Below are 57,671 nucleotides of genomic sequence, written 5' to 3'. Positions count from 1 at the left end.
GCAATTGCTCGTGCAATGCCAATGCGCTGACGCTGCCCGCCGGAGAACTCGTGAGGGTAGCGACTAGCAGCTTCTACGGGCAAGCCAACTTTGACCAAGAGTTCTTCGACCCACTGTTTGCGCTCTGCGCGGGTGCCGATGTTGTGGATCTCGAAAGGCTCTTCCAGAATCATGCCCACAGTGTGGCGCTGATTAAGGGATTCCAGCGGATCCTGAAACACGATTTGCATCTCTTTACGAAGCGGACGCATGGCGCGGGGGCTGAGGTCGGTGATGTCTTTGCCTTCAAAGAAAATCTTGCCACCTGTCGGCTCATAAAGCTTGAGAATAGTGCGCCCAAGGGTGCTTTTCCCACAGCCGGATTCGCCCACCAAGCCAAGGGTTTCACCACGTTTCACGCTGAAAGAAACGCCATCCACCGCTTTGATGGTATAGCCCTTTTTGAAAATGCCTTTGCCGGAAACGAAGTGTTTGCAAAGGTTATCTATTCTTAGCAACTCTTCCATGGTTAACCTCGAAATTCCGGAAACAGCGCAGGGTCGATCTCAGGGATATCGATCAATTGCTTGGGTTCGGTGGTCAAATCCGGCATCAGGCCGAGCAGGCGCTTGGTGTATGGGTGCTGAGGGTGGTCAAACAGATCGAACACGTCAGCGTTTTCAACGATTTTTCCGCCATACATCACCGCCACGTCGTCACAGATTTCCGCGACTACGCCCAAATCATGGGTGATGAATATCATCGCCATACCGGTTTCTTCCTGCAGTTCATTCATCAAGTCGAGAATGGAGGCTTGAACGGTCACATCCAGCGCGGTGGTCGGCTCGTCACAGATCAGAATGTCGGGTCTGCAGGCCAATGCCATCGCAATCATCACACGTTGTCGCATGCCGCCGGAAAGGTTATGCGGGTATTCATTGAGCCGTTTTTCCGGCATCGGAATTTTGACTTTTTCCAGCATTTCAAGGGCGGCAGCCTGTTGCGCTTTCTTGCTCATCTCCGGATTGTGGAGCGCGAGTACTTCGGTTAGCTGCTTGCCAATGGAATGCACCGGATTCAGCGCGGTCATCGGATCCTGAAAAATCATGGAAATCCGGTTACCGCGCATTTGGTACATCTCTTCCGGCGGCAAGCTGACTAAATCGGTGCCGCGATAGAAGATCTCGCCGGCGGTGACCTGCCCATAAGGCTTGGGTAGCAAGCCCATGATGGACATAGCGGTGACACTTTTACCACTGCCTGATTCACCGACCAAACCTAGGGTTCGGCCTGCCATGACATCGAAATTCACGCCGTGGAGAATTTTCACCACGCCGTCATCGGTGGTGAATTCTGTTTCTAATCCGCGGACGCTGAGAACCGGTTCCGTCATCTTTCCTGCCTTTATCGCTTGTAGCGATCGTCAATCACTGTCACGGGTTCAAATGCTTTGCCTTCGTCCATGGCTTTGAGCGTTTCTTTTTTCACATCTGAATCAATCCAGAAGGTGCTCAAGCCATAAATGCGGCCAACGGTGAACAGGTAATCCATTCTTTTCTGCATCGGGTTTTCTGGGTACTGCATCCAGCGCCAGTAGCCTTGACGACTCCATGGCAGGATGTAGCTTGGTACGACGACAGACGCATCTTGGATAATGCGTTGGATTTCATGAGCCAGTTGCTGTTTTTTGGTCAGGTCAAACTCAGAGCGGTATTGGGTGATCAATTCATCCAGCTCTGGTGTGCTGAAATTATTGAAGTTATTGGTTTGCGGCTTATTCGCGTTTTCAGAGTGGAAGTACTCCCAATACCCAGGGATCTCTTTTGCACCCATATTGATGAAGGCTAATTGGTGCTTTTTCTCCGACATGTATTTGAAGCCGGTAGCACCATCAATCAATTTGAGTTGGAAATCGAGTCCGGCCAGTTTCGCTTGCTCTTTGAGATAAGCCATGCGTGGTGTCCAGGATGGATATGGGTAGACCAACTCGAAAGACAGGCGCTCTCCTTTGTCGTTGACGCGCACACCGTCACCACCGACGCTGTCAAAGCCCGCTTTCGTGAAATGGAAAATCGCTAACTCGGCATCGAAGGCTGGTGGCGTTGCTCCTTCCCAAGAGTATTTTCCGTTACCTGATCCTGTGGCGTGTGGCTTACGGGAATAGTCTCCGCGGATCATCTTTGCAATCAAACCGTCCATGTCCGTAGCATGCATGATGCCGCGTCGGATATTGATGTCACCCAATAACGGCTGAGCGGTGTTGAGCCACAATCCCCCGGCACCTTGAGGTACTTCGTTGAAGCCCCAGAAACGATGAACATAGCCTTTTTGGTAGACTTCGCCATCTGTCTTTTCATGCCATACTTCTGGCAAGGTCAGCTCAAAGACATCCAGCTTGCCTTTTTCAAAGTGCTGGCGGGCAAGATCCTGGTCTCTGATCACTGTGAAGCGTATTTTGTCGACGTTATAGCGGTTCTGATAGTACTTGTTTTCGTAACCCCACCAGTTGTCACCGACGTGTTTCAGCGTCAGGCTCTTACCCTTTTTAATCTTGTCGACAAAGTATGGACTCGCTGTCGGCTCTGCTTTGAAGTTGTACTTACGGACATAGTCGTCGTCCATACCGTCGCCGTTTTTGTCTTTACCTCGGCTGAAAAAGTGCGCTGGCTTGGGGTTCAGGCCTCCGACTGTCAGCATTAACTCTTCCTGATTTTTCTCTTCTACCGTACTAACGGCAAGCGTGTGGTCGTCGATTTTCACCACATCGGCAATGGTGTTGGTGTAGTAGTCGTTGTAGTAGGGCGCAACAATGTCTTTGGAGCGGTAAAACGTGAGCATAAATTCGAAATCGCTTGCCGTGATGGCTTTACCGTCGTTCCACTTTGCATCTGGATTGAGTTTGAAATAGACCGTTTTGTTGTCGCCAGCAAATGCCCATTCGGTGGCAATGTCAGGTATCCAGTTCAAGGTATCAGGGTGGCGCGTGACGAGTCCCGGCACTTCATCGAGGAAGTAAGTGCGTAAGCCTGAGTTTGAGTCTGGCCCAACGGTACGCAGCGTAAGCGGGAAACTGGCGAGGTGAGTGCGCAATGTTCCGCCACGTTTGGCTTTGTCAGACGCAAATACCGGATCGTCCCAGTTTGTCTGCCAGTTAAGGTTGGCAGGAAGTTCGGCGGCTTGCGCGGTGAAAGCGAGTGCGCTTAAAGCGGCGAGTGTGGTCAATTTAAACATGGTCACTTCCTTGTCAGACATAACGGGTGAATTTTTTCGGGTCGAATGCAGCGCGAACCGCATCGCCAATAAAGGTCACCATGGTGAGCACCAGCACAGTGGCGGTGACTACTGAGGTGACAATCCATGGGCTGTCGAGGTTTGACTTACCTTGCTGCAGTAACTCTCCCCAGCTCGGTGTTGGTGGCGCAAGACCAAGGCCTAGATAATCTAGCGCGGTCAATGCGGTTATGTTAGCCACAATGGTAAAGGGTGCCAGAGTGATCACCATGACCATGGTGTTAGGCAGAATATGTTTCAGCAGGATACGTGTGGTAGACGCGCCGAGTGCTCTCGCGGCCATCACGTATTCCCGTGCGGATTCTTTGTAGGTCATGGTCCGCATGTACCAGGTTATCCCCATCCAGCCGAATATGACGTTGATGGCGACAAAGAGGGTGAAGGTGGGCTTGGTGATCGAGACCAATATCATGATGACGTAGAGGAAGGGGATCATCGACCAGACTTCAATAAAGCGCTGGCTGATAAGGTCGAATTTGCCACCGAAAAAGCCCATGGCACAGCCAACAACGGTACCAATCGCAAAACAGATGGTCATGGTGGTGAGGGCGTACATCATGGCGATGCGAAAGCCATAAAACAGGCGCGCCAGCACATCACGGCCAATCACATCAGTCCCGAGGTAATGCTGGGATTCCACGCTTGGCGCATACGGTGGGAATTCCCCTTCGATAAAGTCCTGCTCATACGGGTTCCAAGGCACCAAAGGCATGATGACGAAGTTGCCTTTGTCTTCTTCCTCAAACAGCGCTTGAAGTTCACGGTAATTGGCTTCGCTTTGGTAATCCTGTCCAAACTCGGTGCCGAGGCGCACATCGCTGACCACAGGGAAGAATAGCTCTCCGTTGTAGCGCACCATCAGGGCTTTGCTATTAATGAAAAACTCAGCAAACAGGGAAAGCAGTAATAGGGTAGAGAGGACAATGAAAGACCAGTAACCCGGTTTGATTTCCTTGAAGCGTTTGATCTTCTTTTGCGTCAGTGGGCTGAGAGCCATCATCATTCACCAAACCTTACTCGTGGATCCACGAGTGCCACACAGATATCTGAAACGATGTTACCCACCAGCAGCATGGCGGCGTTAAGTGCCACAATGGCCATCACCACCGGATAATCCCTTTCCATAATGGCTTCATAGCCAAGCAGGCCAATGCCATCAATGTTGAACACCACTTCGATCAGGAAGGAGCCGGTCAGGAAGAACAACAGCGAGTTACCAAAATGGCTCGCCAGAGGAATCAAACTGTTCTGCATCGCGTGTTTACGCACCGCGTCTTTAAATGGCAGACCTTTAGCTATGGCGGTACGGATGTAATCGGCGGAGAGGTTCTCCATCAGGTTGTTCTTCATGGTGATGGTCAGGGTGGCGAAATCACCGATGATGTAACAAATCAGTGGCAGCACAGCATGCCAGAGCACGTCTTTAATCATCTCGCCTTTGGACTCTAAATCGTCAAAGTCATCAGAGGTAAATCCACCCATGGGGAACCAGTCGAGGTGGAAGGAGAAAACACTCAATAGCAGGATGCCGACCACGTAGCCTGGAAGGGCATAGCCGACGAAAATCAGCACGGAAGAAGCGTTATCAAAGGCGGTGTTGTGCTTAACAGCTTTGTAGTAGCCGAGAGGGATAGAGACCAAATAAGCAATCAGGAAAGTCATGCCGCCGTAGAACATGGAGACGGGAAGCCGCTCGATAATCATATCCAGTACGGGTTCGTAGTAGCGGGTAGATTCACCAAAGTCCAGCACCAACAGACGGTTCAGCCATTCCCAATATGCTTCCATCACAGGCTTGTCGAGGCCATAGAAGGCGTTCAGCTCTTCAAGCTGATATTCATCCAGCGAGGAGTTGTCCTGAAAACTCTGGGTTTGCGCCGACCCTTCCTCCATAAACTGGGATTGGGCAAGCATGCGCTCAACGGGCCCACCCGGCACAAATCGGGTGATGGCAAAGATCACTAATGTGATGCCAAGAAATGTGGGAACGACGAGCAATAACCGTCGCAGTAAATACGCTAACACAGACTGACTCTCTCCCTGTCCACTATGGTCAAAAGACCTTACTGCCTAAATATGATGGCAAATCATTAAAATTCAGGGTGATATTTGCAGACAACCCTACTTTTCCCTGCAGAATTGTCGGTTATAGAAATCCTGAAAGTGAATTGTGTTACGTCTTTGTGATGATTTCATCGCCCAAGAGACTTATTGCGAATTAACTCAAAAATTCACTTTAGGGTTCAGGCTACGCCAACAAAGGGTTTGACACTATCTTCTTGAACGTTATCTGGGCATTTTGTGCATTAAAAGTGAGATATTAATTTCCCCTTGAAAAAGTAAGCAAATGGAGAGATTATCCGCGCCCTCCCTGTTCACACTAAGTGCTATTAACCATGAACTTTACTCAGTTTGACTCTCTGCCACCGCCGCAGATCGCGGAGCGTGCTGCAGAAATTGGTGTAGCGAAAGCAACCAAAGACCCGTTCAAATCGTTCCTTCTGGCGATATCCGCCGGTATTCATATCGGTATTGCATTCATTTTCTATACGACAGTGACCACTGGTGCTGGTGACATGCCTTGGGGTATGACGCGCTTTGTTGGTGGTCTGGCATTCAGTCTGGGGTTAATCCTGGTGATCATTACCGGTGGCGAGCTATTCACGAGTTCGGTACTCACTTTGGTGGCGCGAGCCAGTGGTAAGATTACCTGGGGCGCGTTGTTTAAGAACTGGCTGGTGGTATACGGCGGCAACCTGATTGGTGCGATTCTGCTGGTGATCTGTATGCTGATCGCTCAGCAATACATGTTCGGCAACGGACAAGTGGGTATTAACGCCATGAACATCGCGCAGCACAAATTGCACCATGGCTTTTTCCAGGCGGTGGCACTCGGCATTATGTGTAACGTGCTGGTGTGCATCGCGGTATGGATGACCTACTCAGGCCGTACCCTGACCGACAAGATACTGGTGATGATTCTGCCGGTGGCGATGTTTGTGTCAGCAGGTTTTGAGCACTGCATTGCGAACATGTTCCAGGTGCCGATGGCGATTGGTATCAAGTACTTTGCGCCAGAGTCTTTCTGGGCGATGACAGGCATGAACGTGGCAGACTTTGCGGATCTGACTTTCACCAATTTCTTCATCAACAACCTAGTGCCTGTGACCTTGGGTAACATCATAGGCGGTGGCTTGTTTGTTGGTATTTGGTATTGGATGATTTACCTGCGCGACTAATACCAATCACAGTAAGTAGGTGACCAGAAATAGCGCAGGAAAAATGCTCGAGAACAAGGCGGAAAATTTCGATAAGTAGTTCTTCTACAGTCAAATTTTCATAAGCCCAACAGGAAAAAACAAAAAGGCCAGTGAGTGATCACTGGCCTTTCTTTTGGCGTGTCATTTTTTAGGATATGTCAGCGCTAGGGGAAACAAGCAGAATTCACAGCGCTGCCCAGCACGATCAGTTAGTGCTGCTGTCATCCTTTACCTGACACTCTGGGGCTTCAGAACCTTCCGAGCAGTCAGTAGCGGTGTCGCTGGCGAGTGCCAGGCCTGAGAAAAATACTGCGAAGGTTAACATCAGTGTTTTGAACATAGTCATTTCTCTATCTCCTATTTCCATTGGAGTTATTAAATTGGGTGTTTGCTGCAGCAGTTGTGCCAAGCCACCTCGTTAATATGGCGTCTTGGTAAGTACACTTTGGTTCATAACCTACTGAGTTTTGTTAGCGTTCGGTAATGGTTGTGTTAGGCAGGCTCTGTGTCTGAAATCTTGTACGTATGGTGATAAAAACAAAGAAGCTCCGTAAAGGAGCTTCTTTGGTATCAATCAGTTGGCGGGGATATTGGGGCTTCAGGTCTCAATCGACACATCATCAAGGGGCTTGCTACAACAGCTGAGAATGTAGCCTTCTTCAATTTCTTCGTCGCTGATCCCGCCGTTGTGCTCCATATTGACATTCCCTGACAGTAACCTCACTTTGCACGAACCGCAGATCCCCATGCCGCAAGCTTTAGGAATTTGTACGCCCAGCTTGGTACTGGCAGCATGCACGGTTTCGTTTTCGGTCACCGTGACGGACATGCCTTCATCAATAAATTCCACGCAGAATCCAGCTTGTGGCTGCTCATCCGCAATTTGCGCCAGTTCTGCAGACTCTTCTGCATCTTCAATGGCTTCCGGTGGTGTCTCACCGAAGCTTTCTTCGTGGTAACGCGACATGTCGTAGCCGATGTCTTTAAGCATGGCGCGCACGGCTCTCATGTAAGGCTCGGGGCCACAACAGTAGACCTCGCGCTGAAGGACATCCGGTGCGATGAGTTCGAGTATTTGCTGAGTCAGAAAGCCGCGATAGCCGTGCCAGCTTTCGCCGATGTCGTAGCGTTCACAGATAATGCTGAGCTCGAAATTGTCGATGCGTGACGCGATCAGTTCGAGCTCTTTCTTGAAGATGATGTCTTTTGGGGTTTGAGCGCTATGGACAAATTTCATGTCGACCAAACTGTTGGTGTCGTACCACCACCTGGCCATCGACATGACGGGCGTAATGCCAACGCCGCCAGAGAGGAATAGCGCTTTGTCGGTAGAGAAGTCGATGCAGTTGAAATTGCCTACAGGACCATGAACGGCAATCTCATCTTCCACCCGAAGGTTGTCGTGAAGCCAGTTAGAGACCAACCCATTTTTGACCCGTTTCACCGTAATTGAAAAGCTGTACGGAACTGAAGGGGAGGACGACATGGTATAGCTGCGCATGATTTGCTCGCCACCAATCTCCAGCTCCAAGGTCACAAACTGGCCTGGCTTGAAGAAAAACATGATGGGTGTCTGGCTCATAAAGCAGAAGGTTTTTACATCATGTGTTTCCTGAATCACCTTAACGCAGCGCACGACATGGCGGCCATTTGCCCAGGTCTGTGTATTGACCGGGTTCAGGCTGTCTTCGGTTAAGGGTTCCAGTTCGTTCATAGTGATTTTCCCTAAGATTTTTCGCGGTTTCCTGCTGCGATTGTGGGGTGGATTCAGGGTTTTAGATTACACAGGCACGACATACACTTACCTGAATGCACCACCCCGACTCACCCCATTTCTTCACTGGTTCTAACCCAGATTTTCTTTCATGCGCTCGCAGTACCAGTTGACGAAGTTGATCACCCCGAATTCATAGGTTTTGGAATAGGGACCCGGTTGATAGCCCATGGAATTTACGCCCAGCTGGTTATTTTCAGACAAGGTTCTGTCCTGCGCATTGGTCGCATCCCAGACATGGCGAAGGTTTTCCGGATCATAATCGACGCCTTCGACAGCATCTTTGTGCACCAACCAGCGGGTTATCACTTTGGTTTCCTGCGGGCTGATTGGCAGGATCTGAAACGCGATGTGATGATCGCCCATGCCGTGGTTCCAGGAATTTGGCAGGTGCAGAATGCGTAAGGCACCAAGATCCGGAGAGGTAATACGGCCGAGGAGCTTTTTGCTGGCGGCCTGACCATCCATTGTCATGGAGTGGGTACCTTCTTTTAACGGGGTACGAACAATGCGGTTACGGTTTTCGTAACGCATTTGATATTGATAAGGGATATCCATACCAGACCAGAAATTTTGCTGCTTCTCGACTAACGCTTTGAACTCTGGTGTGGCGCGGGGATCATTGTTGTCGTCCCATTCTAACAACGAATTCAGGAGCTCCGGGTGGGAGCCATCACAGTGATAGCATTCGCGGTTGTTTTCCACTACCAGTTTCCAATTGGCTTTCTCAATGATTTCGCTTTGTACCGCAACTTTTGAATTGTAGAGATCGTGCGGTTCCAGGTAGTACTCCATGTCTTTCACGAAGTCTTCAATGGGTGGTGCTGTTTCGGCAAGGCAAACAAAGATATAGCCGCCAGCAACCTGGCAATGTACAGACGCCAATCCATGGGTAGATCGATCAAAGCTCTCATCCATGTCCTGGCCGTTGTAGACCAGTGAACCGTCCAAATCGTAAGCCCATTGGTGATACGGACAGACGAGTTTTGGTGTTTTGCCTTTAGCGGCCAGACAGATCTTCGAGCCGCGGTGACGACAGGTATTATGGAAAGCACGGATTTCGTCTTTGTTATCGCGCAGGATGATGACAGGGCTAAGACCAATATCGACCGTGATGTAGCTGCCGCGTTTTGGCAGCTCACAACTCATGCCAGCGAAAATCCATTCTTTGTGAAAGATCTCTTCCATATCTATCTGGAACAGGGCTTCGCTGTTGTAAAACGGCTGCTCCAACGTGTGGTCGGGGATACGTCTTTCCAGCATGGTTTTCACGGCGTTGCGGTCAATAAGCGCATTATCAATGCGTTGTGCGGGCACTTTAGTCATCTTCTTTCCCTAGTGAAGTACCAATCATACCGAGGCTCTCTTGAACGTCAGTCCAAGCAATTAGCATCCAACCCGCCCACACTGCAGCCAGCAGTTTGCTTGGGTATACCTGCATAATGACCCTGTTTCTATGTGGAAAATTATTTAATTACGACTTCGGGATTGCTTGTATACGACCAAGAAGGATGCAAGCGCGGCATAGAGTCCGGTTTCATATCATGATTCGAAGTGCAACACGGCGTAAATCCGATCTGTTGACTCAGAGGATCTATATTGTCCGGAAAAAGTGATAAAAATATTAATAAGCAGGTTTATGCAATTGATTTGATTTAAATCATAAAGGGGATTTTTATGGGCAAATAAAAATAAAGGAGAGAGGTTAGGTGTTATGCAATCCAGCTTTCTTGTCGCATTTATACAAAGGTTGTCGCTCATTATTACACTTATAAATAACTTTTTATGTTGTTTATTAAATAACGAGAGCGAGATCTATGTTAACGAATTGTTATAATTTTCATTCTGCCCTACGCTGAGCGAGACCAATACAAAAGGGTGGTTAAAATGATAAAAACGATAGCAATGTTCTCACTAGCAACAGCAGCTCTCTCATTTCAGGCAACAGCCGCCATTGGCCAGCATCCAGTGGTGCTGGTTCATGGTTTACAACCCTCTCAACTCTCTGCAAGGCCGGGTCCTACAGAGGTCAGGGCTGATGGAGAGCAATACTGGGCACAGTATTGGAATACCCATGCCGATGTAAGAATCGATTGGCCTTCCCATGAGCGCGTCGCAGGGAAAATTGCCAGCGATTATGCCTGGCCAAAATTAAAACAACTTGCGCAAAGTAATACTTGTGTCAACGGATGTATTTTTGTGACTCACTCTACCGGAGATCTGGTCACGCGCTATATTTTAGATAATCAGGAAAATTGGCTTTTAAACGAAGGTTTACAGCCTTTAAATATTATTTCTACGTTTGATTTTGCCGGGGCAGGCGGTGGTTCTGAGCTCGCAGATATGGCCGTTAATATTGCAGAGGGTGGTGGTGTTTTAAACACAACCTTGCAATTTGCAATATCACTTTGGCTGGGTGAAATGCCAAATAGCAGTAATACTGGCGTGCTGAATGACCTGAAAGTGGCAAATGCCCGACAGATCGCCCCATTCCCGGATGGCCGTGTACCACGCATCCGATTTACCGGGGATTCGAGCGAGTATCTTGGCGTCACGTCGCCTTTCCTGCCGGGGCACGATGATGGCGTTGTCGCTTCCCATTCCACCTGCGGCTCCAGCACAGTAGGCAGTTTCTCCAGCTGCTCCCGCTCTGTCGCCTATGATGGCAAGTTGGCAAGTCAATCCCGTGGTGTATCGAGCTTTATGCCTCAGCACTACCCAATGCTAATGGGCAGCGGTTATACGCATGGGGGCGTGATTGGTGATGTTCACCAAGGAAAAGTGACTGCAGCGAACAGCCGTGTGTCTTTAGGAGATGGTACACAGGTTTCAGTGAGTACCTCTGATTCCTGGTCTTGGTGGAGCTGGGCGTATTTTCGTTACGTGAATGGCTCTGAAAACCACACCATGTCTGAGCTGGTGGCTAACCTGCGATAAGCGTGACCGGAGGGGCTTAGCTCCTCCGGTTCTAAGCCCCTGGGGGTTTGGCAGTTAAAATAAGGATGCATGAATGAAAAAAGCGGGGACTGTGTTGATAACATTGGCACTTGCAGGACTGGGCTTTTGGTTGCTTGGCGATAACGAAGAAGGTACGCCCAAGCAGGATACTGCTGCGGCGTTGCCGGAAAATGAAAATCCGTCTGTGCCTGAGCCAATCACGCAGCCTTTGCCATTAGCCAAGCAAGAAAACCCTGCTGTTGAGCCGGAGGAGCCGTTACCCGTAGTCGAGGTGCCTGAAGCCATGACAGCGCAATTTTCTTTGGTCGCGCAGACCTTTGAGCAAGAACTGCATTACCCTCCGTATTCACAGCCAATCTTATCAGCCGATAGCCCTTATCTTACGCCAAACCGTTTTTCCGAAGTTGAAATGCCCGTGTTGGATGGCAAAGAATCCGCCGTCTTGTCGCTCGATAAATACCGGTTTTTTTATCCGGAACCTGTTCACTTCAAAGTGAAAAGTGCCCTGCCGGTTCTCGGCATGCGGTATACCTTGTTGGATATCGCCAGTCGTGCGGAGGTAGCGAGTGGCCGTAGCGAGGACGCTTTGGGTGAAATGCAGCCTGACGAAAGCGCGTCTTCCCAGCTTAGACTGAAAGTGACGGTTCGCTTCGAGGGCGGCAGCGATGTACTGACGGCGGATATCAGTTATGCCAATCCTGTGGCGTATGTGACAGGCGCACAGCCCACTTTTACCCAGCAGGCTGACTGGATGATACCTGTCACCATTGATGCGAAACAGGGCGGCATTTATCGTCTTCGTGCCAATTTATACCGGGAAGATGGCACTCCTGTTGCTGTTCTTACCGAAAAGAAAAAGCTCAGTGAAGGCGAGGGCGAAATCATTCTGAAAGCGCACCAATCCGTGTTTGGCGGTCAAAGCGGCACCTTTACCCTGAAAGATTTGCAATTGGAGCGCATGTCAGGCCGTCCCGGTGAAGAAACCCAATATGGTGTGAGTCAGGTTGGGCAAATTGAACTTGGCGAGTTGAGTACGGATTCACTGAGCGACGCGCCCTACCAACCCTCAGATCAGGAACGCCAACAGCTTCGTTTTCTAAAGCATCTGGCGGGTGAAGCCTGATTGAACAGCGCCTTCCTCATTTAATCCAGACGCGGTTTTCTGCCGCACATCAAAATTTTGAGTTTTCACTCTAAAATCTCTATGACAGTCTCAGAATCCTTGTGATATACATCGCACTCCTGTTCGTGGTGTCCACTTTTCTCGACGGATTGATGGCTGGCTAATTGCTATCAATCAACAATTATTCGGCTATAAAGCGTATGATGTTCGGAAAAGTAGGCAGGTTATCTCCAAGATCCCACGGCCTCACATCTTTACTGAACAAGGTTTTCGAGCATGAAACGCAATGGGCGAGATTTGGTGTACTACCTGACGCTGGTATGTGTGCCGATGTTTTTTGCTGTGTTGCTGGGGCTGTATCTGTCCAAGTTGTCCATTGATAAACATGTCGATGACTTTGGAGGGATATACCTAAAAACCCTTGAACGAAAGATTGAGTCGCTGACCAACCAGGCACAGGTGATCATGAGTCATACCTCTAATTGCCGCTCTATCAAAAGCCGATTGAAACTCTGGCCAAGCGTGCATGATTTTGTGACCGTGAAAAATGGTCAGGTCATGTGTCAGTCTGACACTGTCTTTGACTGGGTCGACCCGTCTTTGATCACCGCAAATCTGACGCCAGGTATTCACAGCTATCCTAAGGCAGGAACAGTGGGTCATGAACAGGTATTGGTGATTGTTTCCCAAGATAAAAAGGATCTCGATACCCGTGGTATGGCTGTTGTCTCTTTAGACGAATTTATCAACTACATGGATATCTCAGACTCGCTGCAGTATGAAAAGCTGGCCGTTTGGATTGGTGACAAGTGTTTGTTTAACCGAAGCCAGTATGACCTTGAAAGCATGCATTACTTCAAATCGCAGCGTTTTCACATTGAGCTCGGCGTTGAACCCACGGAAAGCTATGTGCGTTACTCCATGCTGATGTTCACGTTGGCGAGTATTCCTCTTGGGCTGCTTATTTCCCTGTTCTCCCACCTGATTATCATGCGTCTGAAGCCCCGTTTTTCTCTCATCGAAGAAATTAAAACCGGTATGAAACGTGGAGAGTTCTATTTGATGTATCAACCGGTTTACGACGCAATGGGGGAGCTTTATGGCTTCGAAGCGTTGGCGCGTTGGCAGCATTCAAAGATGGGCGCAGTGGGGCCGGATATCTTCATTCCAGTCATCGAGCAGAATGGCTTGGGTGTTGAGTTTACCCACTATGTCTTTTCCCGCGCAGCCCAGGACATGGCATTGCTGCCTTCAGGAAAAACCTACCATTTAGGCATCAATGTCCCGCCGGAGTTTATGACCTGTCCGAGCTTTGAATCGGAGTTGGCCTATGTGCTGGGGTTGTTCGATGCGTTGCCCGTTTCCATTACGCTTGAGATCACTGAACGTCAGTTGTTGGACGACTCAGCGCTTACCCAGATTGACGCGGCGCGTCGCCTTGGCGTATCAGTGGCGATCGATGATTTCGGGGTAGGGCATACTTCATTGTCCATGCTGCAGCGACTTAACCTCGACTATCTGAAAATCGACAAGTGTTTTGTCGATACTGTGGGGGTAGATTCGGTGAATGCGCCCGTGTTGGAGTCCATCATTGAACTTGCTCATCGTCTGAACATCGCGATTGTCGCAGAAGGGGTAGAAAACGGAGAACAGGTTGAATTTCTTATTCACCGTGGCTGTCAGTATCAGCAAGGATATTTTTACTCAAAGCCTTTGATGGTGGGCGATCTATTGAACCAGCTTAGTTAAGGTTAACAGAACCAAGTGGCATTGCTCTCAATCCGGCAAATTTGATGTGCGACGACCGTGAGATCCACTACGCTTAAAAAAGCTTCGTAAACATGAACATAAGGATCCTGGTTTGGTCGCAACACTTCGTCTTATCGAGAATCCGGCACTGGTCAGTTGTCACTCCGAACTGACGGACACGGACATTTTGTGGTGCGACCTACTTCAAGACGAACGCTTTTCGCAAGAAATCCGCAAACTTAGCCAATACGTGGTCGATTACCGCGCCAACCTGAAAAACCATCTCGACCACAAGCTGGCAGAACCCCATCTGTTTCTGCTGTGTAGCCGCGAAAAAGTGCGTTTCAATATCTTCAAACGGCCTCGTTACAATTTCCTGACCAAAAAAACCACATTCCACTTTCTGGTTGGCAAAGAACAGCGCAAAGTCTCGGCGGCTGTGAAACTGGGGGATCACTTTTTCGAAAACACTCCGCACCCTAAAGTCCTGCTCGAACCTAAATTTGTCACCTTACTGACAAATAAAAACGAAGACATCACCCTCTCTGTTCATGATTTCCTGTTCGGGACAGGTATTGATGTTGAGGTGGAAAGCAAAGTTGTGGCGACCGGCAGCTCACCTTCACCTTATTGGGAGGGGGCGCAATCTCTGGTATCTGCGCTGAGTCATGAAGCGTCAAAACATATGTCTTCTGATACTGACCTGCTGGTGTATCTGGGGGGATTTGATTGCAATGTATTAGCTATCAAGGGTGATCGTGAAGTCGAACCAGAAAGCCTCGGCATGCCGAACGGTGAAGGCGCTAAAACGCTAGCCTTGATGCTGGCCCGCGCTTACAGCATTTACTTTCTTGGTGAGAGTGAAAACAAACCGGCGCTGCGAAGTGCCTACGGTAACTTGCTGCGCTATATGAGAAACCGCAATTTGGTTCGGATAACGTTAACCCACTTCTATGAATTTGATAGCGAGTACTTACATCTTGGCTCGGATTCCAGAGAATATGCGCTGAACCACGAGTTTGTTATTACCCTTGAAGACGGCGTTATGCATATTGATGGCGAGCCGTTTCAACCCAGTTTCACGTAACCCCCGAGCCTGCCGATTTATTTTCTGTCAGCCAAACTGTGGCTGGTACTCCTGCAACGTTTTTTCCAACATCGCCACACCCAAGGGTAAGTTCGCTTCACCGCCCAGTCTTTGGATGGTCGACCCTAACGCATGGATAGTGCGGAAGATATTGTGCACGCGGCATTGCTCGCCCATCTGTCCGATTCGAACGATATTCAAACCAAATGAACCTGAAATCTCCACTTTAAAATCTCGGGAAATCGCCGCCAGAATCTCTTTCTGGTTTAACCCTTGCGGCACATTGATGCCTACGACGGAATTCAGTCGGGAGGCTTTGTCGGCATAGAGGGAAAGCCCGAGACCTTGAATGCCAGCCTGAAGGGCAAGGGAGCATTTCAGGTGACGGTCAAAACGCTTTTCCAGGGTTTCATCGCAAATAAGTCGCAGCGCTTCATGGATGGCCATAATGCCGGAAACGGGGGCGGTGTAATGGTAAGAGCTTTGGTACCAGAATTTGTCTGCCAGTTTGGCATCCAGACACCAGTGGCGCAGCGTGTCTTCGCGGGTGGTGATTTTGTCCCACGCCAGCTCAGAGAAAGCGACCAGAGAAACACCGGGAATACAGCTCAACCCTTTCTGGCCACCAGTGATCACGGCATCCACGCCCCATTCATCCATGTTGAGTGGCATGGTACTGAGGGTACAGACGGCATCGACAATCACCAGACATCTCGCAGATTTGGCGGCACTGCATATTTCCGGCAGCGCACTGTTGCAAACCGTATTGGAGGTCTCCCCCTGCACGATAGTGAGCACTTTGGGTTGCACTTCGGCAATGGCTTTGGCGATCTCCTCTGGGCTTGCAGCTTGTCCTTCAGCAATGGTGTAGCGGGTGACTTCTCCGCCCACACGTTCAGACATTTCCGCCAAGCGGCCACTGAAAAAGCCATTGCTCACAGACAGCACTCGGTCGCCCGGTGCAACCAGATTTGCTACCGCCATTTCCATCGCCGCAGACCCTGGGCCTGCCACACCGAGAATGTGTGAAGATTCGGTCTGGAATACATAGCGTGACATGGATTTGACCTGCTCGATGATGCGAGACATGGTCTCACCGAGGTGGTTAATCACAATCCCGTTGGCGGCGGCGACTTTGGCAGGAATTGGCACAGGGCCAGCGCCCATCATCAACAAAGGTTCTTCAGGAAGGATGGTATCCAGTGATTCGACGATGGGGGCAGATATGCGCACGTATAACTCCTGTATTGATTCTGTGCTTGAGCGACTTCCAGTCGGAGGCGCTGCTTGCTTTTTAAGCAGAAAGGCATGGTCGCACAGTGACACAGGGATTTCCATTTGGATAACGGGATATTCCGTCGCATTTCTGCACGACTTGGGCGGAAGGGCGCTGGCCTGAGTGATTTACGCATTGTTGAGGTGTATTTGCTTAGAATGAACAGGCGGTAAACACCTCGCCGTCTGCCGCACCGATAAAGAACAACCCAGACTTTTTCCTCAAGTGTGGGATGGTATGTGGTAAGAAATGCGACACCCGTTTGTCTCCATAATGGGACGTGTAACTGATTGCGTAAGGCTTACACTGTGTAACTCAGACCACCTGAAACAACCGCGCAAATGGGGCAGGGTGGACACCGTTTTATAGTTCGGAGGCTCGATGTTTGAGACCTGGCTCGATATAGCAGTGGGCACACTGTGGGGATTCTGGCTTGCCATGTACCTGGACAGATATTACCGTCGACAGGTTGCAGCGGTGAACCTATGCGTGTTTGTGTTTTGGGGAAAAAGCTTCAAAGCGAATCGTTATCTCGCAACCTGCATCAATGTGTTGCTGGTGGTGATATTTCTGTTGTCTGCATCCGCTTTGATTGGACATTTGGTGGATAATTGGGGAGCGTTTATTGGTGCATGGTGTTTAGGGCTGGCGGTGTATGCGCTTTGCTTTTCCCTTCCCAAGCCCGCAAAGTCGAATATTCCCTCCTGATTTTGTCGTACGCGTTCAATTGATCCGCAATCGCGCCGAATTGTGCGCTTTACCCTTGACCCGATAGGGCTTTTCCGTGATAACGCAAGCTGACGAAACTATTTTGATTTATTGCTGATTATGGATACTGATCTACTACGCACGTTCCTGGAAGTGAACAAAACCCGACATTTTGGTAAAGCGGCAACCAACCTGTATTTAACACAGTCGGCAGTTAGCTTCCGTATCCGCCAATTGGAAATCAAACTCGGTACGCCGGTGTTTACCCGCAAGCGCGGTGATTTGCGTTTAACTGCTGCGGGAGAGCGTTTTGTCCCCTATGCAGAAAGCATTTTGCAGACCTGGGGCCGCGCACGTCAGGATGTGGCGCTAACTGACAGCTACCAGCAGCAACTCACGGTCGGGGCGACGTCGCTGATCTGGGAAATGGACAGCTGCAGTGACTGGCTGGAACAAGTTGAAGCCAATCAACCGGATTGGGCACTTCGCACGGAATCTTTGAGCCGTCAGCAAATTTCGAATGCGTTACTTGAGAAGCAGGTTGACGTGGTGCTGACCAGCGAACCACCGAAACTGGCAGATCTGCAGCAGCACCGTATTACAGCGTTTGAACTTCTGCTGGTATGTAGTGAACCGGATCAGGATCTGGAGTCGGTGAGCGAACTGCCGATGGTGTATCTGGATTGGGGAACCCGTTTTGGCCTTGAACATGGCCGTATTGCGTCGTTACAACGTACCCCTGTCCTGCACAGCCATGCATGCCAGCCTGCGTTGAAATTCCTGCTTAACCGTGGAGGCGTTGGATTCTTGCCCTCTACCGTCGCACAGCCTTGGATTGAAGCCGGTGCTTTGCATGTGGTGAAAGACAGCCCGGCGATGGCGAACGAGCTGTATCTGGTTTGGCTTTCAACCAGTGACAAGCATGAAGATATCGAAGCCTTGGTCTCCAGCTTAGAAAACGACGCTTAACTATATTATGTCCAAGTGACTGGGGGCGATACATAGCCTCCGGTCTGCCTTTGTCTCACTCGTATAGTAATCCAGACTTTTCTCTTCTGAGCGTCCGTCCCTATCTCATCTCTACCAACGTCTCAAACCATTTCCCACACGCAGTTTTTTGACACTCCCGACGGGAATTTGGCGTTCAAACTGATTGCCAAAATAAATGTTTCTAAAAGAAAATTCACGGTTGGCAAATGTTGATCTAAGTCTCATAATGCGCGCAATTTCAGCAATACGACTCAGGTTTAAGCGATAAATGTCACTCAAAAATATCTCTATCCGATATCAAATTCTGATCCCTATTTTTCTTTTGGTGATAAGCACTTTCGCAGTGATGATCTTTGCCAAGAGTGAAGTTGAATCTGCGGTTTATTCGGTCAGTAATACGGCACGACAGGCAGCGAATGACAAAGATCGCGCGTCTAAACTGGCAGACATTGCCTGGGCAATGCGTGTGGAAGCGATTTACGGTATCTACGATTCGCAACGTACCAAGCAAATGGCCGACAACGTTGCCAAGCTGGGTAACGAAGCGCTGACCATTTCCCGTGAAATGGCAAAAACGCCGGTGCTGCGTGATATGGCACTTGATATCGAGAACAGTGTGAGCGACTACGTTCGCTATACCAACGCCCAAGCGCAACCGACGATTGAAGCTTACTTCAAGCAACAAATCGCCATGCCGCGCTATAACGCTATGGTGAACGAATACCGTGAAATGGGCGCGGAAATGATGAAAGACATCAGCGCACTGTCAGCTTTTATCAATCCTTTGGTTGAGCAAGACCTGAAAAAATCTGACGACGATGCAGATCAGATGATGGTGACAACCGGCTTGGTGATGGGCGGTGCATTGACGATTGCGATGCTGTTTGGCTGGTGGCTTTCAGGTGTGATTGTAAAACCATTGGAAGAGCTTCAGGATGTCATGCGTCGTCTGGCGACGGGTGATCTGAACGTACAGGCGGATGAATCCGGTGAAAATGAACTGGCGCGTTTGGGCCGTGACACCAACCAGACCATCAGCCAACTGCGTCATACCGTGACCACACTGTTCAGTATCAGCGATGAAGTGGCAGCGGCTTCCACTGAACTTGCCGCGGTGATGAACCAGTCTGCAGTGAACGCACAGCAAGAGCAGGCAGAAATCGAACAGGTTGCTTCTGCAGTGACCGAGCTCTCAAGTACTGCAGATAACGTGTCTGACAACGCAGTGAATGCTGACCATGCGGCTCGTCAAACTGATGAACTGGCAGCACAAGGTCTGGCAGTGTTCGAGCAAAGTACACAAGCCGCAGTGCAAATGGCGGAATCGATTGAAAACACCGCAAGTGTGGTGAGCACTCTGCGTGAGCAATCTGAGCGCATCAGTCATGTGGTGGAAGTGATCCGCGGTATTTCAGAGCAAACTAATCTATTGGCACTGAATGCGGCAATTGAAGCGGCGCGTGCAGGCCATTCTGGCCGTGGTTTTGCGGTAGTAGCGGACGAAGTGCGTATGCTGGCAGCGCGTACTGAAGAGTCGACCAAAGAGATCCAGCAAATCATCGAAGGCTTGCAGCTTCAGGCTTCTCAGGCAGGTGACAGCATGGGAATGTGTATGGACGTGCTTGCCCGCACTCAGGAGTTGAGCCAACAGGCGAATGATGCCCTTAATGGCATCACACAGTCTGTCGCACAAATCACTGACATGAATACGCTGGTGGCGACCGCCGCTGAACAGCAATCGGCAGTGACGCAGGACATCAACCGTAACATCACCAATATGTCTGGCATCATTACCCAGAATGTTACCGGTATCAGCCAAAGCGCGTCGGCAAGTCAGGAGCTTTCTCAGCTGGCTGAAAGCCAGAAGCAGGAGCTTGCTTTCTTCCGCGTTTAATTGCCAGATGTAAGCTTCAACCAAAACCGCCTTTCGGGGCGGTTTTCTTTTATCTCTCACCCGTACTTTATGCTTATACCAATCGTAGTAAATATCTGATTGTAGAATAACGACTTATCGAAATTTTTCGCCTTGTTCTTGAGCATTTTTCCTGCGCTATTTCTGATCACCTATCTACTGTGATTGGCATTATCAAACTTCCTGTTGCAATTCGTCATCTACGATCTATTATTGATAATAATTCTCATTATCAAAAGTAAAACGATGACAGGATTACTTTCCCGACTCTTCGCACCGGTTTCAAAGCGGCATTTCTGGGCGATGAAAAAACGTCGCCTTTTAGTACCAGTGTTGTTACTTGCGCTGATTTTCGCTGAACCAACACGTGCGGTGACACTCGCTGTGCTGTCTGATGCTTTCTGGCAAGTGGCTGCTTATGTGGCTGCGACACTAGCGCTTTTTCACTATTTGACGAACAAGTTCGAGCGTCATGGCGCTTGGGTATCGCGTTTAGCAAAAAAGAAAAATCTGCAGGTGGTGCTTTCAGCGGTATTGGGCGCTTTACCGGGATGTGGTGGCGCTATTGTTGTTATCACCCAGTTTGTACGTGGCAACCTTAGCTTTGGCAGTGTGGTTGCAGTGCTTACAGCGACGATGGGTGATGCTGCGTTCTTGTTGTTAGCCACCAAGCCTTCGGATGGCATCTTTATGATTGGGTTAGGCTTTGCCGTCGGTGTGGTTTCCGGACAGATTGTCGATGCGCTGCATCGTGATGACTTTATGCGACCCAAACACTCTCCGGCAAAACCTAACCCATGTTCCAAACAAGCCGACAGCCAGACGGTTATCGGTGTGCAGGGGCGCTTTTGGCAATGGGTGTTGCTTCCATCTCTGGTGATGACACTGCTTAGCTCAATGCAGTTTGATACCGATGCGTTGCTTCATCTTCCTGTTGGCATGTCCGAGCTGGTTGGTGCGGTTCTCGCGATAACGACGGTGACCTTCTGGGCACTGGCGCGAGAAGCGGAAAATTATGAGTCTTTGGTGGGAGAAGATCCCAAAGACAGTGGATCGCACCTTTTCGAGCGGGTCGCTCAGGACACTAACTTTGTGATGGTCTGGGTGATTGCGGCCTTTCTGGTGTTTGAGCTTTGCGTACTCTGGCTGGGGATGGATCTCAGTGAACTCTTTACTGGCTGGGGCGCTTTGGTGCCATTAATGGGGGTGCTTGTGGGCATATTGCCCGGCTGCGGGCCTCAGATTCTAGTTACCAGTTTGTACATCAGTGGCGCTGTGCCAATGTCCGCCCAAATTGGCAATGCGATTTCCAATGATGGTGATGCGCTTTTCCCTGCGATTGCGCTGGCACCAAAGGCCGCCATTGTTGCCACCCTTTATTCAACCTTACCTGCATTGATCGCTGCTTACAGTTTCTTCTGGCTGGTAGAAAGCTGAGCCTTCAGATTGGGTATACGCCTGACTATTGTTAATAGCACTGATGGCTTTTTGAACGGGTCAGGTCTTTTCTGCTGGTCAAAAAGGCATCTAATAGTTTTTTATTTTGTTAATCAGATGTTTATCAGATTGGAAATTTCGCCTCGGATGTGTGATGTGTCGCATAAAAGTGACTCGATGTTGTAAAAAGGGAATGTATTTAGTTGGGATTCCGCTGCTAATCTCATCGCGCTTGATTGTGAAGAGCAAGTTAACCAATCAGATTAAAATTCGGTTCATTGAGTTCTGTTGAAACGATGCTTTGCCCGAGGGCAGTTCGTATTCTTATGGTCAATATAAATCACCAGTTTAATCTCCTTGGCGTTGAGTTTTGAAAAGGAGTTTTCAATCATGAATGCGGAAGCTAACAAGATGTCTTTGACCACCCGTGTCCTGCTGGGCATGGTGATGGGTATTGTGACTGGTTTTGCTATTCGGTTTTTGTTCGGCGAAGAAGGTTTCGTCAACGAGTATATCGTCAACGGCTTGTTTGACGTTGGTGGCCAAATTTTTGTAGCCAGCTTGAAGATGCTGGTGGTTCCTTTGGTATTCGTTTCACTGGTGTGTGGCACCAGCGCACTGAAAGATATCGCAACGCTGGGCCGTTTGGGTGGCAAAACCCTGATGTTCTATCTGGGCACCACGGCGCTGGCGATCACCCTGGCAATGAGCCTTGCACTGCTGTTTGGCCCAGGTAAAGGTGCAGACCTTTCTGCGGCATCGTCTTTCCAAGCTTCCGAAGCGCCATCGCTGGGCGATGTGATTGTGGGCATGTTCCCTACGAACCCAATCAGCTCAATGGCGGAAGGCAACACGCTGCAAATCATCATTTTTGCGCTGCTGTTCGGTATTGCTATCAGTGCGTCTGGTAAGCCAGGTGAGCGCGTGGCGGCCTTCTTCCGTGATCTGAACGAAGTGATTCTTAAGCTGGTTGCTCTGCTGATGAATCTGGCCCCGTTTGGTGTGTTCTGTCTGATGGCGAAGTTGTTTACCTCGCTGGGTCTGTCAGCGATTGTCAGTCTAGCGGAATACTTCTTCGTGTTGGCGGGTGGCCTGGTGCTGCATGCGCTGGTGACTTACACCACCTTGCTTAAGGTATTCAGCGGCCTGAGCCCGGTAACATTCCTCAAGAAAATGGAAGATGCCATCATGTTTGCGTTCTCGACGGCGTCGTCGAATGCGACTATTCCCGTGTCGATGGAAACCACCACTCGCCGCATGGGTGCTGACAACAAGATTGCATCTTTCACCATCCCGCTGGGTGCGACCATTAACATGGACGGCACAGCGATGATGCAAGGTGTGGCAACGGTGTTTATCGCGCAGGCGTTCAATGTTGACCTGACCATGATGGACTACATGACGGTTATCCTGACAGCAACGCTGGCGTCCATCGGTACCGCGGGTGTACCGGGTGTGGGTCTGGTGATGCTGGCGATGGTATTGAATCAGGTGGGTCTGCCGCTGGAAGGTATTGCACTGATCATGGGTGTTGACCGTCTGCTGGACATGATTCGTACCGCGGTGAACATCACCGGTGACTGTGCGGTAACCTGTATTGTTGCGAAAAGCGAAGACGCGTTGGATGAGAAACGCTTCAACGACATGAAAGCGGCGGAAGAAGACGAGAAAATCGTGTTCCGACCTCACGCGCAGTAACTCACAGCCTCCGATAAAAAACGCCAGCTTGTCTGGCGTTTTTTTGATCTCTCAGCACCTTGAACCGTAATGCATACTGTTGATTGAAAAAAGAAACGGTAGCGATTCCAATGACCCAGTTCCACACACTCAGACTGATTCTCGGTGACCAGCTAAATGCCAGCCATGCGTGGTACAGCGAACACGACGATGGTGTGTTGTACCTGATCGCAGAGCTGCGTCAGGAAACGGACTACGCCCCTCATCATGTTCAGAAGGTCTGTGCGTTTTTCGCTGCCATGAAAGGTTTTGCGGCTGCCTTGGAGAAAGCAGGTCACCATGTGAGGCACATGACGCTGGATGAAACACAATCCTTCGATTCGCTGAACGCACTGCTAAACGCATTGATTGATAAACACAGTATTACGCGTTTTGAATATCAACTTCCGGATGAATACCGTTTGCGCGAACAGCTTCGTCTGTTTAGCGATTCTTTAGGTATTGAGACCAGTGCGACGGGCAGTGAGCATTTTCTGGTACCTGATGATGCCTTGAGCCAACATTTCACTGCTGGAAAACATCACCTGATGGAGTCTTTTTACCGCAAGATGCGTAAGCAGTTTGACGTGATGATGGAAGGCGACAAACCGGAAGGGGGAAAGTGGAATTACGACAAAGATAACCGTGCCAAGCTGACCAAAGCAGAGCTTGAATGCATCCCTGAGCCTTTGGTGTTTGCCAATGATGTGTCGACTATTCTCGACCGTTTGGAGCGTCATGGTGTGAAAACCATAGGTGTTGCTACTCCACTGCTTCTCTGGCCTGTCACTAGAAGACAGTCGATGGAACTGCTTGATTACTTCTGTCAGTACCTGTTGCCAAAATTCGGCAGCTTTCAGGACGCGATGACATCCGAGAGCCCGCATCGCTGGAGCCTTTATCATTCCCGACTTTCCTTTGCACTCAACAGCAAAATGCTTCACCCAATGCTGGTGATTCAAGCCGCGATAAAGGCGTATCGCCAGCCTGACTCCGGCATTAGCATCAATCAGGTGGAGGGTTTTGTCAGACAGATTCTTGGCTGGCGTGAGTTTGTCCGCGGGCTTTATTGGGCAAACATGCCGGAGTATTCAACCATGAACGCACTGGGTGGCACTCGGACATTGCCTGAATTCTTTTGGACGGGCGAAACCAAGATGCAATGCCTGAAACAGGCTATCCAGCAGTCGCTCGATTGCGGCTATGCGCATCACATCCAACGCTTGATGGTTACCGGTAACTTCACCCTGCTGACGGGCATTGCACCGGAAGAAGTCGATGCCTGGTATCTGGGGATCTATGTCGATGCCATTGAGTGGGTAGAGTTACCGAACGTTCGGGGAATGGCGCTATTTGCAGATGGCGGTCTGTTCGCCACCAAGCCCTACAGTGCCAGCGGTAACTACATCAATAAGATGAGCGATTACTGCGCGGGTTGCCATTATAACGTGAAAGAAAAAGTGGGTGAGGGCGCTTGTCCTCTGAACAGTCTTTATTGGCATTTTATGGAACGTCATCGCGCTAAAATTGCGGTGAATCCGCGAGCTGGCATGGTTTATCGTGGCTGGGATGGAAAATCCGACGAAGAGCGTAGTGCTGTGCTGGAGCAGGCTGAACACTATCTAGGCAATCTCAACAATCTCTAACTGTTTAATTTATCGTGATATTTGTCATTTTGGCATTGTCACTATGAATGAGTGCGGCCTTTTTGATTCTGTTGGTAATTAATATCGAAAAATCATGCTAATACGACAAGTTTTATTTGTTTTACCTCACTGACGTAAACAGTAATAGTTTGCGTTTATTCAGGCGAATTGGCCTGAATGTTGTGAATGTAAAATGGAGTTGTCGTTGTGAGTGATAAAAGCCACGATGAATTAATGTCACCGGATGGTGCGGTGACGCCTATCGATACTGATTACCAAGTAGGTCAGGATAATATCGCCCTGCAAATCGGTCCTTTGGGTCTGGATATCCATAACCGCGTGTTTTTGGTTTCAGGCGGTATGATTGCACTGTTCGTGTTAGTCACTTTGTTGTTCCGTAACTCAGTTGGCCCTCTGTTCAACGAGATGCGAAACACCCTTACTGCTCAGATGGACTGGTTCTTCATCGGCGCAGGTAACCTTTTCGTTATTCTCTGTCTGATCCTTATCTTCAGCCCATTGGGACGTGTACGTCTCGGCGGCACAGAAGCTACCCCTGATTACACCTATGTCGGTTGGTTTTCCATGCTGTTTGCTGCAGGTATGGGTATCGGCCTGATGTTCTACGGCGTGTCTGAACCACTTTCACACTATGCATCTTCTTTTGGCGGTGTGGTTGAGACAAATGGCGTTCGTACTGACTGGGCACCATTGGGTGGTGCTGCGGGCGATATGGTTGCTGCAAAAGATCTGGGTATGGCCGCGACGATTTACCACTGGGGTTTGCATCCATGGGCAATCTACGCATTGCTGGCTCTGTCTCTGGCGTTGTTCTCCTTTAATAAAGGCCTACCACTGACTATCCGTTCTGTGTTCTACCCAATCTTTGGTGAGCGCATCTGGGGTTGGCCGGGCCATATCATTGATATCACTGCGGTAGTGGCAACACTATTCGGTCTGGCTACGTCACTGGGCTTTGGTGCGTCGCAGGCGGCTGCAGGTCTGGACTTCCTGTTCAACATTCCAAGCGGTATTACCACTCAGGTTATCCTCATCATCGGTATCACAGGTCTGGCACTGATGTCGGTGGTTGCGGGTCTGGACTCTGGTGTGAAACGTCTTTCTGAGTTCAACATGGCGATGGCCACCTTGCTGATGGTGTTTGTGATTGTGGTAGGTCCTACCCTGTCAATATTCACCAACCTGGGTACCAATATGGTGGCGTACTTCGAGAACCTGCCTGCACTGTCGAACCCATTTGGCCGCGAAGATGCTAACTACTCACAAGGCTGGACGGCGTTCTACTGGGCATGGTGGATGTCCTGGTCGCCATTCGTAGGTATGTTTATCGCGCGTGTTTCGCGTGGACGTACGGTGCGTGAATTCATCATTTGTGTACTGCTGATCCCAACGTCTGTCTGTGTGCTGTGGATGACAGCATTCGGTACCACGGCGATTGAGCAGCTTCAGGATGGTTACCGCGCAGTGGTTGATGCAGATCTGCCGCTACAGCTGTTCAACATGCTGGATGGCCTGCCTCTGTCGAGCATTACCTCTCTGTTGGGTATCATTCTGGTGGTGGTTTTCTTCGTCACCTCTTCAGATTCCGGTTCGCTGGTTATCGATACCATTTCTGCAGGCGGTAAGGTGGATGCGCCAGTACCACAGCGTATCTTCTGGTGTTCGTTTGTGGGGCTGGTAGCGATTTCTCTGTTGCTGGGTGGTGGCCTTGGAGCGCTGCAGGCAATGGTGGTATCGACAGGTCTGCCATTCTGTATCGTTCTGTTGCTTTGTGCATTCTCCCTGGTGAAGGGATTGATGTCTGAGCCACGCAAATAAGCAAAAGAAATAAATCCGGGTTCGCGCCCGGATTTTTCTTTTTATGTAAAAACCCAAATACAAAACGTAACTGACACATTGGCCGAAACTGGATCCAGCACGGCGCATTTGCGTAATTCAACCACCCTATGCAGGGATAGAAATAGAGGGTTAGTACGCGAATCCAATGTTTAGAGCTCAATGGTTATTTGCGTTGGCTGTTTGCCTGATTAACACGATATTGTGGCTAATTATTGTGCAATTACAGCGATTAATTCGACTCATTTCTCACTATTGAAGCATTGAACACTAAGGATATGTTAGAGTGTTTAGGTCATTAGACCTTAAGTTAGTGAGCGTTCAATATGCCTGATGATAGAAAACCTCGTTTTCTGTTATTTCACCCTGCATATTCAACGCCATTAGCTGCTTAACTCGCAAAACGGATTAAGGAGTTTACTGTGAGCGATAAAAGTCATGAAGAGTTGATGAAACCGGATGGTGACGTCAACCCCATAGACACAGATTATCAGGTTGGGCAGGACAACATTGCCATGAAGATCGGGCCATTTGGTCTTGATATTCACAACCGCGTTTTCCTCATTTCCGGCCTCGCCGTTGTTCTTTTCGTCTTCATTACACTCGCCTTCCAGAAAGACGTTGCCCCTATTTTTGGTGAGATACGAGGCTGGCTGACGACTAATCTGGACTGGTTCTTCCTTTCCGCGGGTGACATCTTCGTGATCACCTGTTTGGTACTGGTAGTCAGCCCATTGGGTAAAGTCCGTCTCGGCGGTACTGAAGCCACGCCAGACTATACCTACGCAGGCTGGTTCTCCATGTTGTTTGCCGCTGGTATGGGGATCGGGCTGATGTTCTGGGGGGTTGCAGAGCCTTTATCCCACTACGGTGCAGCGCTAGGCGGTACTTCTGTTGAAAATGGTGTGCGGACCGACTGGGCGCCATTGGGTGCAGCAGTTGGGGATCCGAAAGCAGCGGCAGATTTGGCTATGGCCGCAACCATTTACCACTGGGGCCTCCATCCTTGGGCGATTTATGCGGTGCTCGCTTTAGGTCTGGCACTGTTTTCATTTAACAAGGGCTTGCCGCTCACCATGCGTTCTGTGTTTTACCCACTTTTCGGTGAGCGTGTATGGGGCTGGGTCGGCCATGTTATTGATATTCTGGCGGTCGTGGCCACCTTGTTTGGTCTGGCGACTTCGTTGGGACTTGGCGCATCACAAGCTGCTTCGGGCCTGAATTATCTGTTTGGTATCCCACTTGGTGAAACCACAGAGGTGATTCTGGTTATCCTGATCACGGCGCTGGCACTTGTGTCGGTCATGGCGGGTCTGGATGCCGGTGTGAAGCGTCTGTCTGAAATCAACATGATTCTGGCGATGGCCTTGCTGCTGTTTGTGATCCTAATGGGGCCAACCATTGCGATTCTGACCGGCTTCTTTGGCAATCTGGCCTCTTATGTTGAACACCTGCCTGCGCTTTCCAGCCCGTTCGGACGTGAAGATTCTAACTTTGCCGCTGGCTGGACAGCATTCTACTGGGCTTGGTGGATTTCCTGGTCGCCATTTGTCGGTATGTTTATCGCACGTGTTTCGCGTGGTCGTACGGTACGTGAATTCATCACTTGTGTACTGCTGATCCCTTCACTGGCTTGTGTATTGTGGATGACTGCGTTTGGTGGCACAGCCATCAGCCAGGTGGTCAATGATGGTTATACGGCAGTGACAGAGGCAGATCTGCCATTGAAACTGTTCGCGATGCTGGATGCACTACCATTGGCTTCAATCACGTCATTTATCGGTATTATTCTGGTGGTGGTTTTCTTTGTGACCTCATCAGATTCAGGATCACTGGTTATCGATACGATTTCTGCTGGTGGTAAGGTGGATGCACCTGTGCCACAGCGTGTGTTCTGGTGTACGTTTGAAGGATTGGTCGCGATTGCCTTGGTCTTGGGTGGCGGATTGGTTGCCCTTCAGGCGATGGCGGTATCGACCGGATTCCCGTTCACCATCGTGTTGCTGGTTGCCTGTGTCTCGGTGATAAAGGGCCTGATGTCCGAACCGCGAGGCTAGGTTGACCAACCTTGTAAGCGCAGCGGGGCAGACATGACGTCTGCCCTGTTTCGTCTGGTTTGAAGTCCGAGTCTGATTTCCGGTCGGAAGTAAACTCGTTGAGAGATTGATAAGTAATGGAAGCGGAACAAATAGAAATCGCAGCGTTTCTCAAACAACATGCGCCCTTCAATGAATTGCCGGAAGAAGAAGTGGATGAAGTGGCCAAGCAGGTCGAAATTTCCTACTTCCGCGCAGGGACGCAAATCTTTGAATACGGTCAGCCAATCCACGAACTGTGTTTAGTTCGCAGTGGCGTGGTCGAAATCTATCGCCGCAAAGGAGAGCTTTATAACCGGCTCTCTGAAGGAGGTACGTTCGGCCAATGGGGATTGATGATGAACCGCCGTGTTCGCTTTCCTGCCAAAGCGATCGAAGACAGTCTGGTTTACTTTATTCCTGATACCGTTTTTGACGATCTCAGCGAACGCTTTGAATCTTTCTCAGACTTTATGGAGGTGGAAGACGGATTGCGCTTGCGTCAGGCGGTGGAGAACCACCGTGACAGCAATGATCTCACCACCTCTAAAGTTACCAACCTGATTTTGCGCGATCCCGTTACCGTGGATTGTGAATCTTCCGTTCGCCATGCTGCACAAATCATGACTGACGAGGGCGTATCTTCGCTGTTAGTTATGACAGTAGAAGCCGATGAAGAAGGTGTGGAGCAGGAGCGTATTGCGGGCATCATTACCGACAGGGATTTGCGCTCCCGCGTGGTGGCTCCTGGCTTACCTTATGAGACGCAGATTACTGAGATTCTGACTCCACAAATTATCACGCTCGATCACAATGCCTATGTATTCGAAGCCATGCTGACCATGCTTCGTAACAACCTGCATCACTTGCCCATCCTTAAAAATCAAAAGCCTGTGGGGGTGGTTGCGCTGTCTGATATCGTGCGTTACGAATCCCAGAGCAGTTTGGTGATTGTGAGCAGTATCTTCCGTCAGCAAACCGTTGAGGATCTGGCGGCTTTGTCGAAAGACGTACCAGCCTGTTTCTCCCGTATGGTTTCAGAAGATGCCAACTCACATATGATTGGTTCTGCGATGGCGGTGATAGGCAGAAGCTTCAAGCAGCGACTTCTTGAGCTGTATGAAGAAGAGTATGGCCCGCCACCTATTGGTTATTGTTTCCTTGCACTGGGGTCAATGGCGCGTGACGAACAACTGATTGTGACCGATCAGGACAACGCACTGATTCTGGATGACAAGTACGATCCTGGAGAGCATGAAGAATACTTTGTGAACCTTGCAAAGTTTGTGAGTGATGGCCTTGCGCAATGTGGTTACAGCTATTGTACCGGTAACATTATGGCGACTAACCCTGAGTGGCGTAAGACCCGTGCGGAATGGGAAGAGACGTTCGCGGACTGGATTGACCATCCGAACCCCCAGTCGTTATTGAACAGCAATATCTTCTTCGATCTTGATGGCGTTTACGGCGCAACGAACTGGGCTGAAACACTCAAAGCATTCGTGTCGCGACGTGCGAAGCGTAATAACCGCTTCCTGGCCTGTATGGCGCGCAATGCACTGAACCGCACTCCACCTCTTGGTTTCTTCAAGAGCTTTGTGATGGAGCAGGACGGTCGACACAAAAACTCAATGAACCTGAAACGCCGTGGCACCGCGCCACTGGCAGATCTGATCCGTGTTCATGCACTGGCGGTGGGCTCCCGTTCCCAGAACTCGTTTGAGCGCTTGGACGACATCATCGAAGCGGGCATTTTGCCAAAAGGCCGTGGCGAGGATATCCGTGATGCGATGGAGTTCATCTCCATGGTACGCATACGCCATCAGGCTATTGATGTGGAGCAGGAGATTGAGCCTGATAACAACATCGAGCCGGAGAATCTCTCTGAATTCGAGCGCCGCAACCTCAAAGACGCTTTCCAGATCATGAGTAACGCGCAGAAGTTCCTTAAGTACCGTTACCAGCCAAATCGCAGTAATTAGGGGCATGTAGTGTTAATTCTTGAACCTAAAAACGGTGCAAAAGACGTCAAGGTGGGTCCTGACTGGTCAACACTCAATGAACGATTGAAGCAAAAAGCCAAGGTGCCTCTGCTGAAGCGTTTTTACGAAGCGGGTGTCGTAAATGGTGACACCCCAGTGTCTGAGGTTGAGTTCGTTGCGCTGGATCTGGAAACCACGGGGTTGGATCCCAGCAAAAACGACATTGTCAGCATTGGTTTAGTGCCTTTTACGCTCAATCGTATTCATTGCCGCAAAGCCAAGCATTGGATTGTGAAGCCGAGAAAACCGCTGGAAGACGACTCTGTGGTTTTCCACGGTATTACCCACTCTGACGTGAGCGATGCGCCGGACTTACGCCGTATTTTGGAAGAGGTGTTGGCGTCTTTGGAAGGGAAGATTGTGGTGGTGCATTACCGTCGCATCGAGCGTGATTTTATCGAGGCGGCAGTCAAAAGCCGTTTGGGTGAAACCTTGTTGTTTCCGGTGGTGGATACTCTGGAGATTGAATCTTGGTATTACCGTAAACCTTTCCAGAAGTTCTGGTCCTGCCTAATGAAAAAGCCGCTAACATCTATTCGGTTGGCAGACAGTCGCCGTCGTTACAACTTGCCTTTTTATCAAGGACATAACGCGCTGACGGATGCGATTGCGACTGCCGAGTTACTTCAGGCGCAAATCGCACACCGTTTCGGTCGTGACCATCCCATCAAGGCGCTGTGGCGTTAAATCTCAACGACTGAAATCAATGATATCGGCCTAAGTTCACGTTTTTAGTAATCAAAACGCTGTAACCGGGTCGATTTTTTTAGTGCTTTGCTCACTGTGTTACAGTCAAAGGGATGAGCTGGTATCTGTCTTTGACGTTTCGTCCTTGACAACTCTTTGCGCCGATTGCCCGACGTAAAGGTACGATACGTAAATTCGCTGCCGACAAAGGATGGCAAGATGATTGAAGAAAACAAAGTCGTAAAAATCGACTACACGGTAAAAGACGAAGAAGGACAGCTGATTGATACGTCGGAAGGCAAAGATCCTTTAGCGTATCTGCACGGTGCAGGAAATATCATTCCGGGTTTGGAAAAAGCACTGGAAGGTCGCTCTGAAGGCGAAGAGTTTGCCGTTCAAATTCAACCAGACGATGCATACGGCCAGCGTAACGAAGCGTTGATTCAAGTGGTTGAGCGCGGTGTATTCCAGGGCGTGGACCAATTGGATGTGGGTATGGTGTTCAATGCCCAAGGCCCACAAGGCAATATCCAAGTGACAATTATCGCGATCGAAGGCGATGAAGTGACGATCGACGGCAACCACCCATTGGCGGGTGTCGTACTCCAATTTGAAGGCGTTATCCGCGAAGTGCGTGAAGCAACTGCCGAAGAAATCGAACACGGCCACGTTCACTAATCACTGAAAAGTGAAGAGAAAAAGCGAGCTGTTTAGCTCGCTTTTTTTGTTAGTGCTTATCTAATACCAATCGTAGTAAATATCTGCTCATCCTAGCTTGTTAAAATGCTCGATAACTGCGTTGAAAAATTTGATTGTAGAATAACTACTTATCGGAATTTTCCGCCTTGTTCTCGAGCATTTTTCCTGCGCTACTTCTGATCAGCTACCTACTGTGATTGGTATAACAGGGTTTCTAGTATGAAGGCATCATCAAAGTGACGTTCTCCAATAAAGGCAATGGCATGCTGTCCGTGTTGTCGCATCGCACCGGGAGAGCGCACGCCAAATGGCCACAGGAACCAGCGCTCACCGCGAAGACTTTGTTCCAGAATGCCGAATTCATCAAAAGGGCTTTTCCTCATTCCTGTGCTATCCGAAAGCATCAGTGACTCTTTGATTTCTCTCGCCTCAAGCGTGATATCGGGTTGAATGTTATCAGTAACATGAATCGCGCTGATCATGTGCTCTCCGCCGGTTAAACTGATTTCAAAACGACCGTTATCTGTAGTTGGGAACAGGTAGTTCTGGATTGGCTTTTCGTCGTCGCGCTCTATAAACCATAGTGTTGGACTCAATGCATACACCATGTGATAGCAACCGCACTGGTGAATGGAATCCAGAATCAGTGGGGCACCATCTTCACCCAGCGTGATGCGAATATTTACGGCATCAAACTCTCCCGCATACGGGTCGAAGTGGCCTTTTGCGGTTCTAGCGGGGAACCACAATGCGTAATTGAGTTGAGGGAGCACTTTCCCATGAAAACGGGTGTAGGTGACGGAGCGGTAAATAACGGGCGTTTGGGTATTGATCAATACCCTGTCTTGGCTATCGAGCGTCAGCGCGCCGGGGATGTCATCGGGTGATAAGGTTTCGACGACAAACAGAGGTGAGAACCTATCGAGTAGCGCCTCAGATTCATCGCGGGTGAGCAAAGGCCATTGCAGTGAGGAATAGCGACTTGCTTCTTCGAATATGGCTTTCACGTTTTGCTGCGTCAGATGTGCCGGTGGTTCGCCATAACGGAAAGGGAGTTTCAGCGTTCTGCCAAAATCTGCTTTGATGCGCTCCTGTTCATCTTCGATTTGGCCTTCGGCGACAAGCGTGGCAACAGGGTAAACGCCTACCACTCGCTTCCAATGCTCGTAAGCTGTCGGCACGGAAGGAGGATGGCTCTCCAATTCTCCCCAAAAACGGGAATTCTCAATGCTTTCCTCGAGTAATTGCTGCTGGCATTGCTTCAATTCACTTTGATGGCGGGTAGCGACGGGTGCTAAAGCCAATGCGACATCAAGTTGCTCTTTCCCTTTATGACCCACATAGGTGAGCCATTGAGCTTGCGCAGAAGCGCTAGATAGCTCTCCAACAAAGGACGTGCTGAAACGGTCAAAAGCCAGATGTGGAAAGCGTAAATCCTGATGGTAAGGCAGTTTGAAATCACGCTCATGTTCTACTTTCTTGTAATAAGCAGAGAGGCGGCTTTCGCACGTCGCCCCATTTTGAGTGAACAGGGTAGTTTGGTGTGGTGTAGTACACCCAACTAGCAAGGTAGCAAATAGTAAGAAAAAGAACCGGGATCTCAGCATTGTGCCCTATCTATAAGTTACTGTTCGGTATGAACTATACCCAAACAACCTGAAGATGCTCGCAATCAGAGGTCATCAATGCGTTCAATTCGAGGCAAATTTCACGAGGAATAGTCGTTCTATTTCCGTGGAATTTAACAAAGAAGTGGGCGCATTGAGGGCCTCCCTTCGGGCGAGTTGACTGACGCCGTGCTCATTGTTGTTCCTTTTTGATGGAGGTGACTACACCTGCAAAGGAACGCCGCGATCACAACGCCAGTCAAACTCGCTGAATCCGGCATCTTCAGGTCGTTTGGGTATATAGTGTCGGTACAAAGGACAAAAAATGAAAACCGAGAAGCAAAAAATGCTAAGTGGTGAGCTTTATCGCGCGAGTGATGAAGAGCTGGTGGCAGATAAAATGCGATGCCGTGAAGCCATGCGTCGCTTTAACCAAAGTGTGCCTGAGAGTGACGACTGGAAAAGGGCTAAGAGTGATTTGCTGCCAAACGCGTCCGACTCAGTGTATATCGAGCCGCCATTTTTCTGTGATTACGGCATTCATGTGACCTTTGGTGACAATGTTTTTATCAATTTCAACTGCACCATTTTGGATGTTGCACCTGTGACTATTGGTCATCGTGTGATGATGGCGAACAATGTGCAGCTTTTGACGGCAACACACCCATTGGATGTTCAACGCCGTGTCTATGATTTGGTTGAATACGGTTTGCCCATCAGCATCGGCGACAATGCATGGTTAGGTGGCGGTGTGATTGTTCTGCCGGGTGTAACGATTGGTAAGAACTGTGTCATTGGCGCGGGCAGTGTGGTGACCAAAGATATTCCTGACAACACCATCGCTGTCGGTAACCCTGCCAAAGTGGTGCGAGAGCTGACTGCTGAGGAAATCGCTGAGCGCGGTTAAGTTAACGATTCCAACTCTGTGAGCACGTCAATCGCATATTGATTGGTGCTGCCACAAATATCCCGGTCAGCTTTGAATTGCCCACACACTGCAGGGCGCTCAGGCTGGCCGAAAATCTTACAAAGATTCTCTTCATTCAATTGGATGCAACGGACGCCGGCCGGTTTGCCATTGGGCATACCCGGAATAGGCGAAGAAATGCTTGGCGCGATGCAGCAAGCACCACAGCCTAAACGACAGCTTACAGCGGTATCAGTCATCTCTCAGCCTCAATGAATGGGGTCTTTGGTTATAATCCAATGGTGGGCGCGCACAGTATCACTCACGATGAGTAAACGCAAAGTGTTGATAGGCATCACCCATAAGCCCTTGATTGACAGCCGCTGAAAGCAGGGATTCCGTCTTGCGCTTGCAGTTTCTGCTCTGGGTGGTATAACGAGCGCCTTTATCAAGATTGACTGGCAGGAACGGGTAAGCATGACAACGCCTTTCTGGGAACAAAAAACACTGACTGAAATGACTGACGCAGAGTGGGAATCGCTGTGTGACGGTTGCGGTAAGTGCTGTCTTCATAAACTGATCGATGAAGACACCGAGGAGTTGTACTACACCAACATTGCTTGCAGTCTGTTGGATGATAAAACTTGCTCGTGTAAAGACTATCAGAACCGTTTTAGCTATGACGAAGACTGCCTGAAGCTTTCCCGCGAGAAGATTGAAGAGTTCTATTGGCTGCCGGATACCTGTGCATACCGTTTGCTGGCAGAAGATAAACCACTTCCAGCTTGGCACCCACTCACTACCGGGTCGAAAGACGCGATGCACGCTGCGAACGAATCAGTGCGTGAGAAAGTGGTTTACGAAATCGACGTGATTGATTGGGAAGACCATATTTTAAATCATCCTAACAGGGGCTAGGCGTAGCAAGGTATATCAAGGCTTTGCTTGTGGTCACTTCATCAATAATCATCAATATTTATCTATATTCTGAAAATTTGTGGACATAATGTGGACGTTTTAGTGTCCGCATTAGCCACTTATTTGAGGTTCGCTAGAGGGTTTTTCGTGACCACATCTTCTAGGTGATCGGGGGCTAGGTGAGCGAATCGCATGGTCTGTTTTATGTCACTGTGACCAAGGATTCGTTGCAAGGCGATAATATTACCACCGTTCATCATGTAGTAAGACGCAAAAGTATGGCGCAGAACGTGGGCAGCTTGCTGCTTTAGTCGTGGAACATTGCGCACGATAAATCGGTAAACCGTCGAATAGCCAATGTTAAACAATGGGCCTGAACCCTCTTTGTAAATCACATCATAAAGTTCTGGGCTGATCGGTACCGAGCGATTCTTTTTGCCTTTCGTCTGCGTGAACGTGACTTTGTACTTGGTGAGCTGTGCACCAGTAAGTCGTGACGCTTCACGGAATCGTCCCCCTGTTGCTAAACAAAGCTTAATTATCTTGTGCAGGTCATCATGGAATTTGTGCGCTTCGGCTTCAGCAATCAATCTCTGCATTTCCTCCACCGTTAAAAACTCCATTTCAGGTTCGTGTAATCTGAATTGCCGCACTGACTTAAGCGGATTTTCACATTTCCATTCTCCCATTCGTTGCAACTCAATAATGACCGCATGATGAGTAAAGTACCGCTAAGGCTTGGTATGGATATCTGTGGGAATACAATATTGGTCATACTGAGCATATTGCTTTTCTGTACATTGTAAGATTCATCGTTTAGCATAACTCTTTTTTAAAGTAAAAAATCATGTCAAAATTCATACACTTTTTTCGTCAGTTACGTCAAAAATTAGCCTATACTCATGGAGCGGATGAGGCGGCGAGTTACCAAAAATTTCATTTCCCTGTTCTGGATGGTTTGAGGTTTTTAGCGTTTCTTTGGGTTTTTGTTGGTCATCTGCCTAGACCAGTTCCAGGGATATATTCGTGGCAACGGACTAACTGGATCGGCGTTGATCTTTTCTTTGTTCTAAGCTCATTCTTAATTACTTCATTATTTTTACTAGAATATAAAAAAAACAAAAAATTGTCTTTTGGCAATTTCATGAGAAGACGATCATTAAGAATATTGCCTTTGTATTACTTTGTGGTTTTGTTTGGGTTGGTAGTATTCCCTCTTTCTGGTTTTAAAATAGGCCCTACGGAAGGTATGGGGTATGCTGATCTACTTAGTATGACTCCTTATATTCTAACTCTAACTAGCAACCTAACTCTTCCATACTCAGGAGTAAATGTAGGTGGGGTTATAGGACCGCTTTGGAGTATATGTGTAGAGTTTCAATTCTATATACTGGTGGGGTTAATTTTTTGGTACGTGTACAATGTTTATAAGGGTAATAAGCATAGGCTTCTGGTTTGTATGGGTTGTTTTCTATATGTAATTACAGTCATCACTAGGATCGTTATGCTTTACACCGGTAAACAACAATATATCTATAGTAACTTATTTACTCGTTTAGACCCGTTCATTGTTGGATGCATTTGCGCATTTTTGTTTAATAGTCTTTCGTCTCATAAGGATAAGCATATAATTGGTTTTATTCTTATATTGCTATCATACTTTACGTATCGTTTCGCTTTCAAATTGCCACATCCTTCAGTAGAGGATTTTTCCAATATTTACATATATACATTTACAGCATTAGCTTCAGGACTATTTATTTTAGGAATGTTGCTGATACCAAATACTGTTAGCAAACCGATATCTAATAGCCTATTTGTAAAGCTCGGCGGGTTAACGTTTGGTATGTATGTAGTTCATTCAACAATGGTCGACCTTGTTATAAACATTAAGAACCCTATTCCTGCTGTGAATACATTTGCTTTGGTTGGCTTACTTAGTTTTCTAATGACCGTTGGGTTGTCGATCATTCTATATGAATGGCTCGAAAAGTATTTCCTTCGGTTGAAGAAAAATGGTTAACACGGTTCCCATAGAGATAATGGTTCAGATAGCTACAACAGCACATAATGGTTCTTATGATCGAACTCAACCCATATAGTAAGCGTGGTCAACATCTCCAGTTGATTGAATAACAGGTACAATAAAAAGTGGCGACATAATAATATGTCGCCACTTTATCGCCATCTGGCTAATTGTTGTTACGTAACTAATTGATAAAAAATGACTAATGTAAAGGCTTTAAATTACTCAGTGTAGTCCTCGTCTAACTCATTGGGTTTGAATGTAGGCAAAGTCCCGAAAAGCTATGGTGTGGTCTATTTTGGGACAATTATAATACCGACATGGTTTATCTTGTTGTTTTTATTGGAATTTAAATATATAAGTTAATAAGACCATAATCATCCTTCGCGCAGATAGCGCTTTAAATCGTTTTTTTGCAACCTCGGCGACTCTTTGAAATACCGCTTTTATCAAGGCGGTATTTTTATGACATTCGATTGTTGGGTGTATTTCTCCGCCTGCTGTAAAAACTTTGACTCATAAGTTTCTGATATGTTTGCGAGTGATATATCGTAAGTAGCTGTGCTTGATTGACTTTGAATCTCCTGTTTCTAACTTATTGATACTCTCATTATCAAACAGTATACAAGCTAGGCAATCACATGGAATTGAAGGACCGCTATTATACGGTTTTGGACTCCTTGCCAGAGCATACGTTTATCTTCTCCGAATCTGGGATATATATCGACGTTTACGGTGGAGAAGATAACGCCACTGGCTTTGACTGTAAGCAGTTCATCGGCTCATCGCTATATGACGTCGCTCCGGCTGAAATGGCTGAAACGTTTCATTCGTATATCAAAAAAGCGCTTGAAACGAATCAGGTACAACTCGCCTCGTATAAGTTTGATACCGATAACATGATCGACCTACCTGACGATGTTATCGCACCTGAACAGATCTGGTTTGAAGCCACCATTAAACCTATTCCACTGATTGAAAATGGCGAGCGCACCGTTGTGTGGATAGCGAAAAATATTACTGAGCGTCACCTCTTGGAAAAACGTCTAAAAGAACTGTCGGAAACGGATGATCTCACTGGTATCGCGAACAGGCGCGCTTTTACTGAAAGACTGCGAGGCGCACTGAAACAGTTTCAAACCGACCATACTCCCTTCGCTTTGCTTATGCTCGACATTGATCACTTTAAGCAAATTAATGATTCGCTTGGCCATTATTGCGGAGATGAGGCAATTCAGTTCACGGTTAACTTATTGAATGAAAAACTGACGGGATCTGATTTTTTCGGGCGGATTGGCGGTGAAGAGTTTGCCATTATTCTTTTGCATTCAGGCATAGAATCTGCCTATCAAAAAGCAGAGGAGCTAAGGCTTTTGCTAGAAAGCAGTCGCTTCGTAGCGGAAGAGAAAAGTATAAAGCTGACGGTGAGTATCGGTGTCACTGAGGTCCGTGATTCAGACGACAACATAAAAAGCATCATGGCAAGAGCCGATACTGCGATGTACCACTCGAAGAAAACGGGCAGGAATAAAGTCAGCCGTTTCTCCTCTTGCCGCTAAAAGAAAAGAACTATGCTTCGGAAAAAAACTGATGGTTTCTCCTTGCCACTCCAAAAAGGACCTTTCCAAAACAATGGTGCAACCCCCTGGTTCTGCGAGTTGAATATAGGTACGCCGGGACAAACGCTTAAATTCTGTTTTGATACAGGGAGTAACTTTAACTGGGTGACATCTAGCCTTTGTTCTGATGATGGCTGCCAACTTTATGCGAATGGTCGCTTCATGTTTTCTGAATCATCAACCTTTGAATGGATTGATCAGACTGGGACAACGGTTGATTTCGGTCCGTGGGGGAGCATGGAAGTTGAAGAGGGCAGAGATAAACTTTGTATGCCAATTCAAAAGGAATTGGACGCCTGTTTATTCATATCTTTGTACTTGTCCAAAAAATATTCAGGCATACAGTTTGATGAGCTGGACTGGGATGGTGGTATTGGGCTACCTAGCGGCGAAGTGTCTGAAGTTCCTCTCGATAAGCTGTCTGGTACTTTCAGGCTGGCACAATCTCATGAAGGGGAACCTATTCACTCCCACTTTTTGCTCGATCTTATGGATAAAGGGTTCGTCAGTAAAAAGAGACCATTTATCAGCTTTTTAAGTGACATGAGCGAAGACAAATCAGCGAGAGGAACCGTTAGTTTTGGATTGCTCGATGATGCGTATTCAACGTCGCTTGAGTACCTCTTTTTACCGTGGGCACGTTATCGGGAAGAAGTCCCTTACCTTTGGAGCTCCGAGAATGCCTCAATAAGCGTTGGTGATAACCTTATTGGAGAAGACCTCTATTTTACTTTAGACAGTGGTTCTTCTGCGTTCAAAGGAGACAAAACAGTACTGAAAAAGGTCTTTGAACAGACGACAGAGACCAGTCCTGTGGTTTCAATTTCTCTGACCGACAGTTCGGGTGACGAATATGGGTTATTGGAAATCACCAGCGATGTATATCGACGTGACATTGAAGAAGGACAGCACAAAGGGCAATCGGTCTCACAGTTTCAGTGGCTGAAAGGTGCGGAAGACATGTTATTGGTGGGCTCTGTATTGATGGACCACTTATACACGGTTTACGAGTACGAAGAGCCATCAGACGGTCAATTGGTACCTAAAGGCGTATGGATTTTTAATAAGCCTGGTGGGTCAAAAATTATCCAGACCAAGCAAAAAGAGCCCGCCAGTCTATTTGATAAGCTAAAGGCAAAATAATGCATAAGCAATTAACGGGAATTTGGCACAATGATTTTCAATCCAAGATGGAACTCCTCGCGATAGAGAACAGGATCATTGGCCGGTATAGCTCACACACTGGCTCCAAAGGGGTTTATCAACTTGTAGGTCATTGCTCTGGCGAAGCCCCAACTCAGACGATGGGGCAATCTGTGGCGCTCTCCATTTATTGGAAAAATATCGCTGAAGGAGAGAAAGATGAAAGCTGGCATTGGGCTGGCTCTATGGTTGGGCAACTTCAGCATGATGGCAAGCTAACGTTAACCAATGTGATCGTTGTTTCCGTACCATTTGGCAGCTATCAGAAAGGCAACTTCGTTGATAAGTTAATTTTTAACAAGTCCTCAGCGGACGTTGATCATGAGTCAGTAAAGAGTGACTTACCTGAAGAGTGTAACATTGAAAAACGCCCTGTCATTGGAAAGTGGGTCAGTCTCGACCAGCGCCAACTGCTTGATATTTATCATGTGAAAGGGGCTTCTGGCTCAACGTCAGCATGGCTGGTACGCGGGGATTCGGAAGTGATACTTACTGGGTTTATAGACGTCGACGCCGAACCGGAAATGGCGCAAAGCTTGTCGCTATCTGGGTATGAATCAGATGAGCAATCTGCTTTCTCTTTGTCAGGCATGCTTGAGCCTGGAAAAGATACAATGACCTTGAATAGCTGGCATGCAGAGCAAACCTCCTCAGAAGACAGTTTCATGCAGACACGCATGGAAAGTACAACTTTTCGGAGACTTAACATTGAAAAATAGCTTTGTACGGTCTCCCTATCTTTTTGTACTCTAGAACAAGAGGTGCATCTCGCTACACATCGTCAAGCCTCACTGATATGATGCGCGACAGTTTACAAGGTCACTTGGAGACGATGGTGTCTGATGCTCCAAGTGCGCAATAACATTGAGGCTGTCTTTGAGTAATCCCCCCACTATATTTCACACGCTCGCCATCAATAGAGCGATTCCGCTATGAAATTGACCTTGGGCCCAATGGAGGGTGTGCTTGATCCTCTGATGCGTCAAATGCTGACAGAGATTAATCCTTACGATCTCTGCGTGACAGAATTTGTGCGTGTTGTCGATGCGAAACTGCCTCCCCGCGTCTACTACAAGCTAAGCCCTGAACTGGAAAATGGCGGTAAAACGCTGTCGGGGACACCTGTGCGTGTACAACTGCTAGGTCAGTCTCCGCAATACATGGGTGAAAATGCCGCACTGGTGGCGGAACTCGGCTCGTCTGGGGTTGATATTAACTTTGGGTGCCCATCCAAGACGGTAAACGGCAACAAAGGTGGGGCGGCTCTTCTGAAAGAACCTGAGCTGATGTATCAGGTGGTGAAAGCCGTTCGCGAAGCGGTGCCTTCCGATCAAGTGGTCAGCGCCAAAGTGCGTCTGGGCTTTGATGATGTCTCTGCCTATCGTGAAATTGCCGATGCGGTGCAATCGGGTGGGGCCAGTGAAATTGTCGTTCATGGTCGCAGCAAAGCAGATGCTTACAAGGCGGGGACTATACGTTGGGATTTGATTGGTGATTTGGCAAAGAACTTGTCGATTCCAGTGATTGCCAATGGTGATATTTGGTGTCGAGATGACGCGCTAAAATGTGCGAAAGTGTCGGGTTGTGAAACTTTGATGGTTTGCCGTGGCGCGCTGAATATGCCGAATCTTGCGGCACACATTAAAGCCGATAATGCACCGATGTCTTGGCATCAAGTGCTGATGCTCTTGGTTCGCTATTCAGAATTTGAAATTCGTGGTGACAAGGGTATGTACTACCCGAACCGAGTAAAACAATGGTTCCGTTATCTGCAGGCTGAATATCCAGAAGCGAAAGAGCTGTTTGTGCGTATTCGCCAGCTTAAAGACAAACAACAAATTCTGGGTGAAATCATCAGCACGCTCAACAAGGTGGAGCGTCAGGCTGCTGTTGAGAGCTTTGCTTAGAAATTGACTTCAAGAAACATGAAAAAGGCAGACTTCGGTCTGCCTTTTCTCTTTTCTCTTTTCGTTTTTGCTACCTAGATCAGTACTGGTTTAAGACCCGACCCGGCAAAATACGGTAGTCGATGCGTCCAGGCCAATTCTGTTCGGACAGCGCTGAGATCATGGCTCGCGCAACACGCACGGCTTCTACAGGCTCAAAATCAGCCAAAGGACCAGCAAGGAATGGATTCAGCAGCGGCATGATTCGCTGCAGGAATTGTTCATCGTTTCTTGGTTCTTCACGCTCTCCAACCAACGGGCCGGGACGTGCCACTAAAAGGCGTTCATACCCCATCTCTGAAAGTGCGCGCTCCATTTTACCTTTGCAGCGCAGGTAATGGGATGGTGACCAAGGGTGAGCCAACATACTTGAAACCACGGCCAGATGCTTAACGCCGACAACGGCCATCATACGTGCAACCTTGACCACAAGGTGATAATCCACCTCTTCTAGAGCCGTTTTCGAGCCTGCCTGCTTCTTGGTTGTACCTAAGGAAATATACCCTTGAAGTGGCACGGGCCATTGAGGTTGCCAGTGAGTGACTGAAAGGTCAGGACTTTGATGGACAATGATTTTTTCAGACACCACAGCGACAGGGCGTCGCGTCACAACGTGGATGTGGGAGACATCAGGGTCCCCCAGTAATTGATGTAATAACTCGTCACCTACCAAGCCGGTCGCACCGGCGATAATGACACTTCGAGACGATGGCACTGACAGAAAGTCCTCTTAAATCAATTGCGGCTAGACTACCACGGTTTGAGCAAAACTATTCAACGCCTTAGACCAATTATTCGATTTGTCGCGTAGTTCTACTGGTCAAAAAATGACCTTGCTTTCATAAGGAGAAGTTGAAAATCAGCGGTGACGGGCGTTTTGGGTTATGATCCGTTTTTTACATCTTTAGAGAACCACAATGACGTCGATGGTCGAATTACAAAGTGACTGGGAAGGTATGCCAGCCACTTTTATTGAAGGTGCGCTTTTGGCTGCGAACCTGTCTCCAGCACCTTTGGACCCTGAAAATAGCTGGTTGCCTATTCTGGTGACAGGTGGAATGGACGAAGACGATGTAGAGCCAATGACCACTGAGCAGAAAAAGGCGGTAATGCTGCGATTTGAGCAGCAGTATGCATCCCTGATGAAGCACACCTACGAATTACCTGCTGAGTTGTCACTCGACGCATCACGTAATGACAACCATCAGGCTTTTGCCGAAGGCTTTCTCGCTGTTTGGCCTCACATTGAACCGGCATGGCAAGATATCAAAGTGTCTGATGGTAGCCGACGCATGCTTTCGGCACTGATGACGACCATGCTTTTCCTTCATGACGAGCAAGGTACGCTGGACCAAATGAAAGAAGCAGGACTGGCGGCACTGCCATCGCCAGAAAAGTACTACCAGCAACTACCTCTGATGATTAACGAAGTGGCGCTGGCGGCTGATGAAGTGCAGCAGGGTTCCGGTGCTCGTGCAGTGAATCCGTACAAAACTGTTGGTCGTAATGACCCATGCCCTTGTGGCAGCGGAAAGAAATTCAAAAAGTGCTGTGGTAAGTGATGACGACTTCTCCAATCTTGGTTGTCGCTGGTGTACTCACTGACGGTGATAGCATTCTCATTACCCAGCGCTTTGATCATGAAGGCGGTCTTTGGGAGTTTCCTGGTGGCAAAGTAGAGCACGGAGAAACTGAGCTAGAGGCTTTAGCCAGAGAGCTATTGGAAGAGTTGTCTATTAAGGTAGAGGTTGGTGAGTATCTCACCGAAACACTCCACCATTATCCGACCAAGTCGATACTACTCAAAAGCTATCGCTGTAAGCTGGTGGAAGGTGAGCTGACCCTGCATTGCCATCAGGCAAAGGCATGGGTAAGCCAATCAGAGTTGGAGGATTATATCTTCAGTGATGCAGATAAGCCCTTGGTAGCGCTACTGAAAAGCAAATAACAAAAATCCCAGCCAAGGCTGGGATTTTTTATGATTCTATCGACGCAATGGCTTCAACTAGAATAGGCGGCGCTCGCGCTTACCGAACAGCTGAGACAACACAACAACAGCTAACACAACCAGCATGGCTGCGAAAATGACGACCAGCCATTGAGGCATAGACAGTGTCAGGAATTGCCAAACAATCTTGCTGCAATCGCCACTGGCTTCAAACATCCATGGAACCCATTGGTTCAATGGTGCCCATGAAGGGAAAGAAACAAATATATCGCAGGTCGCGCCAAACAGGTCGTTCGGATCCGGGAATTGGTAGCCGACATGTTCGATGGAAAGTTTAAGCCCCCAACCTGCCGCAACACCCCAGGCAATCAGTCCTGACCAGCGTACCAGTGCGTTTTGCGGAGCAATCATACCGATGAGACCCGCACCCACCACACCCAGCATGGCAACACGCTCGTAGATACACATGACGCAAGGCGCCAAGTCCATCACGTGCTGGAAAAACAGCGCACAACCTTCGAGGATTAAACCCGACAGCATCAGCAGAAACCAAGCGCCACGCCCACGGGATATTTCGTTGAAATACGACAACATAGAATACGAATCCGTTGTAAAAGACAAAGCCCCACCGAAGGCGGGACTTTGCTATTCAAAAAGTTACGGAGCTGGAAATCAAGCCTTAATGGCCAGTACTCACGGCACCAGCCGCTTCAACCGTGCCAAGTGTGATCCAACCCGCTTCATAGAACCACTCCGTCATTGGAAGCAGCAGCAATTCGATACCTGCGAGACCTACCAGACCCATTACGACGGTGTATGGCAGCGCCATGTAAACCATCTTGCCGTACGACAAGCGCAGGAGCGGGGCCAGCGTTGATGTCAACAGGAATAGGAATGCAGCCTGACCATTAGGTGTTGCCACCGACGGAAGGTTAGTACCGGTATTGATTGCGACAGCGAGAAGCTCAAATTGTTCACGAGTAATGATGCCATCCATCAGCGCCGCTTTAACTTCGTTGATGTAAACCGTACCAACGAATACGTTATCTGACACCATGGAGAGCAAACCGTTTGCGATATAGAACATGGTGAGCTGCGCACCACCTTCCAGTTGCAGAACGGCACTGATCACTGGAGTAAACAGGCCTTGGTCTACGATAACCGCAACCACTGAGAAGAAAACCGCCAACAGTGCAGTAAACGGCAGCGCTTCTTCAAACGCTTTACCGATATGGTGCTCGTCAATAACGCCGGTGAAAGAGGTTGCCAGGATGATAACGCTCAAGCCAATCAAACCAACTGCGGCCAAGTGCATTGCTAGTGCGATAACCAGCCAAACTGCAATGATCGCCTGAACAACAAGCTTTGCCACGTCGTAGTTGGTGCGTTTCGCACGCTCGGCATTGTTAAACTCAACCAGGATCTGGCGAACGTTTTCAGGCAGTTTTGCACCATAATCAAACAGGCCAAATTTTTCGACAAATGCACAGGTCGCCAAGCCACAGAACAGAACTGGCAAGGTAACAGGCAGCATTCGAACGATGAACTCTCCGAATTGCCAACCTGCTTTTTCAGCGATGATTAGGTTTTGAGGCTCACCTACCATGGTCATTACACCACCCAGTGCGGTACCTACACCCGCATGCATCAGCAGGCTGCGCAGGAATGCACGGTAATTCTCAAGGTCATCGCGGCTTAGGTCATCGCGAACAGACTCGTCTGAGGTATGGTCATGGTTGGATTGGAAGTCTTTACCTGATGCAACACGGTGGTAAATAGAGTAGAAGCCAACTGCCACACTGATAACAACAGCTATCACGGTCAGCGCATCAAGGAATGCAGAAAGTAATGCGGCTGCAGAACAGAAGGCCAGAGACAACAGCGTTTTCGACTGAATACCGAGCAGGATTTTGGTAAAGATGAACAGCAATAGCTGCTTCATGAAGTAGATACCCGCCACCATAAAGATAAGCAGCAGCAGAACTTCGAAGTTCGCAACCAGCTCGTGTTTCACCGTGGCTGGGCTGGTCATCCCAATGGCTACGGCTTCGATAGCCAGTAAGCCGCCAGGCTGAAGTGGGTAACATTTAAGTGCCATCGCCAGAGTGAAAATAAATTCCACTACAAGCAACCAACCCGCGATAAACGGATCGATAGCGAAAACAATTGGGTTGATAATCAAGAACGCAATAATCGCCGCTTTGTACCAGTCGGGCGCCTTACCGAGAAAGTTCTTGATGAAAGCATTCCTTAGCGTAATGGCCATGTATATGTCTCTGTTTCTTATAAAAGCAAGTTCTATGGAGGCTTGAAATGAAGATGTAAACGCTCTGTTGCGACAGGGGGCGGTAAAATTACACAATTTCAAATTTTGTTGAAATGTTTGGAATCTGACCCCTAAACGTCGATTTATCGACGAAAAGTACCGCTGAAACCCATCGCATAGGCAAACTCGGAGCACACAATACAGCGACTTTTCAAACAGTCAACAATCCGTTGCATGTTAATTAAATTACTGGAGTATGTTACGAAAAAACGCGACTCCAACCCTGGGCTTTTGAAATATCCTGTAACATTTGGGCGCCGTTATTCTATGCATGGGATTGGTTGTATACAGTGATGGGGATCAAGGATAACGTGCAGCAGAAAACAATCGCTTTTCTTTTCGCCATTGATGGGCGTGAAGAGGTTGTAAAATTGGTAGCTGGTCAGTTTTTACGGTTTAAAACGCACATAAAAGTGCATGTTGTGGTTATGAAACCAGACAAGGCAGCTGTTCAAGTTAGATGAAAATTTAATTAACTGTGATGTACGCCCGTCAAATCACAGTTAAATGGGCGCAAACGATACCCTTCTTAGGTTTCTAGGTGGCGAGGATAAGTGGTATGATGAGTTATTAATCAAGATAAGAAGCAACCTGGAAACAACACTCAATGGTTATTAAGGCGGATAGCCCGGCAACTTTTGCTGAGAAATATATCATCGAGAGCATCTGGAATAATCACTTTCCACAAGGCTCTATTCTTCCCGCAGAGCGCGAGTTGTCAGAACTGATTGGTGTCACACGTACAACCCTTCGAGAGGTGCTACAGCGCCTGGCTCGTGACGGCTGGTTGACTATCCAACATGGTAAGCCGACGCGCGTGAATGACTACATGAACACATCAGGTCTCAACATTCTCGATACGCTGGTTACCCTAGAGGGTGAAGATGTTCACGGTGTGTTGGAAAACCTGCTGTCAGCACGCACCGACATCAGTGGCGTTTACATGCGTTATGCGGTGAAAAATGACCCGCAAATCTGTGCAGATCTGATAGAGAAAGTGATTGGTCGCTGTGAAGCCCTGCTGGCAAGCGACAGCTTTGCGAGCTTCATTGAGACTGCTGAAGAGAAAGATGCCATCCAGCAGGATGTGAAGAAAATCTACGACGCGTTCGGTAAAACTGATCTGGACACCTGCGAAGCGGTTTGCCGTGGTCGTGCTTTCAACCACTTCGACTACATGCTGTTCCAAGGCATGGCGCAACGCTCAGGGAACAAAGTTTACGTATTGACCATGAACGGCATGCGTAAAATCTACTCTCGCGTTGGTGGTTACTACTTCATGGACAAGCGTGCTTGTGAACTGGCGATTCAGTTCTACCGTGATTTGCTGGTTATCACGAATGAAGGCCGTCATCTGGATGTGGCTGATCGCATCAAGCAATATGGTCGTGAAAGCGGTGCGATTTGGTTCCATAACCGCGATACCATTGCCAAGCTGATGGAGCAGGAAGAAGCTTAATCCTGTCTTTCCTGAAAAAAAACCGCCACTTCTGGCGGTTTTTTTGTCTGTGTGCGTCTCGCTAGCTTCCCGGTATCAAATCAGGGTCAAATTGAGGACGCTTTGGGCAGGTTGAGATGATCTTACTCTTACCGTCCGGCAGTTCTTCCTCCAGTACCACTTCAAATCCCCACAAACGGTGAACGTGCTTGAGTACTTCTTCGTAGGAATCGTTCAGCGGAATGCGGTTATGCGGCACGTAACGTAAGGTCAGCGCCCGATTGCCTCGTAGGTCCACATCAAATACCTGAATATTAGGTTCGTGGTTACTGAGGTTGTATTGCGCCGATAGCCTCTCCCGGATCTGGCGGTAACCTTCCTCGTTATGAATGCTGGTCACTTCGATGAAGTTTTGTCTGTCATCGTCATTAATGGCAAAGAACTTCATGTCTCGCATCACTTTGGGTGACAGGAACTGGCTGATAAAGCTCTCGTCCTTAAAGTTCTGCATCGCAAAATGTAAGGTTTCCAACCAATCACTGCCTGCGATTTCAGGGAACCAGTATTTGTCTTCTTCAGTGGGGTCTTCACAGATACGGCGAATATCCTGAAACATCGCAAAACCCAGCGCATACGGATTGATACCACTGTAAAAGCGGCTGTTATAGGGCGGTTGTGCAACCACATTGGTGTGGCTGTGCAGGAACTCCATAATGAAACGGTCTGTGACCAGTCCTTCATCGTAAAGGTGGTTAAGTATGATGTAGTGCCAGTATGTCGCCCAGCCTTCGTTCATAACCTGCGTTTGCTTCTGCGGGTAAAAATACTGACTGACCTTCCTTACAATACGAATCACTTCACGCTGCCAAGACTCCAGCAGAGGTGCATGCTTTTCGAAGAAATAGAGAATGTTTTCCTGTGGCTCAGAGGGGAAACGATCAACGGCTTTCTCACGCACCTTTTCACTGGTTGGAATAGTCCGCCAAAGCGCGTTGACCTGACTTTGCAGATAATCCTCGCGGGATTTCTGACGCGCCACTTCCTCGGCAATCGAGATCTTCTGTGGTCGTTTGTAGCGATCCACGCCGTAGTTCATCAGGGCGTGGCAGGAGTCGAGGAGTTTTTCTACCTCATCCACGCCGTATTTCTCTTCGCACTCGCTGATGTAGTTTTTGGCAAAAAGCAGATAATCGATAATGGAGCCTGCATCCGTCCATGTCTGGAACAGGTAGTTGCCTTTGAAGAAAGAGTTGTGACCATAACAGGCGTGCGCCATGACAAGTGCCTGCATTGTGATGGTGTTTTCTTCCATCAGATAGGCAATACAAGGGTCGGAGTTGATCACGATTTCATAGGCAAGGCCCATATGACCATGCTTGTAACCGCGCTCTGTTTCGATGAATTTTTTGCCGAAAGACCAATGGTTGTAGTTAATAGGCATGCCCACACTTGAGTAGGCATCCATCATTTGCTCGGCAGTGATGATTTCAATTTGGTTCACATAGGTGTCGAGGCGATAGTGTTCCGCCACACGTTTGATTTCCGTGTGGTAGTTCTCTAGCAGCTCAAACGTCCAGTCAGGACCATCACTGAGCGTCTTCTTTTTCTTTTTTGCTGCGACTGCCATCGCGTCCTCCTTGGATCTCAAACCCGGAAAGAGAGGTGAGGGGTTAGCTCACCTGTTTCTTAAACAACTCCCGGAAGACTGGGAAAATGTCGTCGGCAGAGCGAATGTTCTGCATGGCAAAGTTTTCGTAACTCTCTGCCACTGATTCATACTCTCGCCACAGTGTCTGGTGTGCACGACGGGTAATTTCAATGTATGCGTAGTAACGTGTTACCGGCAGTAGTTGCCTTTCCAACAACTCGCGACAACCCGGTGAATCATCCGCCCAGTTATCGCCATCTGATGCTTGTGCGGCGTAGATATTCCACTCGTTGGAAGGGTAACGCTCTTTCACAATGTCATTCATCAGTCGGAGTGCACTGGATACGATGGTGCCACCCGTTTCCTGTGAGTAGAAAAACTCATGCTCGTCCACTTCCTTTGCCTGCGTGTGGTGGCGGATAAACACCACTTCCACGTTTTTGTAGGTTCGGGTAAGAAAGAGATAGAGCAAAATGTAGAACCGCTTGGCGATGTCTTTGGTGGCCTGATCCATGGAACCGGACACATCCATCAGACAGAACATGACAGCTTGGCTACTCGGTTGTGGGCGCTTCTCGTAGTTCTTGTAACGTAGGTCGAAAGTGTCGATGAAAGGTACGGCGGCAATCTTGGCCTTGAGTTCATCAATTTCTTCCAGCAGACGTTTCTCTTCAAGCGGCTGCCCTGGTTCAGTGCTTTTCAGCGCTTCGAGTTCCGCTTCAAGCTCACGAAGTTTGCGACGTTTGCCCGCTGACATCGCGGTTCGACGTGCCAAAGAGTTCTGAAGCGAACGCACAATAGCAATGTTGGCTGGCACGCCGGTTGCTTTGAAACCGGAGCGGTGGGTTTTCCACTCTACCAGCTTGTTCATCTGGTTCTTTTTCAGGTTCGGCAGTTCCAGATCTTCGAACAGCAAATCCAGGTACTCGTCTTTCGAAATCTGGAAAACGAAATCGTCCTGACCTTCGCCGTCCGGGCTTGCCTGACCTTCTCCCGCGCCTCCGCCTTGCCCACCACCAGGTGGGCGTTCAATGCGGTCGCCGGGGATAAATTGGTCGTTGCCAGGGTGGACAGCATCACGCTGTCCGCCTTTGCCTTGTCGGAATACTGGCTCTCGAATGTCCCGGGAAGGGATAGTGATGCTTTCACCACTATCCACATCAGTGATAGAACGTTTGTTTACAGCATCAGCAATAGACTCTTTAATCTGTCGCTTGTGACGTCGCAAGAAACGCTGACGGTTCACCGTGCTTTTGTTTTTCCCGTTGAGCCTTCGATCTATAAAATGCGCCATAAGCCCCCCGTAATTTCAATACATCCCTAGACAGTGTTACGAGGATTTACGCACACGCAAGTACCACTCAGACAGCAAGCGTACTTGTTTGCGGGTATATCCTTTCTCCATCATACGGGCGACGAAGTCGTCGTGTTTCTTCTGCTCTTCGGTCGACGTTTTCGCATTGAAGGAAATGACCGGGAGCAGCTCTTCGGTGTTCGAGAACATTTTCTTCTCGATAACAGTGCGAAGTTTTTCGTAGCTGGTCCAAACTGGGTTCTTACCTTCATTGTTAGCGCGTGCACGAAGGACAAAGTTCACGATTTCATTACGGAAGTCTTTAGGGTTACTGATGCCCGCAGGCTTCTCGATTTTCTCCAGTTCACTGTTGAGCGCAGAGCGGTCGAACAGTTGACCGGTATCTGGATCGCGATACTCCTGATCCTGAATCCAGAAGTCTGCATAGGTCACGTAGCGGTCAAAGATGTTCTGGCCGTACTCAGAGTAGGACTCGAGATAAGCGGTCTGAATTTCCTTGCCGATAAACTCAACGTATTTCGGAATCAAGTAACCTTTCAGGTTTTCAAGGTACTTCTCAGCAATTTCTTGCGGGAACTGCTCTCGCTCAATTTGTTGCTCAAGCACGTAGAACAGGTGCACAGGGTTTGCTGCTACTTCGGAATGGTCGAAGTTAAAAACGCGAGAGAGGATCTTGAACGCAAAGCGGGTAGAAAGACCGTTCATGCCTTCATCAACGCCAGCATAGTCACGGTACTCCTGATAAGACTTCGCCTTTGGATCCGTGTCTTTCAGCGTTTCACCGTCATAGACGCGCATTTTCGAGAAGATGCTGGAGTTTTCCGGCTCTTTCAGGCGCGACAGCACACTGAAACGGGCGAGAATATCGAGCGTGCTTGGCGAACAAGGTGCGTTAGCCAGCTCACTGCCTTCCAGCAGTTTGTCGTAGATTTTGATTTCTTCAGAAACACGAAGACAGTAAGGCACTTTGACAATGTATACACGGTCGAGGAATGCCTCATTGTTTTTATTGTTACGGAAGGTTTGCCATTCTGATTCGTTCGAGTGAGCGAGGATCATGCCATCGAACGGCAGGGCCGAAAGACCTTCAGTACCGTTGTAGTTGCCTTCCTGTGTCGCTGTCAGCAGTGGGTGAAGCACTTTGATGGGTGCTTTGAACATCTCAACGAATTCCATCAGACCCTGGTTTGCTTTACACAGCGCACCGGAGTAGCTGTAAGCATCTGGGTCATCTTGCGCAAAATGCTCAAGCTGACGGATATCGACTTTACCAACCAGCGAAGAGATGTCTTGGTTGTTTTCATCACCCGGCTCTGTTTTCGCAACAGCAACCTGGTCGAGAATGGATGGACGAACTTTGACGACCTTAAACTTAGTAATGTCGCCGCCGAATTCATGCAGACGCTTGGCAATCCAAGGCGACATAATGGTACGCAGGTAACGTTGAGGAACGCCGTATTCGCTTTCCAGTAATGCGCCGTCTTCCGCGGCATCAAACAGGCAGAAAGGGTGGTCGTTGGTTGGGCTGCGTTCGCCGTTTGCAGTCAGCACGTAAACCGGCACTTTCTGCATCAGGCTTTTGAGTTTTTCAGCCAGTGAAGACTTACCACCGCCCACTGGGCCAAGTAAGTAGAGGATCTGTTTGCGCTCTTCCAAACCTTGAGCAGCATGCTTGAGGTAGGAAACGATTTGCTCGATAGCATCTTCCATGCCGTAAAAGTCTTCGAAAGTCTTGTAGCGCGAGATGACGCGGTTGGAGAATAAACGGCTCAAGCGAGGATCGAGCGCAGTGTCGATCATTTCAGGTTCGCCGATGGCCATTAACAGCCTCTCAGCCGCATTTGCATAAGCGCTGCGGTCTTCCCGGCAAAGGTCCAGAAATTCTTGAAGGCTCAGCTCTTCGTCTTTTGCTTCTTCGTAGCGTTGACGATAGTGGTCGAAAATACTCATGGTCCTGCCCCCTAAATCGTGCTGTTATCAATTAGAAAGGATATCGGCGCAGTTGCTTTCATATCCTCACTCTTTTAAGACTAGTCGCAACTGATCAATTTGCTTGGTTGAATTACTTGTTTTTTCAATATTTTTCCCTTTTGTGATAAGGCTTTGTATTCAGCCTTTCAGGATTGGGTTGTGTGAATATCGCTACTTAACCGTATATACACAGGGAATTGTTCTACCGATCCATTCCCAAGAGCGAATTCTCACCAGCGAGACGCCACTTTCTGGGTTTCCAACGTCCGTCACAGTTAGGACTTCCGCAAACGCTCACTTTGGCACCTGTTTGATGAATGCCTCTTCTCTTGATGACGAACTTGCATTGCACGTGCCAGAAAATAAAAAAGCCGGAACCCCAAAGTTCCGGCTTCAATGAAATCGCTGTTAGTTAACGATTTATTTACAAATAACTTCGGTTGAGAGCGTGTGTTTTTCGCCAGGTTGGAGCGTCACACTTCTGTCGTAAACAGCAGATTCTGCACAAACCATGGTCAAAAATCCGTCGTCTTCCATGTCAGCCATGCCTTCGGCAAGCGCTTGCCACGGGTTCCAGACGACAACACCGTTGTTACCTTGGTTACTGACCTCTATACGGCGCTGATTCGCAGCATCTTCAATTATCACAGTGTCAGCTGCTTGAGGGTAAATACGGTCAACTTCGCCTTCGAACGTCGTTTTGCCTGTGCTTGGCTTACGCTCACCCGCTTCAATGTACTCATTGCCAAGTTCGGAAACCGTGGTTTGATGAATGTCGCCTATGTTGAAGTAGGTATGCAGTGCACCGCCAATTTGCATGGCGCTTTCGCCAGTATTGGTCGAGACCAAACTGACTTTGAGTGTGTCACTGACTTCCACCAGAAGTTCTGCGTGGAAAGCATGAGGCCAGATAGCGCGGGTTTCGGCGGTGTCAGCCAGGGTCAGGCTAACAATCACGCCTTCATCATTCTCGCGGTGCTCGTTGAGCGTCCATTCGCTGGTGCGTGCAAAACCGTGAGAAGGTTCTGCTGCTTTGCCGAACCAAGGCCAGCATACAGGAATGCCACCACGAATAGCTTTGTTACCGGTAAAGTCTGCTTTCCCACTCATCCAAATGGTTTCTTTTTTACCGGCCGGCGTGAAACTCAGCACGTGGCCGCCAAACAAGGAAATCGCAGCGGTGGCTTTCGGATGAATAACACGAACGACTTTTAAACCGTCCAGTTCGCAGACAGTGACATAGTCAGAGAGAACAGCAAGGGTAGGGAGCTGTTTTACGTCCATGAAGGTGCCTTTTGAAAATTTGCTACAAAAATTCAGGTACAAAAAAGGCGGCCATCAGCCGCCTTTTTGTCACTCATGCCTTAACGGCAATCCGGAATGATTACTTAGAGATGTGAGCAATCAGGTCCAGAACTTTGTTTGAGTAACCGATTTCGTTGTCGTACCAAGATACAACTTTAACGAATTTGTCAGTCAGAGCAACGCCAGCTTTTGCGTCGAATACTGAAGTTTGAACTTCACCGATGAAGTCTTGAGAAACAACTTCGTCTTCAGTGTAACCCAGAACGCCAGCCATCTCGCCTTCTGAAGCAGCTTTCATTGCCGCACAGATTTCTGCGTAAGAAGCAGCTTCTTTCAGGTTAACAGTCAGGTCAACAACAGAAACGTTTGCAGTTGGTACGCGGAAAGCCATACCAGTCAGTTTGCCGTTCAGTTCTGGAAGAACTACGCCAACTGCTTTAGCTGCACCAGTTGATGATGGGATGATGTTCTGAGAAGCACCACGACCGCCACGCCAGTCTTTCGCAGAAGGACCGTCAACAGTTTTCTGAGTTGCAGTAGTCGCGTGAACAGTAGTCATCAGGCCAGACTCGATGCCCCACTTGTCGTTCAGTACTTTCGCGATTGGCGCAAGACAGTTAGTAGTACAAGAAGCGTTAGAAACGATGTCTTGACCTGCGTAAGTCTCGTGGTTAACACCCATAACGAACATTGGAGTTGCGTCTTTAGATGGACCAGTCAGAACAACTTTCTTCGCACCAGCAGTGATGTGCTGACGTGCAGTTTCGTCAGTCAGGAAGATACCAGTTGCTTCAGCAACAACGTCAACGCCTACTGCGTCCCACTGAAGTTCAGTTGGGTTACGCTCAGCTGTTACGCGAACAGTCTTACCGTTAACAACCAGGTTACCGTCTACAACTTCAACAGTACCGTTGAAACGACCGTGAGTTGAATCGTACTTCAGCATGTATGCCATGTAGTCAACGTCGATCAGGTCGTTGATTGCTACAACTTCGATGTCGTTACGCTCAACAGATGCACGGAAAACGAAACGGCCGATACGGCCAAAACCGTTAATACCTACTTTGATAGTCATTATGTTGCTCCACAACTTAATATCTAGTGAAAGGAAATTGGTAGTAAAATTACAGAATCGGTACCACCCATGCAAGCAAAAAACCCATCTAAATTGCTTAAAGTCAAAAATTAGTACGGATTATTTTTACATCGCCCAAACAATATTTGAATGTGCTACAAAATATTTGAAATTATTCCCGTAAAACACCCTAGCTTGATATTTGTACAACGCCATCTGTCATACTCTTTAAGGCGCATATCTGCTTCGCTAAACAAGTATGGTGACAATATGCCGTTCGGTAAGTGCGAAAACTGAGAATCGAAAACGAGTTTGTCGGCGCTGCGCGTAAGCCATTGTTGATGAGATAAAAGTCAGCAGACCGCTGAAGCTGTGACCTGACGGGCGAAGCTTATTATCCGGGGTGGTACTCAGAGTAATAAGGAGGTAAAAAATCTTTTGCCAAATTCCGGCTTGCCGGAAAGAGAAATTTCCTGCACAAGAGGAAGTCATGACATCAGATAATAAGTGGAAAGCGTCTCTGTCTGAAGAGGCATATAAGGTCTGTCGGTTGGGACATACAGAAGCGCCATATACTGGTGCTTTATTACACAATCATAAGAAAGGAACATATCACTGCGTCTGCTGTGATGCTCTTTTATTTGATTCGAGTACAAAATTTGACTCTGGATGCGGCTGGCCAAGCTTTGATTTAGCGGTAGAAGGTGCGGTTCGTTACCTGGAAGACCAAAGCCATGGAATGGTAAGAACCGAAATCCGTTGTGCCGCCTGTGACAGCCATCTGGGGCACGTATTTGACGACGGCCCCACAGAAACAGGGCAACGCTACTGTGTGAATTCTGTGTCGATGACTTTCTCTGAGCAGAATGACGAAAGTAAAAGTTGAAAGTCATTGGGTATCAGAAAACAAAAAGTGCGCTCTCGGCGCACTTTTTGTTTTTAAGAGGTGGCATTGATTAGGTCGGGTCACCCAACGTCGCAAGCTGCATCAGTAGTCCTTTTTCAAAATCCCCATCTTCGATTTCAGACGCAATATCTTTTGCAATGTCAGCAATAGTCGCACGTCTTGAATCTGCCATTGGGTATAGCAATTTAAGCTGTGCCTCTTTAGCGATTGGCAGCCCCAGTTCACCGCCTACGAGTGCCCAAAGGTAGGCTTCATCGAGCTTTCCAATAGAATGGTTGGCCGTTGCGAGAGATTTGACCACATCTGGAATTGCCTTTTCACGGGTTTCACCCGCGCGGCCATCATAATAGGAGAGGGCTTTCAATAGCAGTTTGATCGTGTGTTCTTTGTCTTTATCGACGTAGTAAGTCGCAAGACCAAGCTGTAACTCCGGGGTGTTGAGGTATTCGGTTTCTTCCAACTTCAAGAATTGTTCGAGTGCTTCGTTGTCACCCTGTGTCCAACGGTAGTAAATAATGGAAGGCTGGTAAGAAGATTTAAGTTGCTGTTCAAGTTTGTCGATAGCGTCATAGGCGTGGAAGAGAGCTTCCGTGCGCAGTGTCTTTTTCGATTTCAGCGTGGTGGTTTCAATCTGTGCAGCCAACTCCATACACTTAGCGTACTTCTTGGTCAGTAGCAGTTCATCGAACTTATTCAGATCTGACTCTTTTTTGACGACGTCATAACGTTTCCAAATAAGGTCAGTTCGCTCATGGCGGCATTGGCCATCCTGAACGTTAAGCTTATTACAGATCTGAGGATAGTTTTCGCAAAGCTGAGCGGTGCTGCGGTTGCTCTCAAAACAGCCCGCAAGCAAAAGTGGGGTGATAGTGGCAATCGCCAGCTTCATCGGATTATTCAACAAGCCTTTCTTCATCGTATTCGTGGCTCTTATCGTCTCTATTGATACACAAATGACTTATAACATAAACGCTACTTTTCAGTTTAAGTTCATTTCACGACTTTTGCGTGAGTCCACAGAGATAAAAAAGACCAGCACGTTGGCTGGCCCTTTGATAAAGCTGGCTGATATCAGACGATATCCGTACCAAGATAAGTGATGTTTTCAGCATCAGTCCAAATAGTCACTTGATCACCATCGCGGATATCGGTGAAGACATAAGCTTGTAAATCCGCGGCTTGGGCTGCTGTTATGCCCATTTTCTCTATCATCGCTGGCGTGATATCAGCATTAGATGTGTCTGAA

At 48.5% G+C, this 57,671-nt stretch carries 51 protein-coding genes (2 of these 51 cut by a window edge); 28 read left to right on the top strand and 23 right to left on the bottom strand.

The window, feature by feature from the left end; translation table 11 throughout:
* The 5 genes in view from QL223_RS19900 to QL223_RS19880 are tightly spaced (at most 13 nt apart) and all read right to left on the bottom strand, a layout consistent with a single transcriptional unit that may run on beyond the window.
* On the bottom strand, positions 1-506 hold the 5' portion of the coding sequence (locus tag QL223_RS19900; protein ID WP_082111467.1) for an ATP-binding cassette domain-containing protein. It extends 322 nt beyond the left edge of the window; the window shows 506 of its 828 coding nt (coding positions 1-506); it begins with the start codon at positions 504-506; its stop codon lies off the left edge, out of view.
* A 2-nt stretch (positions 507-508) separates the two neighbouring features.
* Positions 509-1,372 carry an ABC transporter ATP-binding protein gene (locus QL223_RS19895; protein WP_281545735.1) on the bottom strand — a complete coding sequence of 288 codons (864 nt, stop codon included), beginning with the start codon at positions 1,370-1,372 and terminating at the stop codon, positions 509-511.
* Positions 1,373-1,383: 11 nt separating this feature from the next.
* Positions 1,384-3,210: an extracellular solute-binding protein gene (locus QL223_RS19890; protein ID WP_281545734.1), complete on the bottom strand. Its 1,827-nt coding sequence runs from the start codon at positions 3,208-3,210 to the stop codon at positions 1,384-1,386.
* A gap of 13 nt (positions 3,211-3,223) precedes the next feature.
* A complete protein-coding gene (locus tag QL223_RS19885) occupies positions 3,224-4,270 on the bottom strand; it encodes an ABC transporter permease subunit (protein ID WP_281545758.1) in 1,047 nt (348 codons plus the stop codon).
* A complete protein-coding gene (locus QL223_RS19880) occupies positions 4,270-5,295 on the bottom strand; it encodes an ABC transporter permease subunit (protein ID WP_063856835.1) in 1,026 nt (341 codons plus the stop codon). Before QL223_RS19880 ends, QL223_RS19885 begins: the two co-directional genes overlap by 1 nt.
* Positions 5,296-5,666: 371 nt before the next feature.
* Here QL223_RS19880 and focA point away from each other — a divergent pair, with 371 nt between their 5' ends.
* On the top strand, positions 5,667-6,509 hold the full coding sequence (gene focA / locus QL223_RS19875) for a formate transporter FocA (protein ID WP_281545733.1): 843 nt from the start codon (positions 5,667-5,669) through the stop codon (positions 6,507-6,509).
* 226 nt (positions 6,510-6,735) lie between these two features.
* Here the strand turns inward: focA and QL223_RS19870 are convergent, their stop codons facing one another.
* The 4 genes from QL223_RS19870 to QL223_RS19855 all read right to left on the bottom strand — a co-directional run bounded on the left by QL223_RS19870 (position 6,736) and on the right by QL223_RS19855 (position 9,745).
* Positions 6,736-6,876 (bottom strand): hypothetical protein, encoded by a 141-nt coding sequence (locus QL223_RS19870; RefSeq protein ID WP_002540901.1) that lies wholly within the window; start codon positions 6,874-6,876, stop codon positions 6,736-6,738.
* Positions 6,877-7,128: 252 nt separating this feature from the next.
* Positions 7,129-8,244: a hybrid-cluster NAD(P)-dependent oxidoreductase gene (locus QL223_RS19865; protein WP_281545732.1), complete on the bottom strand. Its 1,116-nt coding sequence runs from the start codon at positions 8,242-8,244 to the stop codon at positions 7,129-7,131.
* A 132-nt stretch (positions 8,245-8,376) separates the two neighbouring features.
* The gene (locus tag QL223_RS19860; RefSeq protein ID WP_281545731.1) at positions 8,377-9,630 is read right to left on the bottom strand and encodes an aromatic ring-hydroxylating dioxygenase subunit alpha; all 1,254 of its coding nucleotides are present in this window, start codon (positions 9,628-9,630) and stop codon (positions 8,377-8,379) included.
* Positions 9,623-9,745, bottom strand: a complete 123-nt coding sequence (locus tag QL223_RS19855; protein ID WP_255350072.1) for a hypothetical protein — start codon at positions 9,743-9,745, stop codon at positions 9,623-9,625. The genes QL223_RS19860 and QL223_RS19855 overlap by 8 nt, the downstream gene beginning before the upstream one ends.
* A gap of 446 nt (positions 9,746-10,191) precedes the next feature.
* Here QL223_RS19855 and QL223_RS19850 point away from each other — a divergent pair, with 446 nt between their 5' ends.
* From QL223_RS19850 to QL223_RS19835, 4 genes are all read left to right on the top strand, one after another.
* Complete coding sequence (locus QL223_RS19850) at positions 10,192-11,241, top strand: hypothetical protein (protein ID WP_281545730.1); 1,050 nt, start codon at positions 10,192-10,194, stop codon at positions 11,239-11,241.
* Between the two features lie 73 nt (positions 11,242-11,314).
* Positions 11,315-12,385 carry a hypothetical protein gene (locus QL223_RS19845; protein WP_281545729.1) on the top strand — a complete coding sequence of 357 codons (1,071 nt, stop codon included), beginning with the start codon at positions 11,315-11,317 and terminating at the stop codon, positions 12,383-12,385.
* 276 nt (positions 12,386-12,661) lie between these two features.
* A complete protein-coding gene (locus QL223_RS19840) occupies positions 12,662-14,134 on the top strand; it encodes an EAL domain-containing protein (RefSeq protein ID WP_281545728.1) in 1,473 nt (490 codons plus the stop codon).
* 112 nt (positions 14,135-14,246) lie between these two features.
* Positions 14,247-15,221, top strand: coding sequence for a hypothetical protein (locus QL223_RS19835; RefSeq protein WP_002540893.1), 975 nt, complete (start codon positions 14,247-14,249; stop codon positions 15,219-15,221).
* Positions 15,222-15,248: 27 nt separating this feature from the next.
* Here the strand turns inward: QL223_RS19835 and QL223_RS19830 are convergent, their stop codons facing one another.
* Positions 15,249-16,454: an aminotransferase class V-fold PLP-dependent enzyme gene (locus QL223_RS19830; RefSeq protein ID WP_281545727.1), complete on the bottom strand. Its 1,206-nt coding sequence runs from the start codon at positions 16,452-16,454 to the stop codon at positions 15,249-15,251.
* Positions 16,455-16,878: 424 nt separating this feature from the next.
* Between QL223_RS19830 and QL223_RS19825 the strand changes: the two genes are divergently transcribed.
* The 11 genes from QL223_RS19825 to QL223_RS19775 all read left to right on the top strand — a co-directional run bounded on the left by QL223_RS19825 (position 16,879) and on the right by QL223_RS19775 (position 32,245).
* On the top strand, positions 16,879-17,205 hold the full coding sequence (locus tag QL223_RS19825; RefSeq protein ID WP_002540890.1) for a hypothetical protein: 327 nt from the start codon (positions 16,879-16,881) through the stop codon (positions 17,203-17,205).
* 120 nt (positions 17,206-17,325) lie between these two features.
* Positions 17,326-18,174 (top strand): HTH-type transcriptional regulator HdfR, encoded by an 849-nt coding sequence (gene hdfR, locus QL223_RS19820; RefSeq protein ID WP_281545726.1) that lies wholly within the window; start codon positions 17,326-17,328, stop codon positions 18,172-18,174.
* 289 nt (positions 18,175-18,463) lie between these two features.
* Entirely contained in the window at positions 18,464-20,089 is a 1,626-nt protein-coding gene (locus QL223_RS19815; RefSeq protein ID WP_281545725.1) for a methyl-accepting chemotaxis protein, read from the top strand.
* A gap of 264 nt (positions 20,090-20,353) precedes the next feature.
* Positions 20,354-21,544 carry a putative manganese transporter gene (locus QL223_RS19810; RefSeq protein WP_281545724.1) on the top strand — a complete coding sequence of 397 codons (1,191 nt, stop codon included), beginning with the start codon at positions 20,354-20,356 and terminating at the stop codon, positions 21,542-21,544.
* A 390-nt stretch (positions 21,545-21,934) separates the two neighbouring features.
* Positions 21,935-23,242 (top strand): dicarboxylate/amino acid:cation symporter, encoded by a 1,308-nt coding sequence (locus tag QL223_RS19805; protein ID WP_002540886.1) that lies wholly within the window; start codon positions 21,935-21,937, stop codon positions 23,240-23,242.
* 110 nt (positions 23,243-23,352) lie between these two features.
* Complete coding sequence (locus QL223_RS19800; protein WP_281545757.1) at positions 23,353-24,906, top strand: cryptochrome/photolyase family protein; 1,554 nt, start codon at positions 23,353-23,355, stop codon at positions 24,904-24,906.
* Positions 24,907-25,113: 207 nt separating this feature from the next.
* Complete coding sequence (locus tag QL223_RS19795; RefSeq protein WP_281545723.1) at positions 25,114-26,745, top strand: BCCT family transporter; 1,632 nt, start codon at positions 25,114-25,116, stop codon at positions 26,743-26,745.
* A 440-nt stretch (positions 26,746-27,185) separates the two neighbouring features.
* Entirely contained in the window at positions 27,186-28,820 is a 1,635-nt protein-coding gene (locus QL223_RS19790) for a BCCT family transporter (RefSeq protein ID WP_281545722.1), read from the top strand.
* A 116-nt stretch (positions 28,821-28,936) separates the two neighbouring features.
* The gene (locus QL223_RS19785) at positions 28,937-30,820 is read left to right on the top strand and encodes a DUF294 nucleotidyltransferase-like domain-containing protein (RefSeq protein ID WP_002540882.1); all 1,884 of its coding nucleotides are present in this window, start codon (positions 28,937-28,939) and stop codon (positions 30,818-30,820) included.
* 9 nt (positions 30,821-30,829) lie between these two features.
* Positions 30,830-31,567: a 3'-5' exonuclease gene (locus QL223_RS19780; protein WP_281545721.1), complete on the top strand. Its 738-nt coding sequence runs from the start codon at positions 30,830-30,832 to the stop codon at positions 31,565-31,567.
* 219 nt (positions 31,568-31,786) lie between these two features.
* Positions 31,787-32,245 (top strand): peptidylprolyl isomerase, encoded by a 459-nt coding sequence (locus tag QL223_RS19775; protein WP_002540880.1) that lies wholly within the window; start codon positions 31,787-31,789, stop codon positions 32,243-32,245.
* Between the two features lie 209 nt (positions 32,246-32,454).
* Here the strand turns inward: QL223_RS19775 and QL223_RS19770 are convergent, their stop codons facing one another.
* The gene (locus tag QL223_RS19770) at positions 32,455-33,873 is read right to left on the bottom strand and encodes a hypothetical protein (RefSeq protein ID WP_281545720.1); all 1,419 of its coding nucleotides are present in this window, start codon (positions 33,871-33,873) and stop codon (positions 32,455-32,457) included.
* A gap of 325 nt (positions 33,874-34,198) precedes the next feature.
* Between QL223_RS19770 and QL223_RS19765 the strand changes: the two genes are divergently transcribed.
* A complete protein-coding gene (locus QL223_RS19765) occupies positions 34,199-34,780 on the top strand; it encodes a sugar O-acetyltransferase (protein WP_281545719.1) in 582 nt (193 codons plus the stop codon).
* On the opposite strand, the gene QL223_RS19760 is transcribed toward QL223_RS19765, so the two are convergent.
* Positions 34,777-35,040: a YkgJ family cysteine cluster protein gene (locus QL223_RS19760; RefSeq protein WP_002541050.1), complete on the bottom strand. Its 264-nt coding sequence runs from the start codon at positions 35,038-35,040 to the stop codon at positions 34,777-34,779. The genes QL223_RS19765 and QL223_RS19760 overlap by 4 nt on opposite strands.
* A 217-nt stretch (positions 35,041-35,257) precedes the next feature.
* On the opposite strand from QL223_RS19760, the gene QL223_RS19755 reads away from it, so the two are divergent.
* Positions 35,258-35,698 (top strand): YcgN family cysteine cluster protein, encoded by a 441-nt coding sequence (locus tag QL223_RS19755; RefSeq protein WP_281545718.1) that lies wholly within the window; start codon positions 35,258-35,260, stop codon positions 35,696-35,698.
* Positions 35,699-35,817: 119 nt separating this feature from the next.
* On the opposite strand, the gene QL223_RS19750 is transcribed toward QL223_RS19755, so the two are convergent.
* Positions 35,818-36,321 (bottom strand): tyrosine-type recombinase/integrase, encoded by a 504-nt coding sequence (locus tag QL223_RS19750; protein WP_281545717.1) that lies wholly within the window; start codon positions 36,319-36,321, stop codon positions 35,818-35,820.
* Positions 36,322-36,545: 224 nt separating this feature from the next.
* Here QL223_RS19750 and QL223_RS19745 point away from each other — a divergent pair, with 224 nt between their 5' ends.
* The 5 genes from QL223_RS19745 to dusC all read left to right on the top strand — a co-directional run bounded on the left by QL223_RS19745 (position 36,546) and on the right by dusC (position 42,453).
* Positions 36,546-37,721, top strand: a complete 1,176-nt coding sequence (locus QL223_RS19745; RefSeq protein WP_281545716.1) for an acyltransferase — start codon at positions 36,546-36,548, stop codon at positions 37,719-37,721.
* A 644-nt stretch (positions 37,722-38,365) separates the two neighbouring features.
* Positions 38,366-39,283 carry a GGDEF domain-containing protein gene (locus QL223_RS19740; RefSeq protein WP_281545715.1) on the top strand — a complete coding sequence of 306 codons (918 nt, stop codon included), beginning with the start codon at positions 38,366-38,368 and terminating at the stop codon, positions 39,281-39,283.
* Between the two features lie 12 nt (positions 39,284-39,295).
* On the top strand, positions 39,296-40,486 hold the full coding sequence (locus QL223_RS19735; RefSeq protein WP_281545714.1) for a pepsin-like aspartic protease: 1,191 nt from the start codon (positions 39,296-39,298) through the stop codon (positions 40,484-40,486).
* Entirely contained in the window at positions 40,486-41,265 is a 780-nt protein-coding gene (locus QL223_RS19730; protein ID WP_281545713.1) for an avidin/streptavidin family protein, read from the top strand. The genes QL223_RS19735 and QL223_RS19730 overlap by 1 nt, the downstream gene beginning before the upstream one ends.
* A 213-nt stretch (positions 41,266-41,478) precedes the next feature.
* Complete coding sequence (dusC, locus tag QL223_RS19725) at positions 41,479-42,453, top strand: tRNA dihydrouridine(16) synthase DusC (RefSeq protein WP_281545712.1); 975 nt, start codon at positions 41,479-41,481, stop codon at positions 42,451-42,453.
* 79 nt (positions 42,454-42,532) lie between these two features.
* Here the strand turns inward: dusC and QL223_RS19720 are convergent, their stop codons facing one another.
* Positions 42,533-43,207: an oxidoreductase gene (locus QL223_RS19720; RefSeq protein WP_281545711.1), complete on the bottom strand. Its 675-nt coding sequence runs from the start codon at positions 43,205-43,207 to the stop codon at positions 42,533-42,535.
* Between the two features lie 202 nt (positions 43,208-43,409).
* Between QL223_RS19720 and QL223_RS19715 the strand changes: the two genes are divergently transcribed.
* Positions 43,410-44,054 (top strand): SEC-C metal-binding domain-containing protein, encoded by a 645-nt coding sequence (locus tag QL223_RS19715; RefSeq protein ID WP_281545710.1) that lies wholly within the window; start codon positions 43,410-43,412, stop codon positions 44,052-44,054.
* Positions 44,054-44,440, top strand: a complete 387-nt coding sequence (locus tag QL223_RS19710) for a (deoxy)nucleoside triphosphate pyrophosphohydrolase (RefSeq protein WP_281545709.1) — start codon at positions 44,054-44,056, stop codon at positions 44,438-44,440. The genes QL223_RS19715 and QL223_RS19710 overlap by 1 nt, the downstream gene beginning before the upstream one ends.
* Before the next feature lie 57 nt (positions 44,441-44,497).
* Here QL223_RS19710 and dsbB read toward each other — a convergent pair whose 3' ends face one another.
* Both dsbB and nhaB read right to left on the bottom strand, forming a co-directional pair.
* The gene (gene dsbB, locus QL223_RS19705; protein ID WP_002541057.1) at positions 44,498-45,034 is read right to left on the bottom strand and encodes a disulfide bond formation protein DsbB; all 537 of its coding nucleotides are present in this window, start codon (positions 45,032-45,034) and stop codon (positions 44,498-44,500) included.
* A gap of 85 nt (positions 45,035-45,119) precedes the next feature.
* Positions 45,120-46,706 carry a Na(+)/H(+) antiporter NhaB gene (gene nhaB / locus QL223_RS19700; RefSeq protein ID WP_002541059.1) on the bottom strand — a complete coding sequence of 529 codons (1,587 nt, stop codon included), beginning with the start codon at positions 46,704-46,706 and terminating at the stop codon, positions 45,120-45,122.
* 371 nt (positions 46,707-47,077) lie between these two features.
* On the opposite strand from nhaB, the gene QL223_RS19695 reads away from it, so the two are divergent.
* Together QL223_RS19695 and fadR are read left to right on the top strand one after the other, a co-directional pair.
* Positions 47,078-47,230: a hypothetical protein gene (locus tag QL223_RS19695; RefSeq protein WP_156168154.1), complete on the top strand. Its 153-nt coding sequence runs from the start codon at positions 47,078-47,080 to the stop codon at positions 47,228-47,230.
* 143 nt (positions 47,231-47,373) lie between these two features.
* Positions 47,374-48,225 (top strand): fatty acid metabolism transcriptional regulator FadR, encoded by an 852-nt coding sequence (fadR, locus tag QL223_RS19690; RefSeq protein WP_281545708.1) that lies wholly within the window; start codon positions 47,374-47,376, stop codon positions 48,223-48,225.
* 61 nt (positions 48,226-48,286) lie between these two features.
* Here the strand turns inward: fadR and QL223_RS19685 are convergent, their stop codons facing one another.
* The 5 genes from QL223_RS19685 to gap form a co-directional block, all read right to left on the bottom strand.
* Entirely contained in the window at positions 48,287-49,831 is a 1,545-nt protein-coding gene (locus tag QL223_RS19685; protein WP_281545707.1) for a SpoVR family protein, read from the bottom strand.
* Between the two features lie 43 nt (positions 49,832-49,874).
* Positions 49,875-51,146 carry a YeaH/YhbH family protein gene (locus tag QL223_RS19680; RefSeq protein WP_046302812.1) on the bottom strand — a complete coding sequence of 424 codons (1,272 nt, stop codon included), beginning with the start codon at positions 51,144-51,146 and terminating at the stop codon, positions 49,875-49,877.
* Between the two features lie 36 nt (positions 51,147-51,182).
* Positions 51,183-53,117, bottom strand: coding sequence for a PrkA family serine protein kinase (locus QL223_RS19675; RefSeq protein ID WP_002541065.1), 1,935 nt, complete (start codon positions 53,115-53,117; stop codon positions 51,183-51,185).
* A gap of 441 nt (positions 53,118-53,558) precedes the next feature.
* Positions 53,559-54,422 (bottom strand): D-hexose-6-phosphate mutarotase, encoded by an 864-nt coding sequence (locus QL223_RS19670; RefSeq protein WP_281545706.1) that lies wholly within the window; start codon positions 54,420-54,422, stop codon positions 53,559-53,561.
* A gap of 100 nt (positions 54,423-54,522) precedes the next feature.
* Positions 54,523-55,518: a type I glyceraldehyde-3-phosphate dehydrogenase gene (gene gap, locus QL223_RS19665; RefSeq protein WP_002541068.1), complete on the bottom strand. Its 996-nt coding sequence runs from the start codon at positions 55,516-55,518 to the stop codon at positions 54,523-54,525.
* A gap of 490 nt (positions 55,519-56,008) precedes the next feature.
* On the opposite strand from gap, the gene msrB reads away from it, so the two are divergent.
* Positions 56,009-56,404, top strand: a complete 396-nt coding sequence (gene msrB, locus QL223_RS19660; RefSeq protein ID WP_281545705.1) for a peptide-methionine (R)-S-oxide reductase MsrB — start codon at positions 56,009-56,011, stop codon at positions 56,402-56,404.
* Positions 56,405-56,474: 70 nt separating this feature from the next.
* On the opposite strand, the gene QL223_RS19655 is transcribed toward msrB, so the two are convergent.
* Both QL223_RS19655 and QL223_RS19650 read right to left on the bottom strand, forming a co-directional pair.
* Positions 56,475-57,341, bottom strand: a complete 867-nt coding sequence (locus QL223_RS19655) for a DUF2989 domain-containing protein (RefSeq protein WP_002541070.1) — start codon at positions 57,339-57,341, stop codon at positions 56,475-56,477.
* 155 nt (positions 57,342-57,496) lie between these two features.
* Positions 57,497-57,671: the 3' end of a calcium-binding protein gene (locus tag QL223_RS19650; RefSeq protein ID WP_002541071.1), read on the bottom strand. 1,592 nt of this gene lie beyond the right edge of the window; the window shows 175 of its 1,767 coding nt (coding positions 1,593-1,767); the start codon falls outside the window, past its right edge — the gene reads right to left on this strand; the stop codon is at positions 57,497-57,499.

The organism is Grimontia sp. SpTr1 (assembly GCF_947387585.1).
In the GTDB taxonomy this organism is placed as follows: Bacteria; Pseudomonadota; Gammaproteobacteria; order Enterobacterales; family Vibrionaceae; genus Enterovibrio; species Enterovibrio indicus.
Note: the sequence above shows the minus strand (reverse complement) of the source record. Positions and strands in the feature narration are given on the sequence as shown.

What these genes read in the sequence shown, in the direction of transcription:
- fadR (WP_281545708.1), top strand. Translation starts at nt 47,374, where the DNA reads ATGGTTATTAAGGCGGATAGCCCGGCAACTTTTGCTGAGAAATATATC.
- QL223_RS19685 (WP_281545707.1), bottom strand. Translation starts at nt 49,831, where the DNA reads ATGGCAGTCGCAGCAAAAAAGAAAAAGAAGACGCTCAGTGATGGTCCT.
- QL223_RS19825 (WP_002540890.1), top strand. Translation starts at nt 16,879, where the DNA reads ATGTTTGAGACCTGGCTCGATATAGCAGTGGGCACACTGTGGGGATTC.
- QL223_RS19840 (WP_281545728.1), top strand. Translation starts at nt 12,662, where the DNA reads ATGAAACGCAATGGGCGAGATTTGGTGTACTACCTGACGCTGGTATGT.
- dusC (WP_281545712.1), top strand. Translation starts at nt 41,479, where the DNA reads ATGAAATTGACCTTGGGCCCAATGGAGGGTGTGCTTGATCCTCTGATG.
- QL223_RS19710 (WP_281545709.1), top strand. Translation starts at nt 44,054, where the DNA reads ATGACGACTTCTCCAATCTTGGTTGTCGCTGGTGTACTCACTGACGGT.
- QL223_RS19770 (WP_281545720.1), bottom strand. Translation starts at nt 33,873, where the DNA reads ATGCTGAGATCCCGGTTCTTTTTCTTACTATTTGCTACCTTGCTAGTT.
- QL223_RS19670 (WP_281545706.1), bottom strand. Translation starts at nt 54,422, where the DNA reads ATGGACGTAAAACAGCTCCCTACCCTTGCTGTTCTCTCTGACTATGTC.
- QL223_RS19730 (WP_281545713.1), top strand. Translation starts at nt 40,486, where the DNA reads ATGCATAAGCAATTAACGGGAATTTGGCACAATGATTTTCAATCCAAG.
- QL223_RS19715 (WP_281545710.1), top strand. Translation starts at nt 43,410, where the DNA reads ATGACGTCGATGGTCGAATTACAAAGTGACTGGGAAGGTATGCCAGCC.
- QL223_RS19760 (WP_002541050.1), bottom strand. Translation starts at nt 35,040, where the DNA reads ATGACTGATACCGCTGTAAGCTGTCGTTTAGGCTGTGGTGCTTGCTGC.
- QL223_RS19885 (WP_281545758.1), bottom strand. Translation starts at nt 4,270, where the DNA reads ATGATGGCTCTCAGCCCACTGACGCAAAAGAAGATCAAACGCTTCAAG.
- nhaB (WP_002541059.1), bottom strand. Translation starts at nt 46,706, where the DNA reads ATGGCCATTACGCTAAGGAATGCTTTCATCAAGAACTTTCTCGGTAAG.
- QL223_RS19870 (WP_002540901.1), bottom strand. Translation starts at nt 6,876, where the DNA reads ATGACTATGTTCAAAACACTGATGTTAACCTTCGCAGTATTTTTCTCA.
- focA (WP_281545733.1), top strand. Translation starts at nt 5,667, where the DNA reads ATGAACTTTACTCAGTTTGACTCTCTGCCACCGCCGCAGATCGCGGAG.
- QL223_RS19810 (WP_281545724.1), top strand. Translation starts at nt 20,354, where the DNA reads ATGACAGGATTACTTTCCCGACTCTTCGCACCGGTTTCAAAGCGGCAT.
- QL223_RS19655 (WP_002541070.1), bottom strand. Translation starts at nt 57,341, where the DNA reads ATGAAGAAAGGCTTGTTGAATAATCCGATGAAGCTGGCGATTGCCACT.
- dsbB (WP_002541057.1), bottom strand. Translation starts at nt 45,034, where the DNA reads ATGTTGTCGTATTTCAACGAAATATCCCGTGGGCGTGGCGCTTGGTTT.
- QL223_RS19815 (WP_281545725.1), top strand. Translation starts at nt 18,464, where the DNA reads ATGTCACTCAAAAATATCTCTATCCGATATCAAATTCTGATCCCTATT.
- QL223_RS19785 (WP_002540882.1), top strand. Translation starts at nt 28,937, where the DNA reads ATGGAAGCGGAACAAATAGAAATCGCAGCGTTTCTCAAACAACATGCG.
- QL223_RS19865 (WP_281545732.1), bottom strand. Translation starts at nt 8,244, where the DNA reads ATGAACGAACTGGAACCCTTAACCGAAGACAGCCTGAACCCGGTCAAT.
- QL223_RS19735 (WP_281545714.1), top strand. Translation starts at nt 39,296, where the DNA reads ATGCTTCGGAAAAAAACTGATGGTTTCTCCTTGCCACTCCAAAAAGGA.
- QL223_RS19895 (WP_281545735.1), bottom strand. Translation starts at nt 1,372, where the DNA reads ATGACGGAACCGGTTCTCAGCGTCCGCGGATTAGAAACAGAATTCACC.
- QL223_RS19800 (WP_281545757.1), top strand. Translation starts at nt 23,353, where the DNA reads ATGACCCAGTTCCACACACTCAGACTGATTCTCGGTGACCAGCTAAAT.
- QL223_RS19775 (WP_002540880.1), top strand. Translation starts at nt 31,787, where the DNA reads ATGATTGAAGAAAACAAAGTCGTAAAAATCGACTACACGGTAAAAGAC.
- QL223_RS19855 (WP_255350072.1), bottom strand. Translation starts at nt 9,745, where the DNA reads ATGCAGGTATACCCAAGCAAACTGCTGGCTGCAGTGTGGGCGGGTTGG.
- QL223_RS19675 (WP_002541065.1), bottom strand. Translation starts at nt 53,117, where the DNA reads ATGAGTATTTTCGACCACTATCGTCAACGCTACGAAGAAGCAAAAGAC.
- QL223_RS19680 (WP_046302812.1), bottom strand. Translation starts at nt 51,146, where the DNA reads ATGGCGCATTTTATAGATCGAAGGCTCAACGGGAAAAACAAAAGCACG.
- gap (WP_002541068.1), bottom strand. Translation starts at nt 55,518, where the DNA reads ATGACTATCAAAGTAGGTATTAACGGTTTTGGCCGTATCGGCCGTTTC.
- QL223_RS19860 (WP_281545731.1), bottom strand. Translation starts at nt 9,630, where the DNA reads ATGACTAAAGTGCCCGCACAACGCATTGATAATGCGCTTATTGACCGC.
- QL223_RS19750 (WP_281545717.1), bottom strand. Translation starts at nt 36,321, where the DNA reads ATGGAGTTTTTAACGGTGGAGGAAATGCAGAGATTGATTGCTGAAGCC.
- QL223_RS19755 (WP_281545718.1), top strand. Translation starts at nt 35,258, where the DNA reads ATGACAACGCCTTTCTGGGAACAAAAAACACTGACTGAAATGACTGAC.
- QL223_RS19845 (WP_281545729.1), top strand. Translation starts at nt 11,315, where the DNA reads ATGAAAAAAGCGGGGACTGTGTTGATAACATTGGCACTTGCAGGACTG.
- hdfR (WP_281545726.1), top strand. Translation starts at nt 17,326, where the DNA reads ATGGATACTGATCTACTACGCACGTTCCTGGAAGTGAACAAAACCCGA.
- QL223_RS19745 (WP_281545716.1), top strand. Translation starts at nt 36,546, where the DNA reads ATGTCAAAATTCATACACTTTTTTCGTCAGTTACGTCAAAAATTAGCC.
- msrB (WP_281545705.1), top strand. Translation starts at nt 56,009, where the DNA reads ATGACATCAGATAATAAGTGGAAAGCGTCTCTGTCTGAAGAGGCATAT.
- QL223_RS19740 (WP_281545715.1), top strand. Translation starts at nt 38,366, where the DNA reads ATGGAATTGAAGGACCGCTATTATACGGTTTTGGACTCCTTGCCAGAG.
- QL223_RS19765 (WP_281545719.1), top strand. Translation starts at nt 34,199, where the DNA reads ATGAAAACCGAGAAGCAAAAAATGCTAAGTGGTGAGCTTTATCGCGCG.
- QL223_RS19805 (WP_002540886.1), top strand. Translation starts at nt 21,935, where the DNA reads ATGAATGCGGAAGCTAACAAGATGTCTTTGACCACCCGTGTCCTGCTG.
- QL223_RS19890 (WP_281545734.1), bottom strand. Translation starts at nt 3,210, where the DNA reads ATGTTTAAATTGACCACACTCGCCGCTTTAAGCGCACTCGCTTTCACC.
- QL223_RS19850 (WP_281545730.1), top strand. Translation starts at nt 10,192, where the DNA reads ATGATAAAAACGATAGCAATGTTCTCACTAGCAACAGCAGCTCTCTCA.